This is a genomic window from Rhodoferax lacus (assembly GCF_003415675.1).
GTDB classification, from domain to species: domain Bacteria; phylum Pseudomonadota; class Gammaproteobacteria; order Burkholderiales; family Burkholderiaceae_C; genus Allorhodoferax; species Allorhodoferax lacus.
Map to the genome: position 1 here is coordinate 113,761 of NZ_QFZK01000006.1, position 57,045 is coordinate 170,805.

At 63.5% G+C, this 57,045-nt stretch carries 48 protein-coding genes and 1 pseudogene (1 of these 49 only partly in view); 20 read left to right on the forward strand and 29 right to left on the reverse strand.

Annotation, left to right across the window (positions count from 1 at the left end):
* Positions 1-11: 11 nt before the first annotated feature.
* From DIC66_RS11820 to DIC66_RS11845, 6 genes are all read right to left on the reverse strand, one after another.
* Positions 12-1,271: a YhgE/Pip domain-containing protein gene (locus DIC66_RS11820; protein ID WP_147321296.1), complete on the reverse strand. Its 1,260-nt coding sequence runs from the start codon at positions 1,269-1,271 to the stop codon at positions 12-14.
* On the reverse strand, positions 1,268-2,218 hold the full coding sequence (locus tag DIC66_RS11825) for an ornithine cyclodeaminase family protein (RefSeq protein ID WP_117177404.1): 951 nt from the start codon (positions 2,216-2,218) through the stop codon (positions 1,268-1,270). Before DIC66_RS11825 ends, DIC66_RS11820 begins: the two co-directional genes overlap by 4 nt.
* Positions 2,219-2,228: 10 nt before the next feature.
* Positions 2,229-3,623, reverse strand: a complete 1,395-nt coding sequence (locus DIC66_RS11830) for an MFS transporter (RefSeq protein ID WP_117177596.1) — start codon at positions 3,621-3,623, stop codon at positions 2,229-2,231.
* Positions 3,624-3,672: 49 nt separating this feature from the next.
* Positions 3,673-6,645, reverse strand: coding sequence for an EAL domain-containing protein (locus DIC66_RS11835; protein ID WP_158558901.1), 2,973 nt, complete (start codon positions 6,643-6,645; stop codon positions 3,673-3,675).
* A 138-nt stretch (positions 6,646-6,783) separates the two neighbouring features.
* A complete protein-coding gene (locus DIC66_RS23250) occupies positions 6,784-9,414 on the reverse strand; it encodes an EAL domain-containing protein (protein WP_199534723.1) in 2,631 nt (876 codons plus the stop codon).
* Complete coding sequence (locus tag DIC66_RS11845) at positions 9,411-10,442, reverse strand: cytochrome-c peroxidase (protein ID WP_117177408.1); 1,032 nt, start codon at positions 10,440-10,442, stop codon at positions 9,411-9,413. The genes DIC66_RS23250 and DIC66_RS11845 overlap by 4 nt, the downstream gene beginning before the upstream one ends.
* Before the next feature lie 342 nt (positions 10,443-10,784).
* On the opposite strand from DIC66_RS11845, the gene DIC66_RS11850 reads away from it, so the two are divergent.
* The 9 genes from DIC66_RS11850 to DIC66_RS11890 all read left to right on the forward strand — a co-directional run bounded on the left by DIC66_RS11850 (position 10,785) and on the right by DIC66_RS11890 (position 21,962).
* Positions 10,785-11,858 (forward strand): helix-turn-helix transcriptional regulator, encoded by a 1,074-nt coding sequence (locus DIC66_RS11850; protein WP_147321297.1) that lies wholly within the window; start codon positions 10,785-10,787, stop codon positions 11,856-11,858.
* 333 nt (positions 11,859-12,191) lie between these two features.
* Positions 12,192-12,680 (forward strand): flavin reductase family protein, encoded by a 489-nt coding sequence (locus tag DIC66_RS11855; RefSeq protein ID WP_117177412.1) that lies wholly within the window; start codon positions 12,192-12,194, stop codon positions 12,678-12,680.
* 47 nt (positions 12,681-12,727) lie between these two features.
* The gene (locus DIC66_RS11860) at positions 12,728-13,951 is read left to right on the forward strand and encodes an acyl-CoA dehydrogenase family protein (RefSeq protein ID WP_117177414.1); all 1,224 of its coding nucleotides are present in this window, start codon (positions 12,728-12,730) and stop codon (positions 13,949-13,951) included.
* A 166-nt stretch (positions 13,952-14,117) separates the two neighbouring features.
* Positions 14,118-15,242, forward strand: coding sequence for a DUF1302 domain-containing protein (locus DIC66_RS23620; RefSeq protein ID WP_147321298.1), 1,125 nt, complete (start codon positions 14,118-14,120; stop codon positions 15,240-15,242).
* Entirely contained in the window at positions 15,230-15,922 is a 693-nt protein-coding gene (locus DIC66_RS23625) for a DUF1302 family protein (protein WP_147321299.1), read from the forward strand. Before DIC66_RS23620 ends, DIC66_RS23625 begins: the two co-directional genes overlap by 13 nt.
* Before the next feature lie 29 nt (positions 15,923-15,951).
* Positions 15,952-17,292 (forward strand): DUF1329 domain-containing protein, encoded by a 1,341-nt coding sequence (locus DIC66_RS11875; RefSeq protein ID WP_117177420.1) that lies wholly within the window; start codon positions 15,952-15,954, stop codon positions 17,290-17,292.
* A gap of 34 nt (positions 17,293-17,326) precedes the next feature.
* Complete coding sequence (locus DIC66_RS11880) at positions 17,327-18,451, forward strand: WD40/YVTN/BNR-like repeat-containing protein (protein ID WP_199534724.1); 1,125 nt, start codon at positions 17,327-17,329, stop codon at positions 18,449-18,451.
* Entirely contained in the window at positions 18,448-20,859 is a 2,412-nt protein-coding gene (locus DIC66_RS11885; RefSeq protein WP_117177422.1) for an efflux RND transporter permease subunit, read from the forward strand. Before DIC66_RS11880 ends, DIC66_RS11885 begins: the two co-directional genes overlap by 4 nt.
* A gap of 26 nt (positions 20,860-20,885) precedes the next feature.
* Positions 20,886-21,962, forward strand: a complete 1,077-nt coding sequence (locus DIC66_RS11890) for an amidohydrolase family protein (RefSeq protein WP_117177424.1) — start codon at positions 20,886-20,888, stop codon at positions 21,960-21,962.
* A gap of 22 nt (positions 21,963-21,984) precedes the next feature.
* On the opposite strand, the gene DIC66_RS11895 is transcribed toward DIC66_RS11890, so the two are convergent.
* The 11 genes from DIC66_RS11895 to DIC66_RS11945 all read right to left on the reverse strand — a co-directional run bounded on the left by DIC66_RS11895 (position 21,985) and on the right by DIC66_RS11945 (position 34,087).
* The gene (locus tag DIC66_RS11895) at positions 21,985-22,665 is read right to left on the reverse strand and encodes a nitroreductase family protein (protein ID WP_117177426.1); all 681 of its coding nucleotides are present in this window, start codon (positions 22,663-22,665) and stop codon (positions 21,985-21,987) included.
* Between the two features lie 5 nt (positions 22,666-22,670).
* Positions 22,671-23,606 (reverse strand): VOC family protein, encoded by a 936-nt coding sequence (locus DIC66_RS11900; RefSeq protein ID WP_117177427.1) that lies wholly within the window; start codon positions 23,604-23,606, stop codon positions 22,671-22,673.
* A gap of 44 nt (positions 23,607-23,650) precedes the next feature.
* Positions 23,651-24,646, reverse strand: a complete 996-nt coding sequence (locus tag DIC66_RS11905; protein ID WP_117177429.1) for a branched-chain amino acid ABC transporter permease — start codon at positions 24,644-24,646, stop codon at positions 23,651-23,653.
* Positions 24,643-25,509: a branched-chain amino acid ABC transporter permease gene (locus tag DIC66_RS11910; protein WP_117177431.1), complete on the reverse strand. Its 867-nt coding sequence runs from the start codon at positions 25,507-25,509 to the stop codon at positions 24,643-24,645. The genes DIC66_RS11905 and DIC66_RS11910 overlap by 4 nt, the downstream gene beginning before the upstream one ends.
* Positions 25,506-26,231 (reverse strand): ABC transporter ATP-binding protein, encoded by a 726-nt coding sequence (locus DIC66_RS11915; protein ID WP_117177433.1) that lies wholly within the window; start codon positions 26,229-26,231, stop codon positions 25,506-25,508. The genes DIC66_RS11910 and DIC66_RS11915 overlap by 4 nt, the downstream gene beginning before the upstream one ends.
* The gene (locus DIC66_RS11920; protein WP_117177435.1) at positions 26,228-26,956 is read right to left on the reverse strand and encodes an ABC transporter ATP-binding protein; all 729 of its coding nucleotides are present in this window, start codon (positions 26,954-26,956) and stop codon (positions 26,228-26,230) included. Before DIC66_RS11920 ends, DIC66_RS11915 begins: the two co-directional genes overlap by 4 nt.
* Positions 26,957-27,027: 71 nt before the next feature.
* On the reverse strand, positions 27,028-28,320 hold the full coding sequence (locus DIC66_RS11925) for an ABC transporter substrate-binding protein (protein WP_117177437.1): 1,293 nt from the start codon (positions 28,318-28,320) through the stop codon (positions 27,028-27,030).
* Between the two features lie 64 nt (positions 28,321-28,384).
* Positions 28,385-29,242: a 4Fe-4S dicluster domain-containing protein gene (locus DIC66_RS11930; protein WP_117177439.1), complete on the reverse strand. Its 858-nt coding sequence runs from the start codon at positions 29,240-29,242 to the stop codon at positions 28,385-28,387.
* A gap of 19 nt (positions 29,243-29,261) precedes the next feature.
* Positions 29,262-32,240 carry a molybdopterin-dependent oxidoreductase gene (locus DIC66_RS11935; protein ID WP_117177441.1) on the reverse strand — a complete coding sequence of 993 codons (2,979 nt, stop codon included), beginning with the start codon at positions 32,238-32,240 and terminating at the stop codon, positions 29,262-29,264.
* Between the two features lie 76 nt (positions 32,241-32,316).
* Positions 32,317-33,216 carry a SphA family protein gene (locus tag DIC66_RS11940; RefSeq protein ID WP_199534725.1) on the reverse strand — a complete coding sequence of 300 codons (900 nt, stop codon included), beginning with the start codon at positions 33,214-33,216 and terminating at the stop codon, positions 32,317-32,319.
* Between the two features lie 34 nt (positions 33,217-33,250).
* Positions 33,251-34,087: a fumarylacetoacetate hydrolase family protein gene (locus DIC66_RS11945; protein ID WP_117177443.1), complete on the reverse strand. Its 837-nt coding sequence runs from the start codon at positions 34,085-34,087 to the stop codon at positions 33,251-33,253.
* A gap of 156 nt (positions 34,088-34,243) precedes the next feature.
* Here DIC66_RS11945 and DIC66_RS11950 point away from each other — a divergent pair, with 156 nt between their 5' ends.
* Positions 34,244-35,017 (forward strand): TetR/AcrR family transcriptional regulator, encoded by a 774-nt coding sequence (locus tag DIC66_RS11950; protein WP_117177445.1) that lies wholly within the window; start codon positions 34,244-34,246, stop codon positions 35,015-35,017.
* Between the two features lie 6 nt (positions 35,018-35,023).
* Here the strand turns inward: DIC66_RS11950 and DIC66_RS11955 are convergent, their stop codons facing one another.
* Positions 35,024-35,827 (reverse strand): HDOD domain-containing protein, encoded by an 804-nt coding sequence (locus tag DIC66_RS11955; protein ID WP_158558902.1) that lies wholly within the window; start codon positions 35,825-35,827, stop codon positions 35,024-35,026.
* Positions 35,828-36,026: 199 nt separating this feature from the next.
* Entirely contained in the window at positions 36,027-37,226 is a 1,200-nt protein-coding gene (gene ubiM, locus DIC66_RS11960) for a 5-demethoxyubiquinol-8 5-hydroxylase UbiM (protein ID WP_117177449.1), read from the reverse strand.
* Positions 37,227-37,325: 99 nt separating this feature from the next.
* On the opposite strand from ubiM, the gene DIC66_RS11965 reads away from it, so the two are divergent.
* From DIC66_RS11965 to DIC66_RS11985, 5 genes are all read left to right on the forward strand, one after another.
* Complete coding sequence (locus DIC66_RS11965; RefSeq protein WP_147321300.1) at positions 37,326-37,736, forward strand: hypothetical protein; 411 nt, start codon at positions 37,326-37,328, stop codon at positions 37,734-37,736.
* Between the two features lie 82 nt (positions 37,737-37,818).
* Entirely contained in the window at positions 37,819-38,100 is a 282-nt protein-coding gene (locus DIC66_RS11970) for a copper-binding protein (protein ID WP_117177452.1), read from the forward strand.
* On the forward strand, positions 38,097-39,359 hold the full coding sequence (locus tag DIC66_RS11975; RefSeq protein ID WP_117177454.1) for a TolC family protein: 1,263 nt from the start codon (positions 38,097-38,099) through the stop codon (positions 39,357-39,359). Before DIC66_RS11970 ends, DIC66_RS11975 begins: the two co-directional genes overlap by 4 nt.
* Positions 39,356-40,996: an efflux RND transporter periplasmic adaptor subunit gene (locus DIC66_RS11980; protein WP_117177456.1), complete on the forward strand. Its 1,641-nt coding sequence runs from the start codon at positions 39,356-39,358 to the stop codon at positions 40,994-40,996. Before DIC66_RS11975 ends, DIC66_RS11980 begins: the two co-directional genes overlap by 4 nt.
* A gap of 4 nt (positions 40,997-41,000) precedes the next feature.
* Positions 41,001-44,117 carry an efflux RND transporter permease subunit gene (locus DIC66_RS11985; protein ID WP_117177458.1) on the forward strand — a complete coding sequence of 1,039 codons (3,117 nt, stop codon included), beginning with the start codon at positions 41,001-41,003 and terminating at the stop codon, positions 44,115-44,117.
* Positions 44,118-44,609: 492 nt separating this feature from the next.
* Here DIC66_RS11985 and DIC66_RS11990 read toward each other — a convergent pair whose 3' ends face one another.
* The 3 genes from DIC66_RS11990 to DIC66_RS12000 form a co-directional block, all read right to left on the reverse strand.
* Positions 44,610-44,906: a hypothetical protein gene (locus DIC66_RS11990; RefSeq protein ID WP_117177460.1), complete on the reverse strand. Its 297-nt coding sequence runs from the start codon at positions 44,904-44,906 to the stop codon at positions 44,610-44,612.
* Between the two features lie 132 nt (positions 44,907-45,038).
* Positions 45,039-46,268 carry an MFS transporter gene (locus tag DIC66_RS11995; protein WP_117177604.1) on the reverse strand — a complete coding sequence of 410 codons (1,230 nt, stop codon included), beginning with the start codon at positions 46,266-46,268 and terminating at the stop codon, positions 45,039-45,041.
* Between the two features lie 14 nt (positions 46,269-46,282).
* Entirely contained in the window at positions 46,283-47,212 is a 930-nt protein-coding gene (locus DIC66_RS12000; RefSeq protein WP_117177461.1) for an inositol monophosphatase family protein, read from the reverse strand.
* Positions 47,213-47,290: 78 nt separating this feature from the next.
* Between DIC66_RS12000 and DIC66_RS12005 the strand changes: the two genes are divergently transcribed.
* Both DIC66_RS12005 and cysE read left to right on the forward strand, forming a co-directional pair.
* Positions 47,291-48,109, forward strand: a complete 819-nt coding sequence (locus DIC66_RS12005) for an RNA methyltransferase (protein ID WP_117177463.1) — start codon at positions 47,291-47,293, stop codon at positions 48,107-48,109.
* Positions 48,110-48,131: 22 nt separating this feature from the next.
* Positions 48,132-48,908: a serine O-acetyltransferase gene (gene cysE / locus DIC66_RS12010; RefSeq protein WP_117177465.1), complete on the forward strand. Its 777-nt coding sequence runs from the start codon at positions 48,132-48,134 to the stop codon at positions 48,906-48,908.
* Here the strand turns inward: cysE and mog are convergent.
* The gene (gene mog / locus DIC66_RS12015) at positions 48,886-49,500 is read right to left on the reverse strand and encodes a molybdopterin adenylyltransferase (RefSeq protein ID WP_117177467.1); all 615 of its coding nucleotides are present in this window, start codon (positions 49,498-49,500) and stop codon (positions 48,886-48,888) included. The two genes, cysE and mog, sit on opposite strands and share 23 nt — an antisense overlap.
* A gap of 35 nt (positions 49,501-49,535) precedes the next feature.
* Positions 49,536-50,195, reverse strand: a complete 660-nt coding sequence (gene yjgA / locus DIC66_RS12020; protein WP_117177469.1) for a ribosome biogenesis factor YjgA — start codon at positions 50,193-50,195, stop codon at positions 49,536-49,538.
* Positions 50,196-50,218: 23 nt separating this feature from the next.
* On the opposite strand from yjgA, the gene pmbA reads away from it, so the two are divergent.
* Entirely contained in the window at positions 50,219-51,652 is a 1,434-nt protein-coding gene (pmbA, locus tag DIC66_RS12025; RefSeq protein WP_117177471.1) for a metalloprotease PmbA, read from the forward strand.
* Positions 51,653-52,086: 434 nt separating this feature from the next.
* Here the strand turns inward: pmbA and DIC66_RS12030 are convergent, their stop codons facing one another.
* From DIC66_RS12030 to DIC66_RS12045, 4 genes are all read right to left on the reverse strand, one after another.
* Positions 52,087-52,533: a GatB/YqeY domain-containing protein gene (locus DIC66_RS12030; RefSeq protein ID WP_117177473.1), complete on the reverse strand. Its 447-nt coding sequence runs from the start codon at positions 52,531-52,533 to the stop codon at positions 52,087-52,089.
* Between the two features lie 161 nt (positions 52,534-52,694).
* The gene (rpsU, locus tag DIC66_RS12035) at positions 52,695-52,907 is read right to left on the reverse strand and encodes a 30S ribosomal protein S21 (protein WP_105262375.1); all 213 of its coding nucleotides are present in this window, start codon (positions 52,905-52,907) and stop codon (positions 52,695-52,697) included.
* Between the two features lie 179 nt (positions 52,908-53,086).
* Entirely contained in the window at positions 53,087-54,370 is a 1,284-nt protein-coding gene (locus tag DIC66_RS12040; RefSeq protein WP_117177475.1) for a BaiN/RdsA family NAD(P)/FAD-dependent oxidoreductase, read from the reverse strand.
* Positions 54,371-54,407: 37 nt separating this feature from the next.
* Entirely contained in the window at positions 54,408-54,770 is a 363-nt protein-coding gene (locus DIC66_RS12045; RefSeq protein WP_117177477.1) for a translation initiation factor Sui1, read from the reverse strand.
* A 59-nt stretch (positions 54,771-54,829) separates the two neighbouring features.
* Between DIC66_RS12045 and DIC66_RS23460 the strand changes: the two are divergent.
* Together DIC66_RS23460 and DIC66_RS12050 are read left to right on the forward strand one after the other, a co-directional pair.
* Positions 54,830-55,213 (forward strand): annotated as a pseudogene (locus tag DIC66_RS23460) (CoA-binding protein); the annotation flags it as partial.
* Positions 55,214-55,234: 21 nt separating this feature from the next.
* Positions 55,235-56,023: an enoyl-CoA hydratase gene (locus DIC66_RS12050; protein WP_233505896.1), complete on the forward strand. Its 789-nt coding sequence runs from the start codon at positions 55,235-55,237 to the stop codon at positions 56,021-56,023.
* A gap of 432 nt (positions 56,024-56,455) precedes the next feature.
* On the opposite strand, the gene DIC66_RS12055 is transcribed toward DIC66_RS12050, so the two are convergent.
* On the reverse strand, positions 56,456-57,045 hold the final stretch of the coding sequence (locus tag DIC66_RS12055; protein ID WP_117177481.1) for a tetratricopeptide repeat-containing response regulator. 1,024 nt of this gene lie beyond the right edge of the window; only the last 590 of its 1,614 coding nucleotides appear in the window; its start codon lies beyond the right edge, outside the window; its stop codon occupies positions 56,456-56,458.

Here is a 57,045-nt window from a genome sequence, read left to right on the forward strand (position 1 = left end):
GCAGCGCCAGGCTACCGCCGCCCCGATCTGCCGCGCAGCCGCAGGGATGATTTGACAAAGCGCCAGCGCCCGACGGTACACGACAGCACAAAGCTGGCCAGGCCCACCAAGGCCACCTGCAGCAAAGGCCGTTGCCACGCACCTTCATAGGCGCCAAACAGGCTGACCTTGACGCAGTCCACCACCCAGGTCATGGGCAGCAAGGGGCTGATTTGCGCGAACAGGCCGCCGCTGAGCTCCACCGGCAATATGCCGCCGGACGAGGACAGCTGCACCGCCAAAAGAACCATGGCTATTTCCTTGCCCGCGCCGCCAAAGGCCTTGGACAGGGCAAAGACGATGGACAGAAAGGCCAGCGACGACAGCGTCAGGGTCAGCGCGAAAGTCCAGGGGTGCAGGACATGCATCTTCAGGACATACAGCACCACCAGCAGCACCATGAGCGATTGCAGCAGCACCAGGCACGCCGGGAAAAGAATCTTCCCCACCACTTGCGCCGGACTTGAAAAGAAAAGTGCCTGCCGCGGCAAGACTTTTACGTGAATCAAAAAGGCCGCCAGGGCTGCCCCCAGCCACAAGGCGCCAGGGATAACGTTGGATGCAAATCCGCTGCCGCTGTTCTCGACGGGCGCGTCAATTTCAAGCACAGGCTCCACGGAATGGGTCAGGCCCTCGGCGCTGCTGCCCAGGGAGCCCACGGCTTCGTGCAAACGGTCTGTGCTTCTCCGCGAGCCTGCTGCGTTGTGCAGCACCAGCACCCAGCGCCGCTCGTTCAGGCCATCATTGATCTCGCGGCCCAGTGCCTCGGCAAAGCGCTTGGCAATCGCGGCGCTTTCAAAGTTGTTGCCCTGGGAGGTGTAGACCACGACCTGCCCCGCACCTTCTTCCGCGCCGGGCACGGCGTTGGCGCTGAAGTCTTTGGGAATGATGACCGCAAAGGCCAGCTTGCCCTGGCGCACCATCTTCCGGGCCTGGGCCTCGTCCTTGAGCAAGCTGAAGCCGAAATGCCCGCTGTCTTCCAGGCGGGTGGTGATCTCCCAGCCCACATTGATGTTGTGCTCCTTGTACTGCACGCCCTGGTCCAGGTTGACCACGGCCACCGGCAGTGCGGCCGTCCTGGTTTCAGGGGCCCACACACTGCTGATGTACAGCAGACAGTAAAGCGCCGGAACGAAAATCAGGATGGCCCCGCTGGCCAGCAGCTTGGGAAACTGCCGCAAATAGCGCGCCTCGTTGCGGGCAATGTAGGCAATCTGCGAGAAGAATTTCATGGTGTTGCGCCAGGGCCTGCCCGTGAGGCCCACACCCGCTCAGCCGCAATCAGGTCCAGCGACGCAAAGCCCACCGACTTGAAGACGGTGATGGCGTCATCGCTGCTGCGCCACGCGCGCAGGGGCTGCGCTGCCAGCTCGGCCAGCTCGGCCAGGATATCTGCGCTCTGTATCAGACCCTGTTGTATGGCTTGTAGAACCTCGCCGCCTTTTTGCCCTATGGCCTCGCGGCTGTCGGCGAACACCTGGGCGCGGGGCATCAGCGCCGGCTCGGCCTCGGCCATGGTGGGGGTGAAGGCGCCTATCAGGCCCAGGTGCGTGCCGGGGCGCACCCAGGCGCTGCGGATAAAGGGGTCGGTGGCGGTGCTGGCCGCGGCCACCACATCGGCCTGGGCCAGTGTGTCCTGCAGGTCATCGCTGGCCTGGACTGCCAGGCCCTGCAGCGCCAGTGCATCCACCACGGCCTGCGCCTTGGGCAGGCTGCGGCCCCAGACCAGCACGCGCTGGAAGTCCATCACGCTGCTGTGCGCCAGAGCCAGCGGCGCGCTGAGCGAGCCCGTGCCCAAGATGGCCAGGGTGCGGCTGCTCTTGCGTGCCAGGATGCGTGCCGCCAGCGCGGTAGCGGCGGCCGTGCGGCGCAGGGTGAGCTCGGTGCCGTCCAGCACCGCCACGGCCTGGCCGTCGGTGCACGAGATGAGCACATACACGCCCGACACGGCCGAGCGGCCCAGGGCGCTGTTGCCCGGCCAGATGGAGACCAGCTTCACGCCCATGAGCTGCTGCGGCTTCCAGGCCGGCATGATGAGCACGGTGCTGCTGTCGTGGTTGGGCTCGAAGTGGCTGCGCAGGGGCGACTCGATGGCCTCCTGCAGGCCGTGCGCCAGCGCGTCTGCCAGCTCCGCATAGGGCAGGGCGCGGGCCACGGCGGCCTGGTCGAAGAATTGCATGGGTCCGGATCTACGCGGCCTGCAGCGTGGCGGTGCTCTTTTTGCGCAGGCCCAGGGTGATCAGCAGCATGCCCACCATCAGCGCGGCCACCAGCTCGTAGGCCAGGCCAAAGCCTTCGGTGCCGCCGCCGCTCAGGTCGGCAATGGCGCTGATGCTCGCAGCTGCCACCAGCGTGCCGATGGCGGTGCAGATATTGATCAGGCCTTGCGCTGCGGCGCGCACGGCCAGGGGGGCCTCGTCAATGGCAATGGAGCGCAGCGCCCCGCCCACCACGATGCCAATGCCCAGGCCGACCGGCATGGAGGCCACCAGAAACAGCCACAGGCCGAAGCCAGTGATGGCCGACAGGCCGTAGCCCAGCGCCAGCATGGCAAAGCCCAGCACCATCATGCTGCGCGCTCCAGTGCGGTTGAGCAGGCGCCCCGAACCCATGGAGCCGAACATGGAGCACAGCACCAGCGGCAAGAGTACAAAGCCCGCATGCTGGGCGGTTACGCCATAGGCATGGGTGGCAATGGAGGTGAGAAAGATCACGCTGCCCATGCCAAAGCCCGCACCGCTGGCCAGCACATAGGTGGTGGCCAGCTGGCGTTGCTTGAACAAAAACATGGGAATCAGCGGCGCCGTGGCGCGCTGCTCCACCCGCACCAGCAGGGCCAGCAGCACGGCGACTGCCAGCAGCAACCAGGGCCAGAGCGCCATGCCCAACACCGGGTCCAGCAGCGGGTCGAGCACGCGGGTAATGCCCAGCACCAGCGCGGTCAGCAGCGCAAAGGTGAGGGCAACGCCGGTGCGGTCCAGCGGCGCCTGTTGCACCTCGGTGCGCGCAGGCGGCAGCACGCGGGCACCCAGGTACAGGATGACAGCGGCAATCGGCAGGTTGATCAGGAAGATCCAGTGCCAGCTGGCAATGAGCATCAGGCCCGAAGCCAGGGGTGGGCCCAGCACGAAGGCCATGCCGTAGGTGGCGCCAATCAGGCCCAGCATCTTGCCGCGCTGCTCGGGTGCAAACACATCACCCACCACAGCGCTGGCTGTGGGTGTGATGCCGCCGGCACCCACGCCCTGGATGGCGCGGCTGACCACCACCATCCAGAAGCTGGGCGACAGCGCAATCAGCAGCGAGCCCAGGGCAAAAACCGCCACGCTGAAAAGGTAGATGGGCCTGCGGCCATAGCGGTCGCTCAGGTTGGCCATGAGGGCGGTGCTGCACAGCGAGAACAGCACAAACACGCTCATCACCAGACCGACCATGCGGTTGTCTATGCCAAAGGTGTCACGCAGAACGGGGATGGCGGGGCCGACGATGGCGGTGTCGAGTGCAGCCATGAAGACCCCGATAAAGAGCACGGGAACCAGGCGCTTGGGGCCTGCATCTCCATCCGATCCTGCATTGACTGCCATGAACTTGTCCACCCGAGAAAATCGCGCACCAGAGGCGGTACGCAATCAATTATAGGAGGGCCATGTCAACGCCCTGGGTGCTCCAGCCGGGCTCTGGCTGCCAGGTCAGGGCCCAGGCCGGCAGGTCCATGCCTGGCATGGGACGTGCAATGCCATAGCCCTGCGCCACATCGCAGCCCAGTTGCAGCAGCATGCGTCCGTGCTCGGCTGTTTCCACGCCTTCGGCAATGAGCTCGCGCCCGAAGGCACGGGCCAGCCCGATGATGCCTTGCAGGATCGCCAGGTCGTCGGGATCTTCCAGCATGTCACGCACAAAGCTCTGGTCGATCTTGAGCGTGCTCACGCGCAGCCGCTTGAGATAGGTGAGCGAGGAGTAGCCCGTGCCAAAGTCGTCCAGGGCAAAGCGCACGCCCAAGACGGCGCAGGAGGCAATCACCTGCGAGATTTGCGCCACGTCTTCCAGCGCCGTGGTTTCCAGAATTTCGAGTTCCAGACAGCCGGGGTGCACCTGCGGGTGCAGGGCCAGAATGGCACGCAAGCGCTCTACAAAATCGGCTTGCTGCAATTGGCGTGCCCCGATGTTGACACTGACTGCTATGTCCAGCCCGGCGCTGCGCCAACGCTCAACCTGCGTGAGGGCCGTGTCCATGACCCATTCACCCACGGCAATGGCCAAGTCATGGTCCTCGATTACCGGAAGAAACTGTGCCGGCGGCATCAGTCCGCGTTGGGGGTGCTCCCAGCGGATCAGGGCTTCTGCGCCTATGAGCTTGCCGGTCTGCATATTCACCTTGGGCTGGTAATGCAGGACGAATTCCTGGTCGCGCAGGGCCAGGCGGATGCGCTCCACGCTCTCGTTGTGCACGCGCAGGCTGCTGTCGCGCTGGGCATCAAAGATGTGGAAGCGCCCCTTGCCGGCCAGCTTGGCCTGGTACATGGCCTGGTCAGCCTGGCGCAGCAGTTGGTCGGCATCCACACCCTGCGCCTGCGGATAAAAGCTCACCCCGATGCTGGCGGACACCTGCAGTACCTGTGCGTCCCCTGTCAGCGGCAGGGAAGCTGCAGCCAGCAGGCGTCCCAGCAGGGGCAGGCAGGCTTCGCCATCGGGCAGGTCACCCAGGACGGCCACAAACTCGTCTCCGCCCAGGCGGGCCAGGGTATCGCCTTCGCGCAGGGCCTGCTGCATGTGTCCGGCCACCGCAACCAGCAGGCGGTCGCCGGCATCATGTCCGTACTGGTCATTGATGGCCTTGAAGCCGTCCAGGTCCAGGTAGACCACCGCCACTGCGTTGTTGCGGCGCTCGGCTTGCACCAGCGCCTGGCGCAGGCGGTCCGATAGCAGCAGGCGGTTTGGCAGGCCGGTCAGCGCATCAAAGTGGGCCAGTTGCTCCAGCTGGTTCTGGTGCTCCTTGATGGTGGTGATGTCAGAGCGCAGCGTGACATAGTGTTCGATACGCCCATCCGCGTCCCGAACGGCGGTGAGGGTGAGGGCCTCGAAATAGCGCTCGCCGTTCTTGCGCCAGTTCCAGACTTCGCCACTCCAGTGGCTGTTGGTGCCCATTTCGGCCAGCATGTGGGAATACGTGTCCTGCCCCTCATGGCCCACACCCAGGCATCTGGCGTTCTTGCCCAGGACATCCTCGCGGCTGTAGCCGGTGATGCGGGTGAAGGCATCGTTGACGTTGAGAATGCTGCCGTCCGCCGTGGTGATCATGATGCCTTCGCGCGCATAGGTGAAGACGCTGGCCGCCTGGATGGACCGCTCTGCCTTCTTGCGTTCTGTGACATCGCGCGCCGCAGCAAAAACGCCCAGCACCTGACCCAGTTCGTCCCGGTAGACGCTGGCGTTGTAGAGCACGTCGGTGACCTTGCCGCTGGCGTGGCGTATGGCCAGGGGGTAGTCGGTTACAGACCCCTGGGCGAACACTTGCAGGTAGGCCTGGCGGGCGCGCTGCGGGTCGGTGAAGTAGTCTGCAAAGTCGCTCCCGATGAGTTCGCTGCGCTGTATGCCGGTGGCATGTTCAGTGGCGGTGTTGACGTCCGTGACCTTGCCCTGTGCACTGATGGTGACCAGTGGGTCCAGGCTGGCCTCGATCAGGCTGCGCGCGTAGCGGGCCAGCTTCTGTTCCAGTTTGCGGCGTTGCCGGTGCAGCCGCCAGGCCATGCCGCCACCCAGCAGCAGGGTGCAGGCCAGGGCCACAAGCCAGGGGCGCCAACGCACCATCCACTGCAACAGCACGTCCAGCGGGTCGCGGTCCATGCGAATCCATTTGTCGAGCAAGGCCTGGCGGTCCTGCGGCGAGACCGAGGCAAGAGCTTTTGAGAGCACATCGCGCAGCACCGGCAAATCCCGGCGCACGCCAAAGCTCAGGTCATAGTGGTATTCGAAGGCGTCAAAAATCCGCAGGTTGGTGAACTTCTCGCGTTCTATGAAATAGGAAGCACTGGCTACATCCATGATGACCGCATCCACCTGGCCAAAGGACAGCTGGCGCATGCCCTCCAAGTCATCGGCCACCAGGGTGAGTTGAATGCTCGGAAACCGGGTCTCCAGGAACTTTTGCACACCGTAGCCTTTGCCCACGGCCACCCGCCTGCCTTCAAACGAGGCGGGCCAGCGCTCCGCACTGAAGCCGGCTTTGACAATGATGGCCGTAGGTACGCTGACATAGGGCTGGGTGAAATACATGAACTGCGAGCGTTCGGGCGTTTCCTTGAGCGAGGTGACGATGTCCACCTCACCCTGGTGCACCTGGGACAGGATGGTGTCCAGGCTTTGTGCCGGCAGGACATTGAAGCGGGTGGAAAGGCGGTCCTGCAGCAGGCGTGCCATGTCCGCTGAGAGGCCATGCCACTCTCCAGACTCCATGAAGCTGAACGGCGGGTAGTTGCCTTCGGGTGCTATGCGTACCGCGGCGGCGTGGCTGTCAAGCCAGCTGCGTTCCTCGGTGCCCAGAATGTTCGTAGCGCCCCTGGCTGCCCACGCCGGCGCAACGAGCAGCGTGCACAGCGCCCACGCCATCCAAGCCAGACGCGGAGGCCAAAGCAATGCATGGCTTCGAAGGTGTGAAATCTTGAGCGAACCCATTGCAAAGGGTGTCCCGTAAAGTGGTGTGGACGCCAGTTCATGATGCCACATTCACGGCTTGCCAATGTGGTTTCAGACGGAAAGTTGTGCGTCGATATTCCAGGACAGGGGTGGGCGCCATTGGTGAATCCAGTCCGGCACCTGTGCCGCAGGCATGGGTCTGGCAATGCCATAGCCCTGGGCATGGTCGCACTTGAGTTGCAGCAACTGGCGGCCGTGCTCTTCGGTTTCCACCCCCTCGGCAATCACCTGCAACTGAAAGGCATGGGCCAGGCCGATCACGCCCTGCACGATAAGAAGGTTGCTGGGGTCGTTCAGGATCTCGCGCACAAAGCTCTGGTCAATCTTCAGGGTCTTGACTGGCAGGCGGCGCAGGTAGGTCAGGGAGGAATAGCCGGTGCCAAAGTCATCCAGCGACGAGCCCACGCCCAGCGCCAGGCATTCTTCAATCACACGTGCGGTTTTGACAATGTCTTCCAGTGCCGTGGTCTCCAGGATTTCCAGCTCCAGGTGCTGCAGGCAGTGCGGGTAAGCCGCCTGCAGGCCGCGCAGTTTGTCGGTGAAGTCAGCGCGCTGCAGTTGGCGTGCTGCCACGTTGACGCTGACCTGCAGGTCCAGCCCGGCGGCGTTCCACAGTGCAATCTGCTGCATGGCGGTGTGGATCACCCAGTCACCGATATCGATGATCAGGTCGTCGTTGTCCACCAGGGGCAAAAAGTCCAGCGGACCGAGCAGCCCGCGCTCGGGATGCTGCCAACGCAGCAGGGCCTCCATGCCGGTGACCCGGCCCTGGCGCATGTCCACCTTGGGCTGGTAGAAGAGGCGCAGCTCGCCGCCGTCCAGCGCCTGGCGCATGCGCGCCAGCCGGTCGTGGCGGCTGCGGCTGCTGCGGTCTTCTTCGGCGTCAAAAATGCTCAGCATGTTCTTGCCGCCCAGCTTGGAGCGGTACATGGCCTGGTCTGCGTGGCGCAGCAGGGTGTCGGGGTTTTCGTCGTCCAGCGGGAACAGGGTCAGGCCCACACTGGCCGATATGCGGGGTGCGCCGGGCAGCATGGTCAGCGGCATGCCGATGCGGTCCAGCAGGCGTGTGACGGCTTCGCGGCATTCGGCGGCATCGCCCAGGCCCAGCAGCAGCACCACAAATTCGTCACCGCCCATGCGCGCCACGGTGTCTCCGGCACGCACGGCGGACCCCATGCGGCTGGCCATTTCCACCAGCACCTGGTCGCCGCGCTCGTGGCCCCAGGCATCGTTGATGGGCTTGAAGCCGTCCAGGTCCAGGTAGCAGACGGCCATCAGGGTATTGGCGCGCCGCGTCTGGGCCGTGGCTTGCTGCAGACGGTCCAGCAGCAGCACCCGGTTGGGCAGCTCGGTCAGCGCGTCGTAGTAGGCCATCTTCTTGAGCTGGGTTTCCTGCTTCTTGATCGGACCAATGTCGGAGAACACCGCCACATAGTTGGTGAGCACCCCTTGGGCGTCGCGCACTTCGGAAATCGACAGCAGCTCGGGGTAGACCTGGCCGGACTTGTTGCGATTCCATATCTCACCCTTCCAGCTGCCGCTCTCGTTGATGCTCTTCCACATGGCCGCATAGAACGCGTCATCCTGTTTGCCCGACTTGAGCACGCTGGGGTTGAGGCCCAGCACCTCACTGCGCTCCCAGCCGGTGATGCGGCTGAAGGCCGGGTTGACATCGACGATGTTGCCCCGTGCATCGGTCAGCGTGATGCCATCGTGGCCACTGCGAAAGGCAGTGGCATGCAGGGAGAGCTGCTTTTCGGCCAGCAACTGTGCCTGGTAGCGCTCGGTGATTTCCAGGTTGGCCCGGGCCAGCGAACGGCGCACCGACTCCAGGTGCACAAACAGGCTTGCCAGAAAGGCCGTCAACACCACGGCCACGCAGAACAGTGCGGTTTGGAACTGCCCGGCGCGCACCGAGGCATTTTCATTGCCCACGATATAGCGGTGGCTCAGTTCATCGAGCTGCGCGTTGGTGTCCAGATCGGCCACCTCGTGCAGCAGCGCTGCGATGTCGGTGAGGTAGAGCACGATCAGGTCCCCATGGCGTTGCAGGTTGTCGATCTGCCGGTGTGCCGCCTGTCCGGCCGGAGCCGCCAGCAGGGCGCCGCGGGCCTCCATGATGCTGGCAGGCGTGCCGTGGCCGTGGCCCTGGGCAAAGGCCAGCACGGCCAGCACGTAGCGGCTGCCCGCGTCCTGCAAGGCGGCCTGGCGGGCCTGGCCCCGGTGCGTTTCGAGCAGGTCTGCCGCCGCCAGGGGGAAATAGCTCAGGGAGTTTTGCAGCACGGCGTTGTTGCGCTTGAAGCGGTCCAGCAGCGCCGCCTTTTGGTTCAGGGTGGTTTGCACCAGCCGTGCGGCCTGCGCCACCTGCTGGCTGTCTTCTTCGTCCAGGTAGTCCGGTGTCTGCACCGCTTTCTGGGCCGATTGCTGCAGATGGTGCATGTAGGTGGTGAGCGCGTCGTAGTTGCGCACCTGCTTGAGCTGGTTGGCCAGCAGTTCGCCGTCCAGGCGTGCATTGAATTCACGCAGGTCCCGCAAGTCCTGCGTGTACTGCAGGTGCTGCTCGGCCGAGACACGGGCCGACTGGAGGTAGAGCCAGCACAGCAGCGCAATGCCTGCGGCCACCACTGCCGCCAGCAGCAGTTGGCCGGGCCGGTAGCGCTGCCAGGGGGGTGTGCGCTTCATGGCCGTTGCAGGGGCTTGCCCTGCCATTCACCGGTCAGGGCGCGCAGGAAGGCGGTGATGGCGGCCACCTCATTGCGCGGGAGTTCGCGCCCAAGCTGGTAGCGCCCCATGACCCGTACCGCTTCTTCCAGCGTTGCGGCGGAGGCATCATGAAAATACGGCGCAGTCACGGCCACGTTGCGCAGGCCCGGCACCTTGAACACATGGCGGTCTTGCGGGAGCTGCGTCACATTGAAGCGGCCCAGGTCGGCGGGCTTGGCCGGTTTGTCGCGGTAGTAGTCTTCCATGACGCCAAAGCGCTGGTACATATTGCCGCCAATGCCCGCACCTTGGTGGCAGCTGGCGCAGCCGTAGTCCTTGAAAAACTGGTAACCGGCTTTTTCCTGGGTGCTCAGTGCCGTGCTGTTACCCCGCAGGAACTGGTCGAAGCGGCTGTTGGGGGTGGCCAGTGTGCGCTCGAAGGCCGCCAGTGCGTCAGCTACCAGGGCACCCTCCAGGCTCTGCCCGTACACCTGCATGAAGGCTTGCACATAGGCCGGGTCCTGCGCCAGCTTGGTCTTCACTTCCTGCCAGTTCGATCCCATCTCCAAGGGGTTGTGCACCGGCCCGGCTGCCTGCGCCTCCAGGGTGTCGGCGCGGCCGTCCCAGAACTGGGCGATGTTCAGCCCGGCATTGAAAACCGTAGGCGTGTTGATGGGCCCGAGTTGCTTGCCAATGCCCGTGGCCGTGGGGCGGTTGTCGGCACCACCGTGTGCCAGGTCATGGCAGCTGGCGCAGGAGAGGCTGTTGTCATGGGACAGACGTGGTTCAAAGAACAGGCGTCGGCCCAATTCCACTTTTTGCGTGTCGACGTCCGGGCCCGGCGGCAGGGGCAGCAGTGCATCCGAAGGGTGGGTAATGGCGCGGAAGCGCTCGTGCTCCGCCAGAACGGTAACGGCCTGCGTCTCCTGGCCCTTGCAAGCGGGCAACAACAGCGTGGCCGTGATTGTGAACAATCCAGCCAGAGCCCAGCCTGCCTTTGTCTTCATGTGCGTGACCCTCCGCTGCGTCAGCTTTGCGCTGGCGCAGTTTCAGCTTAGCGCAGGAACACCCAGTCGCACATTGACGTGGGGCAAACCGGTGTGTTTTAGGGACGCTTGCGTGGCGAAAGTTGTGGATTCAGTGACCAGCGCGTTGAAGAGCCATAGTTCCTCCTGTATGGCAGGGTCCTTTGTGTAAGATCGCGCACCACACGCTCACCGTCCGGATGAGCGGCATTTCACAACGCATGCTGACACCCACCCTGAAGCAACCGGATGAACGCCCTTGAACCATGACACACAGGCTTCAAGCGCTGTCCCGCGGTGCGGCAGGCCACCGGAGGCACCGCCATGGTAGCCATCGATTTCAACAGCGCCTCCCATGTCTATTACCAGTCGGCGCAAAGTAAGCTGCTCAACAGCTACTTTGTGGATCTGATTGAAGCCGTCGGTGAATATGGTGCCATCAAGAATTTGAATGAAATCCTGAAGGCCGAGAAACTCAACACGGTCACGCTGCTGCAGGATTCGGACAAGCGCACCTTTGCGCTGTACTACAGGCTGCTGGGCACCCTGCACCAGATCGGCACCACACCCGGAATTGGCCTTCGACTTGGAACCTTTGACAACCTTTCCAAGTTTGGCATCTATGGCTATGCCATGCTGGCCTGTTCCAACTACGCACAGTTCTCGGCGGTTGCCAGAAGAATATTCAAGGCCATCTACCAAAACATAGATGCCAACGTGCAGATCCAAACCAAACAGATCCGGATTTCCTACATGCCCATGCTGCCGGTCAGTTATGGCTACACGCCCATCATGGAGCAGATCATCACAACCGCGTTCTCGCTGTTCAAAAACCTGTTTGGAAAAAACCTGCCCTGGAACCACTGCGAAGTCCGGCTCTCCTATGCGCCGCCCAGCTACGTGCAGCTGTACAAGGACTGCATCCCCTGCAAGATCACCTTCAACCAGGCGCAAACGGAACTGGTGTTGCCCCTGGGCTGGCAGGACTTGCCCATCGCCTCGGGTGACGAGACCCTGTCGCTCATCGTGGGCGAGCAATTCAAGACCATGCTCAACGGCCTGGATAGCCAGAACCGGCTGGCAGACCGCATACGCCAAGACCTGTACTACAGCCTTGGAAACCGCATGCTGGGGGCACAGGACGTTGCCAAAAAATACAACATGACGGAGCGCACGCTGAGAAACCGCCTGACTGCAGAAGACACGTCATTTCGCCAACTGGTAGCGGAAGTCCGGATGAATTTGGCGACGCGATACCTGGTTGAAACCACACTGTCCATTCAGGAAATAGCGCACCTGCTGGGCTACGCACAAACGCAGAACTTCTACTATTTTTTCGGCCAGCAATTGAATGTGACGCCGGAAAAATTCCGCGCCTCCAAGCGATCTGCCAGCTAGTACGGCTGCGCGCCGTTCGGCGCGCGCATCCCGTCCTGGGTTCCCTTAGCTTCTTCCTCACAGACCCGTAAGGCGCACCGTACGCAGGCCTACGCGTTCGCCCTGCGCATGGGCTTTCCGGGGTTTTGGTGTGCGTCTGGATATTGCCGAAAATCCGAATTTCATTTCCGTTTTTCCGAATCACAAAAGGCGTGCGGCTTACTACCATTTGCACCACGCCACATCGCTCGCAGGGATGTTCAGCCACCCGGTTGGCTGACCCAGCGCGCATGTTCAGGAGTGTCTTCAAGGAAACGTAAATGAACTACCAAAGACCAATCAGGACGACAAATCATGAACAAATTTGACAGCAGGGAACTGCGCACGGCCATGGGTCGCTTCACCACGGGTGTCACGGCCATCAGCTGGGACCACGACGGCGAGCCCATGGCCATGACGGTGAACGCCTTCATGTCCATTTCCATATCGCCTCCCCTGCTGGCGGTATCGGTGAAGGACGCATCCCGGTTCCACCGCCAGATCACCGAGCAAAGCCAATTTGCCGTGAATGTCCTGTCACAGGACCAGGCCGATATCAGCCGGCATTTTGGGGGCAGTCCCCAGGAGGGAATTGGGCGACCCTTCTCGTACCGGGACGGTGTCCCGGTGATCAATGGCGCCATCGTGAGTTTTATCTGCAAGGCTGAAAACATCATCCAGGCCGGAGACCACCATATCTATACCGGCGCCATCGAGGTGATCTCGGACATTGAAGAGCTGGAGCCGTTGATCTTCTTCGGCGGCAAGTATTTCGAACCTGCACAAGGCGTTGTCTCACGCTGAATAAATTTTGAGACGGTGTGATTTAGTTCAATAAAAAAGAGGTGACTATGAACGACAGAAATGTGAATGCGCTCAAGGAAATATCCGAGGGCGAGTTGAAGAACACACAGCAAGTTCTCATCGAGAAGGCACGGGCCCTGCTGCCCTTGATCCGGTCCAACGCCGAGAAGACGGACCGGGAGCGCCGTACCGCTGAAGAGAACATTCAGGCCATGCAAGCGGCCGGTCTGTTCAAGATGATGGTGCCCAGGCGTTACGGTGGGCAGGAGGTGGATTTCCGCACCAACATGGAAGTGGTCTCGATCGTGGCGGAGGCCTGCGGCGGTACCTCGTGGGTGCTAAACCTCATCAGCGTCTGCGCCTGGTTTACGGCACTGTTTCCGGCCCAGGCACAGGATGAGGTGTTTGGTGCGGACAACGATGCACGCGTTGCAGGCGTGTTCATGCCATCGGGAACCCTGAAGCGCGTGGAGGGCGGAATCCGGGTGTCGGGCAAGTGGTACTACTCGTCGGGCTGCCTGCACGCCAATTGGGGAATGCTCGGTCTGATGGAACTGGACGCAGATGGAAACCCCATGGACCAGTACCTCGGGCTGGCACCGATGGCTGAACTCGAAATAGAGGACACCTGGTACACCACCGGCATGCGGGGCAGCGGCAGCAACTGCCTGGTTGCCAAGGACGTTTTCATACCGGAACACAGAATGCTCTCGCTCTCCAAAGCCATTGCGGGTGACTACGGTACCGAGTTCAAGGAGGAGGCGGTGTACCGCTCAGCCTTCATACCCGTTGCTTCCCTTGTGATTGCCGTTCCCCAGTTGGGACTGGCCAGGGCGGCATTGAAATACGTGATTGACAAGTCGCAGAACAGGCCCATCTCCTACACCTTCGTCAAGAAGCAGGCCGACTCCGTCGGCTTCCAGCTGCAGGTGGCAGACGCTGCGATGAAGATTGAAACCGCCTATCTGCATGCCTGTCGCGCCGCCGACGACATCGACAACTGGGCCAAGTCCGACCACTACATGGACTACCTCACGCGGGCACGGGTGAAGGCCGATTCGTCCGAATTGGCACGCCATGTGCACGACGCCATGGAGATCTTGATGACTGCCCATGGCGCCGCCAGCTTCGCAGAAAGCAGCCCGATGCAAAGGCTCTGGCGCGACTCATCAACGGCCAGCCGCCATGGCGCCGTGCTGTCAGCACTTTCCAACGAATGCTACGGCAAGGCATTGCTGGGTGTTGCGAACGACTTGACGCCCCTGGTCTGAGCCGGCAACAACACAACAGCTAGCCGCTGGCTGCTGATGTGCTGACGTGCTGCCGTGCTTGCAGCACGGCAGCACGTCAGTATGAACAGCGCAGGCAGACGATGCTTGCGTTGGACCTTCGTTCGGCCGTTCGGCCTGACACCATTATTTTTATAAGGAGACAAAATTGAAGCATCTATCCACCCACGCGTCCAAGCCACGTGCCGCAGGTCTGCCGCGCAAGCGCGTAGTCGCTATGGCCATCACCGCACTGCTCTGCGGCAGCGCCTTCGCCTTTGAGATCGAAGGCGACTCCGATGTGAAGGTCCGCTGGGACACCAGCATCAAATACACCGGCGCCTGGCGGCTGGGCGGCGCCGATCTGTGGGTTGCGAACCAGAACGGCGCCCAGCCCAATACCGACTTCGGAGACCTGAGCTTCTCCTCCGGCCAGCAAATCAATGACCGCTTTGACCTGAGCTCCTCCCTCGATGTGTCTTACAAGAACTTCGGCTTGCGTGTGTCAGGCTCGGCCTGGAATGACTCGGTCTACGCCAAGGGCAGCGGCAACTACCCGTCAGGTGCCGGAAGGCCTCCCAACTACCAGGCGGCATTTCCTGGCTCCCTGGCCGGAGGCGCCAACAATGTGTATGGGCCCAGCGCCAAAAATACCATGGGCCAGATGTCGGAACTGCAGGATGCGTTTGTCCGTGGGAAATTTGACCTGGGTGAGCAAAGTGTTTCGGTGCGCCTGGGCAACCACAGCCTGATCTATGGTGAATCCCTTTTTCTGGGCGCCAACGGCATTGCAGCCGCGCAAGGGCCTGCGGATTTGGTCAAGGCGCTGTCCCTGCCGAATGCACTGTTCAAGGACATTGCCATACCGGTCAACCAGTTGTCGGCCACTTGGGCCTTGGGCGATGGGTTGGCACTGGAGGCCTATACCCAGTTTGAGTGGAAGCCCCTGCGTGTTCCTGCCGCCGGCAGCTATTTCAGTGGCGGCGATTTCGTCGGAGAGGGCGGCAACCTGATGCTGCATCCATTTGGCTGCGTGCCGGCCTTGCCAGGCAACAACGCCGCCTGCGGCGCGCCGGGCTATCCCTTCAACAACTCCACGGGTCTGGCTACCCGCGGGCAGGACTTCAACGGCAGCGACAGCGGGCAGTTCGGTTTGCATCTCGCCTTCAAGGCCGGTGACGTGGACTACGGACTTTACGCCGCCAGGTACGACAGCAAGGCCCCGATCCCGGTGCTCAATGTGGCCTCGATCGTGCAGGGCAAAGGGGCCTGGGTGGCGGCGTGTACAACCTGATGTACGCCCGTGACATCTCGGTCTATGGCGCCAGCTTCTCCACCGTATGGGCAGGCACCAGTGTGGCCGGTGAGATCTCCACACGCCAGAACACGCCGCTGGCGGTGCCGGGGGACCTGATCATCAACTCGGCGGTGAGCAATGCCGACAACAGCAACAACACGCCCTATGCACGCGGCAACTCACTGCACCTGAATCTGTCGGCCATCGCACTGTTGGGCGGCAATGCCCTGTGGGACGGTGCCAGCCTGGTGGGTGAGGTCGCCTACAACCAGCTGCTGGACGTGACCCACCGCCCGGCCTTTGGGCCCACAGCACCCAACCCGCTCAACGCCACGCACACCGACAGCGCAACGGCCATACGCATGGTGTTCCAGCCGGAGTTCTTTCAGGTGCTGCCCAATGTGGACCTGCAAGTGCCGATCGGCCTGGGTTATGGCCTGAGCGGACGCTCCTCGATTGTGGCGCTGAGTCCCGAAGGCGGCGGCGACTTCAGCCTGGGCCTGAATGCCACCATCAACCGAAGCTGGAAGGCGGCACTGACCATGACCCACTACTTTGGCGAGGGCGGTACGGCGCCGTCCCCCACAACCAATCCGAAGACAGCGACCTCGGCGTCCTACAAGCAGATTTACGCCGACCGCGACTTCATCGCCTTCACGCTGCAAACCACGTTCTAAGTTCAAAAAGCAATTATCAGGAGACACACATGATTCGACACACTATGACTGGCCTTGCCATGGCGGCAAGCCTGGCACTTGGCACGGCCGCCATCGCAGCCGTCAGCGCCGACGAGGCAGCAACGCTCAAGACCACGCTCACGCCCCTGGGCGCAGAGCGGGCTGGCAGCAAGGACGGCGCCATCCCCGCGTGGGACGGTGCCTACACCAAGCCCATTGCGGGCAGTGCCAACGGCAAATACCCCGACCCGTTCGCAAGCGAAAAGCCCAGCGCACAAATCACCGCCAGCAACGCCGCTGAATTCGCGGCCAAGCTGTCGGAAGGCACCCAGGCCTTGCTGAAAAAATACCCGAGCTACCGCCTGGACGTCTATCCCACGCACCGCACGGCTGGTGCGCCGCAGTGGGTATACGACAACACCTTCAAGGCCGCCACCAGTGCCAAGCTCAGCGACAACGGGCTGAGCTTTGAGGGAGCCTGGGGCGCCGTGCCCTTTCCCATTCCCAAGAATGGCAACGAGGTGATGTGGAACCACTTGGTGCGCCCGCGTCCCACCGCGTTCGACATCAACTACCGCAACCTGGTGAGCACCTCCGACGGCAAGCTCAGCATGGCCTCCAAAGGGGAGCTGCATGGGCTCTCGTCCTACTACCAGAAGGACGGCAGCGCCGAAAAGTCCAACAAGGTGTTTGGCCTCACCCGCTTCAACACCACCGCGCCGGTTTTCAAGGCTGGTGAGGCCGTGGTGGCCCACGACACACTGGACATGGCCAAGGAGCCACAGGCCTGGCAGTACCTGGTAGGCCAGCGCCGCGTGCGCCGCACGCCCACCATCGGCTACGACACACCGGACTTTGTGGCGTCGGGCGCCAACTACTTTGACGAGGTGTACGGCTTCATGGGGCGCCTGGACCGCTACAACTGGAAGTTGATCGGCAAGAAGGAAATGCTGATCCCCTACAACAACAACAGGTTCTTTGCCGCCGGTGACGACAAGGCGTTTGTACCCTCGCACACCAACCCCGGCGCCGTGCGCTGGGAGATGCACCGCGTGTGGGTGGTGGAGGCCACGCTGGCTCCCGGCAAACGCCACGTGGTGCCCAAGCGCCGCTACTACATTGACGAAGACAGCTGGGCGGTGATGCTGATGGACGGCTTTGACTCCGAAGGCAAGCTGTGGCGCACGGCACAGGTCATGAACCTGCTGGTGCCCGAAGCCGGACTGCACGCCACCAACACCGGCGTGGTCTACAACCTGGAAGCCAGCACCATGTCCGTCATCCAATACCTGGATGCCTACAAGGTGGTCGCCCCACGCCCGCTCAACCACTGGTCCGCCGATGCCCTCAGTGCAGACAGTTCGCAGTAAGCGCACAGCCCACTGCAGCAGCGCACAGCCAGGCATGTTTTCTTTCCCCACCAAGGCACGCGTCATGGCGCGTGCGCTGATGAAGGCCGCCTGGGTGGCACTGCTGGCCAGTGGCACCCAGGCCGCGGACATCCATCTGCTACAGCAGCCGTCGAGCCTGTCGGTCAAGGCCGACAGGTCCGTGCAACTGGGCACGGCCCAGGCAGGCGCGCGCCTGGTCTCCGTCGGTGAGCGCGGCCTGGTGCTGGTATCGGACGACAACGGCAAAACCTGGCAGCAACGCCAGACCCCGGTGTCGGTCACGCTTACCCGCGTTGCCTTTGTCAATGACCAGACCGGCTGGGCCATAGGCCATGCGGGTGTGGTGCTGGCCACGCAGGATGGTGGCAACACCTGGGTGAAGCAGCTTGACGGCCAACAGGCCGCCGCACTGGAGCGGGATGCGGCCCAGGCCAACGCCACCGCCAACGCGGGTGATGCCACCGTACAAAGGCGACTGGCCGATGCGCAGCGGCTCGTCGCAGACGGCGCCGACAAGCCCCTTCTGGCGCTGCACTTTCTGGACGCCCGGCGCGGCCTGGTGGTGGGAGCGTTTGGCATGGGCTTCGCAACGGCCGATGGTGGCCAGACCTGGCAGTCGGTCATGGGGGCGCTTGGCGCCGCCAATGGGCGCCACCTCTACGGCATCCATGCGCAGGGGGACAACCTGCTGCTGGTGGGTGAGCAGGGGCTGGTGCTCCAGTCCAGCAACGGGGGCAACAGCTTTTCCAGGCTGCCTTTCCCCGGCAAAGGCTCGCTGTTTGGCGCACTGGGCAACCACAAGGGTGATGCCTTGCTGGTTTATGGCCTCAAGGGCCATGCCTACCGCAGCACCGACGCCGGGGCGCAGTGGGACCGGATTGATATGCCCCCGGTATCGCTGGTTGCGGGCCTTCGCCTGAAGGACGGCACCATGCTGCTGGCCGACGAGTCCGGCCAGCTGCGGCGCAGCGATGACGACGGGCTGCATTTCGTGCCCGTTCCCCTGGCCCGCACCATGGTGTTGGCGGGGCTGGTGCAAGCCCGTGATGGTGCGCTGGTCGCCAGCGGCATTCGCGGCAGTGTGCGGCTGGACCTGGCCGCAGACGCCAAGCAAAACAACAAGAAAGACAAGCCATGAGCCATGCAGTAGCCGCCAATGCCCACCCGGTCATCCGGGACCTGGCGGATTTTGACCCCCACTCGGGCAGCTGGACAGAGCGCCTGCTGTTCAACCACCGCTGGGTGTTTGTGACGCTGTGCCTGTTGCTCACACTGGCGCTGGGCTACCAGGCCACCCGGCTGAACCTGGGCGCCAGCTTTGAGAAGATGATTCCGACCAATCACCCCTATATCGCGAACTACCTCGCGAACAAGGCGGACATGGCGGGCCAGGGCAATGTGCTGCGCATTGCGGTGGAAAGCACCACGGGCAGCATCTTTGATGCGGAGTATCTGGAGACACTGCGCAAGCTCAATGACGACGCGTTTTTGCTGCCGGGCGTGGACCGGCCCTTCATGAAGTCCTTGTGGACGCCGTCCACACGCTGGCTGGGTGTCACGGAAGAAGGGCTGGACGGCGGCCAGGTGATTGACGACAGCTACGACGGCACGCCGCAGGCCATGCAAAAGCTGCGCGCCAACGTCGAGCGTTCCGGAGAAATCGGCAGCCTGGTGGCCGCCAACTTCCAGTCCAGCATCGTGCTCGTCCCTCTGATGGAAAAAACCGATGCTTCCGGCAAACGGCTGGACTACAGGGAGCTGGGCAATCGCCTGGACGCATTGCGCGCCAAGTACGAAACGCCTGCCATCCGCGTGCACATTACCGGCTTTGCCAAGATTGTGGGAGACCTCATCAACGGCCTGCAGCAAGTGCTGTTCTTCTTCTCCCTGGCCATTGCCATCTGCACCGCCATCCTGTACTGGTACACGCGCTGCTGGCGCAGCACGCTGCTGGTGGTCGCGTGTTCGGTCGTGGCGGTCATCTGGCTGCTTGGCATTTTGCCCAGCATTGGCTATGAGCTGGACCCCTATTCCATCCTCGTGCCCTTTCTGGTGTTTGCCATTGGCATGAGCCATGGAGCGCAAAAGATGAACGGCATCATGCAGGATATCGGACGCGGCACGCACAAGCTGGTGGCAGCGCGCTACACCTTTCGCCGCCTGATTCTGGCGGGCCTCACCGCCCTGCTGGCCGACGCGGTGGGCTTTCTGGTGCTCATGGTGATTGACATTCGCGTCATCCAGGACCTGGCCGTCACCGCCAGCATTGGCATGGCCGCACTGATCTTTACCAACCTGGTTCTGCTGCCCATGCTGCTGTCCTTCACGGGCGTCAGCGCGCGGGCGGCACAGCGCAGCCTGCAGGCCGAGGCGGCCGAAGGGGGTGATGCCCCGGAGAAACACAAATTGTGGGCCCTGCTCGACCACTTCACCCAGCGTACATGGGCTGGCGTGGCCCTGGCGGCTGCGCTGCTGTTGGGCCTGGGCGGCTTTGCGGTCAGCACGCAGTTGAAGATCGGCGACCTCGACCCCGGAGCGGCCGAGCTGCGCCAAGACTCGCGCTACAACCTCGACAACGCCTTCATGAGCCGCAATTACGCGGCCAGCAGCGACATCTTCGTGGCCATGGTCAAGACCGCGCCCACGCAGTGCTCCACCTACGAAAATCTGGTCAAGGTTGACGCGCTGGAGTGGGAACTGCAGCAGCTCCCCGGTGTGGAGTCCACCAGCTCGCTGGCCGCGGTGGCCAAACGCACGGCCGTGGGCATGAACGAAGGCAGCCTGTTGTGGTTTGAAATTCCGCGCGCACAGGCCATGATCAACTCCATCGTGACCCGCGCCCCGCGCGAGATGTTCAACCAGAACTGCGATCTGCTGTCTGTCTATGTGTACCTCAAAGACCACAAGGCCGACACGCTTGACGCCGTGGTGCGGACCATCGATGCCTTTGCGGCCCGCAACGACAGCGCCGAGGTGAAGTTCCTGCAGGCCGCAGGCAACTCCGGCATTGAAGCGGCCACCAACATCGTGGTCAAAAAGGCCAACACCCAGATGCTGCTGCTGGTGTATGCGGCAGTCATCGTGCTGGCCTTCATCACCTTCAAATCCTGGCAAGCCGTGATTTGTGCCGTCTTGCCGCTGATGCTGACTTCGGTGTTGTGCGAGGCCCTGATGGTGGCATTGGGCATCGGAGTGAAGGTGGCCACCCTGCCGGTGATTGCGCTGGGCGTGGGTATCGGAGTGGACTATGCGCTGTACATGCTCACCGTCACCCTGGCGCTGCTGCGTGAGGGTGCGAGCCTGTCGCGTGCCTACTACCAGGCCCTGCTGTTCACCGGGCGCGTGGTGGTCCTGACCGGCGTGACGCTGGGTCTGGCTGTGGCCACCTGGTTCTTCTCGCCCATCAAGTTCCAGGCCGATATGGGCATTTTGCTGGCCTTCATGTTCCTGTGGAACATGCTGGGCGCGCTGATTCTGCTGCCGGCATTGGCCTGCTTCCTGTTGCCCGCCAGGCTTTTTCGACAGCCTTCACAACCGGCCCCTTAAAGCCCCCACCACTTTGGAGAATCACCATGAACAAAAGAAACTTTATGCAAACGGCATTGGCCGCTGCGTCCACCCTGGGCGTCAACGCCATTGCGCAAGAAAAGGCCCCCAAGCTGGCCTGCCAGTGCGGGCTGGTGGATGTGCACAGCCACTTTCTGACGCCGGTCTATTACCAGGCACTGGCAGACGCCAAGCTCATCAACCCGGACGGTGGCTTTCCGGTGCATCCCTGGTCAGAGACCCTGACGCTGGCGCACATGGACAAGCACAACATTGAAACCTCCATCCTTTCGGTCTCTACACCCAGTGTGGGCTTCCTGAAAGAGCCGCAGGAACGCCAGAAGCTCGCACGCAACATCAATGACTTTGCGGGTGATCTGGTGCGGCGCCAGCCGCGCCGCCTGGGTGCCTTTGCCACGCTGCCGCTACCCGATATGCCGGCCGCGCTGGAGGAACTGGCCTACGCGCTGGACTACCTCAAGCTGGACGGCATCGTGCTGGAGACCAATGTGCACGGCATCTACCTCGGCGACCCGCGCCTGGACCCCCTGTTTGCAGAGCTCAACCGGCGCAAGGCCAAAGTGCTGCTGCACCCCACGGCACCGGAATGCATTGAGTCGCTGGGGCTGGGGCGGCCGGCGCCGATTCTGGAGTTCCCGCTGGATACCACCCGCACCGTTACCGATCTGATTTTTGCCGGCACCCTGGTCCGCTACCCGGATATCCGGATGATCATTCCGCATGCCGGCGGTGCACTTACCGCGCTGGCCCACCGCCTGGCCTCGTTTTCCACACTGCCCTTTCTCAAGCAAAAGCCCGCAGGCGGTGCTGCCGAAGTGCGCAAGGTGCTGGCCTCGCTCTACTACGACCTGGCCGGCTCTGCCACCGAGGGCACCGTGCAAAGCCTGCGCCAGCTCACCACGCTCAGTCATGTGCTGTTTGGCAGTGACTACCCCTACACCCCGGCCGCAGGCATTGCAGCCAACGTAGAAGGCTTTCGCAATCTGCAAGCCGTGAGCGACAAGGAGCACGAGGACATGGCGCGCAACAATGCCCTGGGCCTGTTCACGCGCCTGGCGTCCAACGCAGCCGCAAGCCAATAGGGCCGCCTGCACCTTGGGGGCCTCAGGCGCCCAGGGTGGTCAACAGGTCACTGGCCACTGGACGCAGGCGCTTGCTGGCTTTGTGCTCGGTGACCGTGCCGATATTCACAAAGCACACGGCCGACTCATTTGCCGCCAGCCCAAACAGCGCGCGCAGGTGCGCAGAGTGCATGGCCTGGCCGCTGGTCAGGCCGCTGCCAAAACCCATGGCGGTGGCGCCCAGCAGAACGTTCTGGATGGCCGCACCCAATGACACCAGCTGCTCCCCCTCGGGGATGCCGCTGCTGGCATCGGCAGCACAGGCCACGGCCAGCAACAACAAAGGGGCACGGTGTGCCTTCTCTGCTGCGGACTCCAGTTGCTCTGGAGTGGCGCCCGGGTCCCGCGCGAGCAGGGCGTTGACAAAGGCGTCCCCCAGGCGGTGGCGCTGCTCCTGGGGTACCAGTACAAAACGCCAGGGCAGCAGGTGGCCATGGTCGGGTGCTGCGGCAGCAAGTGACAACAAGTCGTCAAGCTGCTGTGCCGTCGGGCCCGGCGCCACCAGCCGCCTGGGCGACACGTTGGCGCGCCCCGCAACCGTGGCATGCACCGCTTCAAACGCCGACAGCAACTGCAGGGGTTGCGCGGGCGCCGCACGCCATACCTCCGCTGGCGCGCTGCTGGCGCCATCAGAAAACGACTGGGAAAGACCAACGCTGCCCATGGTGCTTACAGCTCCCCGTTCACAGCAAACTCTTCGGGCAAGTCCGGCCCCCACAGGTAGAGCGAGTCCTCATCGGCAAAGTTGGCCATGGTCCAGGCTGTGCCCTTCTCGATGTAGTCAATGTGCGCGCTGGCCTCCCACCACTGGCCAAATGTGTCTTTGGCGTAGTTGAAATAGTTGGAGCCCAGCACATGGCGGCCCGGGCCCCAGTGGCGCGTGTAGCCTGCGGCGCGCAGCTGGGTGTTGGTGCGTCCACAGTCTTCCACACTGGGCACATCCCAGGAGCTGTGGTGCAGGCCGGGCCCGCCGCCCGACAGAAAGGCCAGCAGGTGGTGGTCCGAGCCATGGCGGCCGTAGGTGAAGGCAATGATCTCGCCGGAGCGGTCGGCCAGGCGCACGCCGAGCGCGCGGATATGGAAGTCCAGCGAGCGGGTCACATTGGAGGTGAACAGGGCCATGTGCGACATGCGCGTGGGTTGTGCCCGCGGCGCCTTGGAGCGGGCCGGTGCGCCGCGCACATTGCTGGGGATGCTGAGGTCGGGCAAGGCGGTCTTGTGGTCGGGCTGCGTCTTGGCGCCTACCTTCACCTGGAACAGAATGCCGTCCGGATCGCGGAACCAGAAGCCTTGGTTCTCACCTGCAGGATGCGGCGCCTCGAACGCACCGCCCGCATCCGCCACCTGCTGGCGTATGCCCGCCAGGTCCTCTGCATAGCAGGCCATGGAGACATAGGCCAGCTTCTTTTTGGCACCCGCCAGAATCTGGCCCCACACATGGTGGTTGCCGGCAGTACGCAGCAGCAGCCGGTCGGCCTGCACGTCCACGTCCAGGCCAAAGGCGGTGAGGAACTTTGCCTCTTCCACCAGGTCTGGCACCTCCAGCGTGAAATGGTCGATGGAATGCACGCCCAGCGCTGCTTCCGTAAAGTCAATCTTGCTCATGTCTACTCCTCAGTTTGAAAATGAAAGTGAATGCCCCCAATGCCCTAGCGGCCCAGCAGGCGCCTGCGCATGGGCAGCAGCTCCACACCGGTCTTCTTGTGAATCAGCCCCCAGAGGCCTTGCGGTGCAAACACCATCACCAGCACCGCCATCGCACCCATGGCCATCCAGTACCAGCTGCCGTAGTCGGCCAACAACCAGCGCAGGCCAAAGAACAGGGCCACGCCCACCATGGGGCCTTCGATCGTTCCGATGCCGCCTATCACCACGATGAAAATGGCGGCCACCGCCCAGTTCAGATCGAAGGCCGAGGTGGGTGCAATGCGCAGGGTGTTGAGGTAGTACAGGGCGCCCACCAGGCCGGTGCCAAAGGCGGACATCCCATACACGCGCCACTTCAGGCCCGCCACATCCACGCCCTGGCTCTCAGCCGCCGTCTCGCTGTCACGCACGGCCGTGAGTGCCAGGCCAAAGCGCGAGCGCAGCAACAGGTTGATGGACACCGAGGCCGCAATCAGCAGGGCACAGGCGATCCAGAAGGTGCCACTCTCGCGGAACTCTTTGGGCATGCGCGCCATCACCGTGAGGCTCTGGCCCGAGCCGCCGCCAATCAGGGAGATGTTGGACATGACGATGCGGATCACCTCGGACAGCACCCAGGTGCCCACCGCAAAGTAACCCGCCCGCAGGCGGAACATCAGCTTGGCCGTGAGGGCCGCCACCAGCGCCGCCAGCACGCCGCCCAGCGGCACGGCCCAGAACGGGTGCACGCCCATGTGCTGGGCAAAGATAAACAGGCCATAGCCCCCCAGGCCAACAAAGGCCTGCTGCCCCACCGAGATCAGGCCGCCGTAACCGGCCAGCAAATTCCACATCTGGGCCAGCACCAGGAAGCACATCACCTCCACGCCCCAGCGCATCAGGCTGGCTTCGGCCCAGAAGGGCACGGACACCAGCACACAGGCCCCCAGTACGGCAGCCCAGACGGCGGTGCGGCTGAGCGCGGTGCTGCGCTCCACAACATATTTCGAAGCGCTCATTTCGTCCTCGCAAACAAACCGGTGGGTTTAAAGATCAGCACGGCCAGAAACACCAGGTGCCCGAACAGCACGCCAAAACCGGCATTCACCTCGGCCCCTATGGCCTGTGCAATGCCCAGGATCACCGCCCCGGCAAAGGTGCCCCACAGGGAGCCCATGCCGCCAATCACCACCGCCTCAAAGGCATACAGCAGCGAGGCCGGGCCAGAGGCCGGGGTGAAGGTGGTGCGTGCACCCGACAACACGCCGCCCACGGCCACCAGGGCAAACGACAGGCCCATGGCCATGGCGTACACATGTTTGGCGCGTATGCCCATCAGGCCGGCCGTAGCCGGGTCGTCCGACGTGGCCCGCAGCGACATGCCCACCGACGTTTTGGTGAACAGCAGGCTGATGCCCCAGGTCAGCAGCAGCGAGACCAGAAACACGAGCAGCGGAAACAGGCCGATGGTGATGCCGCCGCCCAGCGCTAGGCTGGCCGTGGACAGCTCGCCCACCTGCAGCGCCTGCGAGTCGGCGGTGAACACTTCCAGCAGCCCGTTCTGGATCAGGATGGACAGGCCAAAGGTCACCAGCAGCGGCGGCAGGATGTCCGGGCCGATGGTGCGGTTGAGCAGCACGCGCTGCAGCAGGTAGCCAATGCCAAACATGACGATGGCCACCGGCAGGATGAGCACAAACGGGTGCACGCCCAGCATGCTGATGGGGATGAGTGCCAGGTAGGCCGACAGCACAATGAAATCGCCGTGCGCGATATTGACCACGCGCATCACGCCGTAGGTGATGGACAGGCCAATCGCAAACAGCGCGTACAGGCCGCCGAGCAGGCTGCCCTGAATGATGGTGCCAATCCAGTCGCTCATGTGTTCACCACTTCCTTGTCTTCCAGGCCGAAATAGGCGGCCGAGATTTGTTGTTTGCTTACCGCGTCGGATGCACCGTGCAGCGACACGCGGCCGTGCATCAGGCAGTACACGTGCTTGGCCGAGCGCACGGCGGTATCGATGTCCTGCTCCACGATGACCACCGACAGGCCTTCTGCGCGTATGGAGGGCAGTGCGGCATAGATGTCCTGAATCACCGCAGGCGACAGGCCCAGCGAGATCTCGTCGCACAGCAGCAGCTTGGGGTTGGACATGAGCGCGCGGCCAATGGCCACCATCTGCTGCTGGCCGCCTGAGAGTGAGGTGCCGGGCAGTGCGCGCTTTTCCTTCAGGATGGGGAACAGCGCAAACACGCGCTCCAGCGTCCACGGGCCCTTGCGCTGGGCAAATGCGCCTATGCGCAGGTTCTCTTCCACCGAGAGGCTGCGGAACAGCTTGCGGCCTTCGGGCACCATGGCAATGCCGCGGCGCACGATCTCGTGCGAGGGCAGGCCGCCAATGGGCTGGCCGTCCAGCAGGACGGAATCGGGTGCCACGGAAATCAGGCCGCACAGCGACTTCATCAGCGTGGACTTGCCCGCGCCGTTGGAGCCAATGAGGGCCACGGCATCGCCCTCCTGGATGTGCATGTCGATGCCAAAGAGCGCCTGGAAGTCGCCATAGCGGGCTTCGAGCTGGTGGGTGGTAAGCAGGGATTTCATACGGCAATGCCCATGTAGACGCGTTTGACTTCGGCGCTGTCCATCACCTCGCGCGGTGGACCATCGGCCAGCTTCTCGCCGAAGTTGATGACAAACAGGCGCGTGGCCACGGCCAGCAGCGCGTGCACCACGTGCTCGATCCAGATGATGGAGATGCCTTGCGCCAGGATGGACTGCACCAGTTCCACCAGTTCATGGGCCTCGTGTTCGGTCAGGCCCCCGGCAATCTCGTCGAGCAGCAGCAGCTCGGGCTCGGTGGCCAGCGCGCGGGCCAGCTCCAGGCGCTTACGGTCCAAGAGCGTCAGGCCACCGGCGAGCTGGTTGGCGCGGCCTATCAGGCCGGTGCGCTCCAGGATGGTGGCGCAGCGGTCATTGGCCTCGCTGGTGCGGGTGTGGTTGCCACCAAACATGGCACCCACCATCAGGTTCTCGAACACCGTCATGCCTTCAAACGGCAGGGCGATCTGGTAGCTGCGGCCAATGCCCGCACGGCAGCGTTTGTGCGGCAGGGTGCGCGTGATGTCCTGGCCCTTGAAGTGCACGCGGCCCGTGTCGGGCAGCACGTCGCCCGAGATCAGGTTGAACAGCGTGGTCTTGCCCGCGCCATTGGGCCCCAGCACACCCAGCGCCTCGCCCTTGTGGACGGACAGCGTGATGTTCTGCGTCACCTTGAGCGAGCCGAAGTTTTTGGAAATGTTGTCGAGTGTGAGCAATGGCGTGGACATGACTTCTCCAGCACCGCACACGCTGCTGGCAGCGTGGCGGTTTGAGGACTGGGGACCAACCCGTTAAAGGGTCAGTAGGGAATGGCCTTGACGGCGGCCTGCTTGCTGACCTGGGGCGCGGTCTCGTTGTTGACGATCAGCATTTCGTACTTGGTCTTCTTGCCCTTGACCCACTGGCCGCCCACCAGCGGCGTCTTGCCTACGTTCTTCACCGGGCCGCCCTTCCAGCTCACCCGGCCGATGATGGTGTCGAGCTCGGTGCCCAGGATGGCATCGCGAATCGAGGCCTTCTTCTCCAGGTCCTTGGTGCGCTTGAGCACGTCGGCGGCCACTTCGAACAGCGCGTGGGCATAGCCCAGGGTCATGTTCCACTGCTTCTTGCTGGAGGCCTCGTAGGCGTCAACCAACTGCTGTGCGCTCTGGCCGGTCAGCGAGGACTTGGTTGGCCGGTTGGGCGACCACCAGGCTTCCTGGGTCAGGCCATCGGCAATATCGCCCAGGGCTTCCACAGCCGAGGGGAAGGTGTAGGCCTTGCCCATGGTCACGGCCTTGGGTTTGAAGCCCTGCTGGCGCGCCTGGGTCCAGAAGTTCTTGAAGTCGGGCGGTGTGGGCACGCCGCAGACGATTTCCACATTGGCCTTCTTGAACGCGGCAATCTGCGCGCTGAAGTCGGCCTGGAAGGGCTGGTAGCGGCCGGGGTCGACCACGCTAAAGCCCTTGGCCTTGAGGGCGGGCGGCAGGCCCAGCTTCTCATCGCCCCAGGCATTGCCGTCGCCGTCATTGGCCAGCAGCAGGCCCACCACCTTGTTGGTGGGCAGGTCTTTCCACATATTGGTGAAGACCGCGATGATGTCTTCCAGACCCCAGAAGAAGTGGAAGGCCCAGTCAAAGCCCTTCTTCGGGTCGCCACCGCGGCCAAAGAACCAGGGCTGCCAGGGGCAGGTGGTGGAGATGCAGGGCACGCCATTAAGCTCGCACTGGTCGGACACCGGGTTGGTGTTCTCGGGGGTGGAGCCCACCAGCATCAGGTCAATGCCGTTCTTGAGGATCAGCTCGGCGGCCACGTCGGCGGCGCGGTTGGGGTTGGACTGGCTGTCCTTGACGATGATCTCTACCGGATGGTTGACACCGGCCACGGTGATGCCGTTTTTAAATGCCGCGTTGATGCCTTGCAGCACAAAGTTGTCCACCTCACCAAAGCCGGCCAGCGGGCCGGTCTGGGGGGTGACATAGCCAATCTTGATCTTGCGGCCGGTGGCCTGGCCAAAGGCCAGGGGCATGGCGCCGGTGAGGGCCAGCGCGCCTGCGGCCTGCAGGACGCGGCGGCGCTGGGCTGTGGCGGTGTCAATGGGATGCTGAATCATGTCTGTCTCCTTGTGATTGCTGTGGTGAAAGTGGCGGTGAAATAGGGGTGGTGAGAGAGGGGAGCTAAGCCTTGGCCCTGGCGCCACTGAGCTCGATGTCGCCCAGGAACTGGGTGCTGCCCAGGCTGACGACGCGCTCGGCGTAGCCGCGCTCGCTGTGGTGCACGCGCACCGTGTACGTGCCGGAGCCGTTTTCCAGCGCGTCAAACTTGAAGTCGCCAAAGGCATCGGTCCGTGCCGTTGCCACGGTATGGCCCGCCTTCATCAATTCAACCCGGGCGCCCTCCACGCACTCCAGCGTGCCGTGGATGCTGGCCACCACGCTGCCGCCCACAAAGCTGTGGGTGCTGCGGTGCAGGTTCTTGTAATAGACGCGGGGCCGCGTAGCCAGTTCGGGCTTGAGCACCTGCAAGCCCTCGGCCTTGGCGAGTGCGGCCATCTCTGCCGGGCTGTGCTTGACGGCGCGCATGGCTGCAGTAGGGCAGGACTGGCTGCAGCGCGGCTCCTTCCAGCCCTTGTCCAGCAGGTGGGCGTCAAAGATCCAGTTCTGCGGAATGTTCAGCTCGGCATTCCAGACGATGCTGCCATAGGGGCAGGCCGCCACCAGGTCCTTGCGGCCCCGGGATTTCTCCGGGTCGATGATGACGATGCCGTCCGCGCGCTTGCTGATGCAGTCGCCCCCGGCCTTCATGCAGGGTGCGTCGTCGCAGTGGTTGCACAGCGTGGGCAGGTAGGCGGCGTCCACCATATGGCCCTCGCCGCGCACCGTGCGGCTGATTTTGATGGTGCTCTCGCCGTGCAGCGGCTGTGGTGCGCTGTAGCCGGGGAAGTTGTTGCCGACGAACTCGTCTTTATTGGCCAGCACGCAGTTGTTGCAGTTCTCGCAGCGTGCCACGTCGATGATCAGGTTCCATTGGGACATGTTGTTTCCTTCGATTTTTTTATGCGCGCTGCAGGGCTTCGACGGGCAAGCTGTAGGGCTCGAACTCGACCAGACAGGAGTTGCTGCCCATGCCGTCCGTGCCCTTGACCTGCGGCCGCTTGGGGGTCAGCATGTTGACGCAGCCGCCCCGGTCCACTCGGCCAAAGCGCGGGTCCAGAAACAGGTCCACCTCGGCGCTGGACTCGTAGGACTTGCACACACCGGCGGCCATCATGGGGCTCACGTCGGCGGCGCAGATCACGCTGCAGCGGTCGTTGAAAACGCGGATCAGGCTGTGCTGCGTGATGCCGCGCGCCCGGGCATCTGCGGGGTTGATCTTCATCACCCAGTAGTAGTAGCCGTCGATCAGGATGCGGTGGTCCTCGATGTCGTTGACGGTGGAGTCCTTGCCGTCGCCATAGGTGTGGAAGCTGAAGCGCGAATGCGTGGAGATCATCTGCACCGGGTACTTGTGCAGCAGTGCCGTGGTCTTGTTGCCTTCCCACGAGGGGATGTAGCGGTTGACCGGCGGGCGCTCGGCATTGTCCGGGTCGCCGCGCAGCAGGGACGAGGGCACAAATTCAATCTTGCCGGACTGGGTCTGCAGGCCCTTGGCAAAGTCACCCGCCCACTGCGAGGGCAGTGGGATGGGTTCTGGCACGTCCTTGTGGCGGTCTTCGGCAAACCAGCGGAAGTAGGCCGGGCTGCGCAGTTTTTCTTGCTCTGCGGGGATGACGAAATAGCCCTTCTTAACGAAGTCCTTGAACTTCACTTTCTTGGACAGGTCGGACGCATCGAACATGCGCTTGGCCCAGTCAAACTCGGAGCAGCCTTCGGTGAACATGGCGCCGGTGCCCATGCGGTTGAGGATGCCGGTGAAGATGTCGTAGTCGCTCTTGGACTCGCCCAGCGGCTCTATGCACTTGTGCTGGAACAGCGCGATGCGGTGGTTGAGCTGGTCGGTGTTGTGGTGGATGTAGCCACCGGAGTTGCCCCACTCGCTGATGTCGGCGCGCTCAAACGAGGTGCAGGCCGGCAGGATCACATCGGCGAACAGCGCGTCGCCCTCCATCCAGATGGACTGGTTGACCACCATCTCGATGGAGTCGTGGCGGAACATGTCCACATAGCGGCCGGTGTCGTTGATGGTGCCGAAGGTGGAGGTGCCGTAGCGGTACAGCATGTGGATCTTGGAGTAGCCCGGCATGGGGTACTGGAAGGGCGTGAGTTGCGCCTCCTGCGAGAAGCCGTCCCAGGGGTAGCCGGTGGCATGCCCGTCGATGATGGCGTCGGGCAGGCGCTGACGCGGCACCATCTGCTTGACCGGGTTCATGGTCAGCACATGGGGCATGCGGCAGTAGGTGTGGGCAGCACCGGCCGTGTGGGCCAGCTCGCCGGAGATGCCGCCCTCGGCGTAGCCGGGGAACCAGAAGTTGTGGTCCAGCGGGGTGCCGGCCTGCAGATTGCCAAAGTTGATGCCGGGCTTGCCCAGGCCCTGCATGGCCAGCAGCAACACCATGTTGCGCGCCCACTGCGTGCCGGTGGCATTGCGGCAGGCACCACCAAAACCGGCGCCCAGGCCGCCTGCGGCCAAATAGGTTTTCTTCTTCGCCCATTGGCGCGCCAGGGCACGCACGACGCGGGCGGGCACACCGGTTTCACTCGCCTGCCACTCGGGCGTCTTAGGGATGCCGTCCTCTTTGCCCAGCAGGTAGTCGCTCCATTGCTCGAAGCCAGTGGTGCGACTTTCCACATATTCCTTGTCGTAAATGCCTTCGGTCACCCAGACATTCATGATGGCAATGGCCATGGCCGGGTCGGTGCCGGGCTTGATAGGAATCCAGCGCCCGCCATAGAGCTGCGCGGTGGCGTTCAGGTTCGGGTCGATGTGCACAAACTCGATGCCCAGCTCCTTGGCCCAGAAGCGGCGCTGCGTGCCCTCCAGGCCGCTGGCGTAGCCGTTGGTGGTCTCCGGGTCGCTGGACCAGAAGACAATCATCTCGGCCTCTTTCAGGCAGTCTTCCACCAGGCCGTAAAAGCCGGGGATGCCCACGCGCAGGCTGTTGCCGTAGTGGTGCTGTGCGCCCCAGTACCAGCCTTCCCAGCTGTCGGGGTTGTGGTGCACGCGGGTAAAGCCAATCAGGTTGCCAAAGCGCAGCAGGCTGGAGAGGTAGTAGCCCACATTGCCCCACTGGTGGTGGGAGCCGTGCCACAGCGCCATGGAGCCCGGGCCGTGTTCCTTCTTCTGGCGCTGGATTTCGCCGCCCACCAGATCAAAGGCCTCGTCCCAGCTGATGTGTACATAGCCGCTCTTGCCACGGTTCTGCGGGTTGCGCTCGCCCTTGGGATCGAAGTCCACCCGCTTCATGGGGTGCAGGATGCGCTTCTCGGAATACACCACCGACTTCAGGCACTGCGCGTGCGGGTTGATCATGCCGCGCCGCGCCGGGGTGAACTGCTTGCCGCGCGCGGTGATGGTCCAGCTCTCAGCATCGCTGTCATCGAGGTCGATGGGCGTCATGCGCACGATCTTGTCGTCCTTCACATACACAAACAGCGGGCCACCATTGGTGTTGGTGGTGAAGCGGCGCGTGCCGTCGGGCATCGGTATGCCCTGCTCCAGCGCTGCGGTTTGCGTGAGGTTCATCAGCTGCATGAACCAGACCACCGAGGCGTCCGGCCCCAGCACCATGACGCGGAAGTTCTTGGCCGCGTGGATGATCTCGGCCTGCGTGACACCGGGGGTGAGAAAGGTCAGCGCCGTGTCGATGTCCTTGAACAGCATGGTCACTTCCGGGTTGGGGTGTATGCCCGCCTTGGAGGTGACCTGGCCGTTGGTGAAGGTGTAGGTGCGCCCGGCGCTGCCGTCCTTGAGCACGATCTGCACCACGCAGCTGCGGCCGTTCACATGCTTGCGCACGGCTGCATGCTTTTTGATGGCACCCTTGAGCACCTGGGTGATGACAAAAAGAATGATTTTGAGCTTGGTGTGTTTCATGTCCGGGGCTTTCGGTGGCGCAGGGTTCTACATCCCGCTCCACGGCGGTGGAGCGGTTGCTACGGAGATCAGTGGCTTAGAGAGGGAAGACGAGCTTGAGCCAGACCGAGCTGCCTTGGGCCCGGTTCTTCACGTTCATTTCGTTCTCGACCTTCAGGGTGCCGAACCAGCCCTTGCCGGAGTCGTATTTCACCGAGGGGCCGATGGCCATGGCGCTGCCCTTGCCGTTGTTGACGCCGCTGGTGCTGTCTTCCGTGACCTGCTGGTAGTAATAGCCACCCACACCCAGGGTCCAGCCATTGCCAACGCCCCAACCGGCGGCGTAGTCAAAGTGGAACTCGTTGCCCGAGGTGTAGTCGGTGGCGTCGTTCTTGCTGTTGAAGATGTAGCCGAACTTCAGGTCACCGTTGAAGCCGTTGGGGTCGATGTAGCTGACCGCGTAGACCGGCTCCAGGGCGAAATGGTTCTTGCCGATGTTGGCCAGATCGGTCTTGTTGTAAGCGCCGGTGGGCAGGAAGAAGTCCACGGCCACCACGCTGTGCAGATTGGGGCTGTGGTGGTAGCCCAGGCCCAGGCCGGTAGTGATGTCACCCACGCCGGACTTGGACTGGCTGGTACCGGGAACATTCACACTCAGGTTGACCACAGGCACGATCACGTGCGCCACCAGGTCACCACCCAGCACCTTGGTGCCCGGCACCCAGGCCAGGCGGCCCGCAACCACGTCGGCCTGCACCTTGAAGCCGGGGATGTTCAGGTTGTTGCCGCTGCCGTCATTGACCTGTGTGGCTTCGTAGTGGTTGCCAAACACCATGCCGTAGAGGCCGGGAGGCGGCAGCGCACCGGCCATGTAGTTCTCGGTGCCGTTGGGGTAGACGGAGGTGCCGCCCTCGGTAGCGTTGGCGATCGTGGCAGCGCAGGCCAGCAGCGCGGCCAGGGAGGCCGCCTTGGCGATGGTGGAAATGTGAAATGTCATGTCGGTGTCCTCGTTGATGTAGTTAAAAAATGCGTTAGCGAACCTGTTGCGTCTGGCTGCCCAGGGGGCCGGCCGACAGCGTCATCACATCGCCGCGCTGCAGGTGTTGCGGCGGCTTCATGCCCAGGCCCACGCCTGCGGGTGTGCCGGTAATCACCAGGTCACCGGGCAGCAGGGTCATGAACTGGCTGAGGTACGAGACGATCTCGGCCACGGAAAAAATCATGTCGTTGGTGTTGCTGGACTGCTTGACCACGCCGTTGACCTTGAGCTCCACGGGAATGGTCTGCGGGTCGGGCAATTCGTCGGCGGTGACCAGCCAGGGGCCAATCGGGCCGAAGCTGGGAAAGCTCTTGCCCTTGCCCCACTGGCCGTTGCGCTTGATCTGCCAGTCGCGCTCGGACACGTCGTTGGCCAGGCAGTAGCCCGCCACATAGCCCAGGGCGTCGGCAACGGACACCTTGCTGGCGCTGCGGCCCATCACAAAGCCCAGCTCCACCTCCCAGTCGCCGGCCACCGAGCCTTCGGGCAGCAGCACGTCATCGTTGGGGCCGGAGATGCTGGTAATGGCCTTGGTGAAGACCACGGGCTCCTTGGGAATCTCGTGGCCGGACTCTTCGGCGTGCTTGCGGTAGTTCAGGCCAATGGCCACGAACTGGCGCGTGCCGGCAACTGGCGCGCCCAGGCGCACACCCTTGTCCACCAGCGGCATGCGCTGCAGGTCCACCGCGGCCAGGGCCGCCAGTTTTTCGGGCGCCATCCACTCGGGCGTGAAGTCCGGCACCAGCAGGGACAAGTCACGGATGTTGCCCTGGGCGTCGAGCGCACCGGGGAGTTCAAGGCCTGCAGGACCGTAGCGAAGCAACTTCATAAAACCACCTTTTTTGACACAATGTATAAAACGGGAATGGCGTTAATGTAGATGAACCGTCAAGTTGACACAATGATCAGTTTGTAGGTGGTTTCCCTAATGCGATCAACGCCGGTATGCGGGCATAACCTGCCGCAGTGTTAACCTTGGAGACGTATGAAAAATTCAAAAAATGTGCCGGAAGAACCGGAAGATCACCGCGTTCGGGTGGGGGCGGCGCGGCGCAACAAGACACGCTTGCTGCTGCTGGAAAGCGCCCTGGGGGTGCTGCACGACAAGGGGCCGGATGCTGCTGTGATTGAGGACTTCATCGCGGCGGCGGGCGTGTCGCGCGGCACGTTTTACAACTACTTCGACACCACCAGCGCGCTGCTGCTGGCACTGGCCACCGAGATGAGCAATGAGGTGCTGGCCACGGTGGACCCGATTGTTCTGGGCTTCACGTCCCCGGTTGAGCGCTTCTGCGCCGGCACCCGGCTCTACATGCAGATGGCCACGCGCTACCCGCTATGGGGCTCCTTCCTGAACCGGGTGGGCACGCGCATTGCCACCCGCGGGCAGCTGATCGAGAAGTACCTGACGCGCGACTTGACCGAGGCCCTGGCCGCCGGGCTGATCAAAGTGGACGATGTGCTGGTGGCACGCGACATGGTGCTGGGCTCGATTTTCTACGGCATCGAGACCATGGTCACCGAGCCCACGCATGCGAACCACCCGGAGCAACTGGTGCGCTCCATCCTGCGGGGCCTGTGCGTACCCGACAAGCTGGCCGACGCTGTGGCCTACCTGCCGCTGCAAAGCATCGAGTCGATCGAGGGGCCGATTTTTTCGCGGCTGAAGCAGAACGCACCCAAGCCGCAAACCGCCAAAGCCGCCAAGAAGGCCGCGCCTACCCGTGCGCCATCCAACAAAACCACCAAGCCAAAGTGAGGCCGCCTACTCCATGCCGGTGGCGAATTCCTCGATGAGTTGCTCGATCCACTCTTCGACTTCCAGGGGAGCCAGCACCAGCGCACCGGCCACGAAGTCACCGCCCTTGTCCCACTCCACGGTGGAATGCAGGCGGGCAAAGCGCTGTATGGCCACTTCGGCCACCAGGCCCAGTGCAATCAGGCGCGAGACGTCACGGGGAATCTTGGGATCCAGGAACACTTCGTAGTCATGGTGCAGACGAATCGCCAGGGTCACCGTGTCCGGCAAGGACCAGGATTTGGCCATCATCGCGCCCACCAACGCATGGTCAGTGTTGTGGGCTGCCTGCTCCACAGCGGTAAACGAGCGCTGGGGGTCCGTGTTGGCCAGCTTGAGCGTCTCCACGTAGTTGGGGAAGCGGTTGCGCAGCAGGGGAATGCCCACATCGCAGAACAGGCCGAAGGTCTGGGCCAGGCCCACATCCACCAAGCCCGTGGTTTTGGCCATGCGCGACATGGCGTAGGCCCGCTTGGCGGAGGTGTCATAAAACCTGGCCATGACCTGCGCGTCCCCTTTAAGCAGGTTGCGTACCGACAGCGCCGTGACCAGGTTGGTGAGTTGCCGCAAGCCAATCAGGCCCACTGCCTGGTCCACCGACTCGGCGCGGCGGCTCAGGCCATACATCGGCGAGTTGACGATCTTCAGGACAGCAACGGTCAAGCCGACATCCTGGGCGACGATTTTCGCGGCGCTGCGCATGTCGGGGTCGTCTTTGGTCAACTCGCGCTGGAGCTGTTCAACCACCAGCGGGCGCGGTGGGATGGCCATGCTTTTGATGAGATCCTGAACCTCGCCGCTATCCATTTGCCGCTGGGCATCTTCTGCGGATCTCGCAATGGGCATGTGTCACTTTCAATGAAGCTGATTTGCATGCGGGGATATCCCGCCCCGCCTGTCTGGCGTCAGATCTTAATTGATAAAAGTGATATTTTGTCCGCGGTGATGCCGACGCACCGGAGTGTGGTTTTCAGGCGCCACTCAGGGACCGCGCAATCGAGCGCTTGAAGGGAGTCATCCGGTCGCTCACCCGCAGTATCAGCGTGCGCGCCAGCTTGGCTGGCATGGAGTCGCGGGTGTAGATCTCCACGATCAGGCGCGTCATCCAATAGAGGGGCAGGGTGGCACGCTTTTGTTGGCCCTCGTAGCGCTGCAGCAGGCTGGCGCTGCCGATGTCGGCATGGGTGTGCAGCGCGGTGGTGATGTGCCTGCACAGCGCATCCACACTCAGCAGCCCAAAGTTGAAGCCATGCGCAGTCACCGGGTGCATGCCCACGGCCGCGTCGCCCACGGTGGCAAAGCGCCGGGCCACCAGACGCTCAGGGAACACCGCCACCAGCGGGTAGTTGTGGCGGGTGCTGACCAGGTGCATGGCACCCAGGCGGCGGGCAAAGCGCTGGGTCACGGCGGCGCCAAAGGCCTCGGGCTCCAGGGCCATCAGCGCGTCAATCTCGTGGCTGGGCAGGGTGATGACGGCCGATGCCCGGTGCGCGCCCGTCACAGGGTGCGGGTTCATGGGCAGCAGGGCCAGGGTCTGGCCGTAGCCAAACCATTCCCAGGCGGCAAAGTCGTGTGGCTTCTCGAAGGTCATGGCGCAGACCAGCATGTTCTTGCCAAAGTCGTGCATCTGGGCGGCGATGCCCATCATGCGCCGGGTGCTGGAAAACCGGCTGTCGGCCGCCACCACCAGCTTGGCCTGCAGGGTGTCGCCGCTGGCCAGGGTGACGCTGCCGCACTCGGCACTGGTGTGCACGGCGGTAACCTTTTCACCGCAGCGCAGGCTGATGTCGCCATTGGTGCCCAGCGCCTCTTGCACACCATCCCACGCGGCCTGGCGCAGCAGGTGGTTGGAGACCAGCCAGCCCAGCTCGTCATGGCCGCCCAACGCATGGCCAATCACCATGGAGAAGCTGGAGGGGCCATTCATGACCTTGGCATCGCGCAAGGGGGCGATGTCGGCAGCGGGCAGGCGCTCCCACAAGCCCAGCGCCTGCAGCAGCTTGGCCGAGTGGCGCGTCAGCGCAATTTCGCGGCCATCAAACTGCGGCGATTGCAGATCACTTTGGGGCTGCTGCTCCAGCACCACGATTTTCAGGCTGCGCCCGCTCAGGGCTTTGGCAAGGCACAGCCCGGCCGGGCCGGCTCCCACGATGATTACATCTGCATCCATAGCGCTTTCTTTCATTGGAGCCGCGAGGCTAGCGGTTTCACGCCGCTGCTTCTTGCTCTCGGTCAACAGGTAAGCAGATGCAGGCGCTATCATGGCGGCATGTCCCTTATGGCCCGTTGGTTCATCCTGTTCCTCATCGCCTTGCTGCCCCTGCGCGGCTGGTCGGTGGAGCGCATGGCTTTAGACATGCAGGGCATGCCCGTGGCCGCGCAGTCCCAGGACTTGGAGTTGGGCATGTCGGCCGAATGCGCGCTGCATATGCAAGCTGGCATGCAGATGGATGCGTCTGCGGATGCAGCGCAGGCCGCAGTTCACGGTACGGACCACAAGTCCAGCCATAAGTCCGAGCACAAGGGCTGCCAGAGCTGCCAGCTGTGCATGCCTTTGCTGGCCCTCGATGGCGCAGTGCCACTGCACCTGGCCAGCCCACCGCAGCAACTGCCGCGCGCCCACAGCAGCCGCTTCGTGAGCGCTGACTCCGCGCGCAACGCCAAGCCACCGATTTCCTGAGTCCCACGCCATAGCTCCGTCTGCAGATTGCAGACCGGAACCCTTGGAGCCTGCGGGCTCGTGTAGATATCAGGAGATTTTCATGAAACGCTGGATCGTGTCATTGGCGCTGGTTTGCGCCGCATCGGCCTGGGCTGCACCCGAATGGGTGCGCGCAGAAATTACCAAACTCGCGCCCGAGAAGGCCCAGCTCACGCTGCGGCATGAGGCCATCAAGAGCCTGGGCATGGATGCCATGACCATGCCCTACAAGGTGAAAGATGCATCCCTGCTCAAGGGCTTCAAGGTGGGCGACTCCGTGCGCTTTACCGTGGGCATGCAGGGCGACCAGATGCAGGTGCAAGCGCTGGAGCATGTGAAGTGAAGGCGCTGGCGCTTGGCCTGGCCATCGCGCTGGGCACGGGTGCGGCCCTGGCCCAGGAGGCCGCAGAGCTGCCCGGTGCCAGCGTGGAGTCGCTCCTGGCCGTGGCCCGTGCCAACAACCCGGAAGTGGCCGGCATGCGCTTCGAAGCCACCGCGGCGCAGGAGCGCATTGCCCAGGCCGAGGCCCTGCCAGACCCGCGCTTCAAGCTCGAGCTGCTGGATATCACCCGCATGGGAGAGCAAAACCCCACGCTGTGGCCCTCGGACGTGGGCAGCACGCGCTACACCTTCAGCCAGGAGCTGCCCTGGTTTGGCACGCAAAGCCTCAAGCGCGAGCAGGCCGCGTACACCGCGCAGGGCGCACAGACCCAGGTGCAAAGCGTGTGGGCCGATGTGGCTGCGCGCATCAAGCTGGCCTATGCGCAGCTGTATTTCCTGCAGCGCAATGCCGCCCTCAACCAGGAAGTGCTGGACCTGATGCAGCGCCTGGAGCAGATCGCCCGTGCCCGTTACGCGGGTGGCCTGGCGCCGCAGCAGGACACTATTCGCGCCCAGGCCGAGCAAAGCGCCATGCAGGGCGAACTGATTGCCGTGCAGACCGATGTGCACCACACCCGCGCCCGCATCAATGCCCTGCTGGCGCGGCCCATCCACGCCGAACTTGCAGCGCCCCAAAGCCTGCGCCCACTGCCTGCTGCCGACCAGCTCGACTTTGACGCGCTGGTGCAGCGCGCCCTGGCGCACAACCAGCAGCTGGCCGCCGATGAAGCGCGCGTGCAGGCGGCCGACAAGGGCCAGGCGCTGGCACAAAAAGGCCGCTACCCCAGCTTCACCCTGGGCGTGGCGCCCACGCAGTTCCAGAATGACTTCAAGGCCTGGGACCTGATGCTGGAGATGAACATTCCGCTGCAGCAGGGCACACGCCGCGCGCAGGAGCGCGAGGCCCTGGCCATGTTGGAGGCAGCCCGGGCGCGGCGCGACGCCACCGCCAACCAACTGCAGGCCGACCTGTCGGAAAACCTGGACGCACTGCAAAGCGCGCAACAGACGGAAAAGCTGATGCGCCACAAGCTGCTGCCGCAGGCCGAGCTGAGCCTGCAGTCGGCCCTGTCCGGCTACGAGGCGGGCAAGCAGGACTTCGCCGGTGTGCTGGACGCGCAGCGCCAGATCCGCCAGGCCAAGGCGTCCCTTATCAAAGCCCAGGCTGAAGGCCAGGCACGTTTGGCGCAACTTGAGCGCCTGCTGGGAGAAGAACCATGAACAAGAATATGTCGGTGCTGGTCGGGGCCCTGGTGCTGGCCGGTGTGGCGGGCTTTGCAGGCAACTGGTGGGGTGCGCGCCATGCGGCCGGTGGTGCGGCGGTCAGCGGCATGGAGGCTGCGCCGGCTTCGTCCCCCGCGCCAGCCTCCAAGGAGCGCAAGTTGCTCTACTACCGCAACCCCATGGGCCTGGCCGACACCTCGCCCACGCCCAAAAAAGATTCCATGGGCATGGACTACGTAGCCGTCTACGCAGGCGAAGACGAAGACACGTCTGCCAGTTCCACGCAGATCAAGATCAGCGCCGACAAGGTGCAAAAGCTGGGCGTGCGCACCGAGGCCGCGGCCCTGCGCGTGCTGGACAAGACAGTGCGCGCCTCCGGCCGCATAGAGCCCGATGAGCGGCGCCTCACCACCATCGCCCCGAAGTTCGAGGGCTATGTGGAGAAGCTGCAGGTGAATGCCACCGGGCAGGGCGTGGCCAAGGGGCAAGTGCTGTTCGAAGCCTATAGCCCGGACCTGGTAGCCGCCCAGCGCGAATACACCATCGCCATCCAGGGTGTGAAGGCCATGGCGCAGGCCGGGCCACAGGCCCAAAGCAGCATGCAGCAACTGGCCGATGCAGCACTGGCACGCCTGCGCAACTGGGATGTGTCCGAAGAGCAGGTCAAAGCGTTGGCGGCCACGGGCACGGCACTACGCACGCTGGGCTTTCGCTCACCTGTTTCGGGCATCGTGACAGAGAAGAAGGCCGTGCAGGGCATGCGCTTCATGCCGGGTGATGCGCTCTACCAGATCACGGATCTGTCCACCGTCTGGGTGATGGCCGATGTGTCCGAGCAGGACATTGCCTCGGTGCGCTTGGGTGCCCGTGCGCAGGTGAAGATCAACGCCTACCCGGACAAGAGTTTTGCCGCAGCTCTCACCACCATCTACCCCACGCTGAATGCCGAGACGCGTACCGTCCCGGTGCGCCTGGAACTGCCCAACCCCGGCGGTTTGCTCAAACCCGGTATGTTTGCCCAGGTGGAGCTGCCGGTGGGCGCCAAGGCCAAAGTGCTGACCGTGCCGGTATCGGCCGTGATCGACAGCGGCACACGCCAGCTGGTGCTGGTGCAGATCGGTGAGGCCGGTGCAGGCCGCTTCGAGCCGCGCGCGGTCACGCTGGGTGCGCGCAGCGACAACTACCTGGAAGTGCTGCAGGGCCTGCGCGAGGGCGAGGTGGTGGTGGTGTCTGCCAACTTCCTGATTGATGCGGAGAGCAATTTGAAGGCCGCGGTGGCTGGCTTTGGAGCCAGTGCGGGCGCTGCGCCTGCGGGTGCCACTGCCATGGCGCCAGCAGCAGAGCCTAAGGGGGTGGCGGCCAGCGGACACACGGCCCAAGGCAAGGTGGTGGAGGTGGATGCCAAGGCCCAGACCGTCACCATCAGCCACGGCCCCGTACCCAGCCTGAAGTGGTCCGCCATGACCATGGAATTTGCGCTGGCCAACAGCGCCCTGCTGAAGGACCTGAAACCGGGCGCTGCAGTCGGCTTCGAGTTTGTGGAACGGGCCAAGGGCGAGTGGGTGATCACCAAACTCACGCCACCCATGCCAGCGATGCCGCAAGCCGCGCCGTCTGCACCTATGGCGAAGTAAGACCATGCTCTCCAACCTCATTGACTGGTCCGCCCGCAACCGCGTGCTGGTGCTGCTGGCCACGCTGTGCCTGACGCTGGCCGGCATGTACGCGGTGGTCAAGACGCCGCTGGATGCGCTGCCCGATTTGTCGGACGTGCAGGTGATTGTCTACACCGAGTTCCCTGGCCAGGCGCCGCAGGTGGTGGAAGACCAGGTGACCTATCCGCTGACCACGGCCATGCTCTCAGTCCCGAAGTCGCGCGTGGTGCGTGGCTTCAGTTTTTTTGGCGCTTCGTTTGTGTACGTGATCTTCGAGGACGGCACGGACATCTACTGGGCGCGCTCGCGCGTGCTGGAATACCTGAACTTTGCCGCGGGCCGCATGCCCAAGGGTGTGACCCCCGCGCTCGGGCCCGACGCCACCGGCGTTGGCTGGGTCTACCAGTACGCGCTGGTGGCCAAGAACCGCAGCCTGGCCGAGCTGCGCAGCATCCAGGACTGGTATTTGCGCTACCAGCTGGCCAAGGCGCATGGCGTGGCCGAGGTGGCATCCATTGGCGGCTTTGTGCAGACCTACCAGGTGACAGTGGACCCGCTCAAGCTGCGCGCCTATGGCATCCCCTTGAGCAAGGTTTCGCAGACCATACGCGACTCGAATCGCGATGTGGGTGGCCGCGCGATCGAGATGGCCGAGACCGAATACATGGTGCGCGGACGCGGCTACCTGCGCGGCACCTCCGACATCGAGACCCTGGTGCTCAAGAGTGACAAGGGCACACCGGTGCTGGTGCGCGACATTGCGCGCGTGGAGCTGGTGCCCGACGAGCGGCGCGGCATCACCGAGCTCAATGGCGAGGGCGAGGTGGTCTCCGGCATTGCCATGGCGCGCTACGGCCAGAATGCCCTGGAGGTGATTGCCAACCTCAAGGACAAGATCGCCGAGGTGTCGGCCGGGCTGCCCGAGGGCGTGCAGATTCTGTCGGTCTATGACCGCTCGGATCTGATCCACCGCGCCATTGAAACCCTCAAGCACACACTGCTGGAAGAAAGCCTGATCGTGGCCGCCGTGTGTGTGCTGTTCCTGCTGCATGTGCGCTCGGCCCTGGTGGCCATTGTCATGCTGCCGGTGGGTGTGCTGATTGCCTTCATTGCCATGCGCCTGCTGGGCATGAACTCCAACCTGATGAGCCTGGGCGGCATCGCCATTGCCATAGGCGCCATGGTGGATGCGGCGATTGTGATGATTGAGAACGCCCACAAGCATATCGAGCGCCTGCAGGAGGGCGAGTCGCGCGCCGAAGCGATTGTGGCGGCCTGCAAGGAGGTGGGCCCGGCGCTGTTTTTCTCGCTGCTGATCATCACCGTGTCCTTCCTGCCGGTGTTCACGCTGGAGTCGCAGGAGGGGCGGCTGTTCTCGCCCCTGGCCTATACCAAGACCTTCTCCATGGCCGGGGCGGCCCTGCTGTCGGTGACGCTGGTGCCGGTGCTGATGATGCTGTTCATCCGCGGAAAAATCATGCCCGAGCGCAAGAACCCGGTGAACCGCTTGCTGATCTGGCTTTACCGACCCGTCATCGCCTGGGTGATGCGCTGGAAGAAGACCACGATTGCGCTGGCGGTTGTCGCCATGGGCGTGTCCATCTATCCGGCCTCACAGCTGGGCTCGGAGTTCATGCCCACGCTCAATGAGGGGACGCTGCTCTACATGCCGTCTTCGCTGCCCGCCATGTCCATCACTAAGGCGGCCGAGCTGCTGCAGACGCAGAACAAGATCATCAAGAGTTTTCCGGAAGTGGAATCGGTCTATGGCAAGGCTGGCCGTGCCAACACCGCCACCGACCCGGCGCCCACCGAGATGTTCGAGACCGTCATCAACCTCAAACCCGAGAGCACCTGGCGCGCGGGCCTGACCACCGATGGGCTGATTGCCGAACTCGACCGTGCCCTGCAGTTCCCCGGCGTGTCAAATGCCTGGACCATGCCCATCAAGGCGCGCATCGACATGCAGTCCACCGGCATCCGCACGCCCATTGGCATCAAGGTGTTTGGCAAAGACCTGAACGAGATGGAGCGCCTGGCCAAGGAGATCGAGGCGGTGGTGAAAGCCGTGCCCGGCACCACCTCGGCCTTTGCCGAGCGCATCACCGGTGGCTACTACATCAACATCGAGCCCGACCGCGCCGCGCTGGCGCGCTACGGCCTGGCCGTGGGCGATCTGCAGGATGTGATCGGCACCGCCCTGGGTGGCGAGATGGTCACCACCACCGTGGAGGGGCGCGAGCGCTATGGCGTCACCGTGCGCTACCCGCGCGAACTCAGAGCCAGCCCGCAGCAGATTGCCAACGAGATCCTGGTGCCCACCATGGGCGGCGCCATGGTGCCGCTGGGCCAGGTGGCCAAAGTGGAAATCGCCAAGGGTGCGCCCAGCATCCGCACGGAAAACGCGCTGCTCTCGGCCTACATCTATGTGGACATCCGCGGGCGCGATATCGGCAGCTACGTGAAGGAGGCGCGCCAGGCGGTGAACGCGCAGGTGAAGTTCCCGTCCGGCTACTACGCCACCTGGAGCGGGCAGTTCGAGTACATGGAGCGGGCGATTGAAAAAATGAAGATCGTCATCCCGGTGACGCTGGGGCTCATCTTCATTTTGTTGTACCTGAACTTCCGGCGCCTGACTGAGACACTCATCGTCATGCTGTCCGTGCCCTTTGCCCTGGTGGGCGGCGTCTGGCTGATGTGGCTCTTGGGCTACAACCTGTCGGTAGCCGTGGCGGTGGGCTTTATCGCCCTGGCCGGTGTGGCCGCCGAGACCGGCGTGGTGATGCTGATCTACCTGGACCATGCCTGGGAGGCGGTGCAAAAGAAATGCCGCGCGGCAGGCACACAGGCGGGCATGGAAGAGCTCTATGCCGCCGTCATGGAGGGTGCGGTGGAGCGGGTGCGCCCCAAGATGATGACGGTGGTGGCCATCATGGCCGGCTTGCTGCCCATCCTGTGGGGTACCGGCACCGGCTCGGAAGTGATGAGCCGCATTGCAGCGCCCATGGTGGGGGGCATGGTGTCCTCCACCGTGCTGACGCTGGCGGTGATTCCGGCGATCTATGCGCTGGTCAAGCAGTGGGGCATGCGGCGCGGGTGATTGCTTGTGGGGTGTTGCGTTTGGAAGTCACTTGTGCAGGAAGTCAGTTCACTCGGCTGCGCCTTCTGGGCTCAGGCCGCTGTGGCACTCAGTTCCGTTCGTGTCCCCCGCCCAAAGGCTTCGCCTTTGGGCTGCTCCGGTACTGAGCTCCACTGAGCGCCACACCGTCCTGATCTTGCCTGCATTGTTGGCGTGCTGACGACTGTGGCAGGCGGCGTTGGCCCGTGAGATAGCTTGGGTGTCGAGAGTCGGGTTTCGTGTATCAGGTATCCAACCCTTGCGTGCCAACCATGCTGGTAGCCGATGGTGCCGGGGTGGATGGTGCAGTGAGGTAAAGGAGGAGGCCGCAGGCCGGGGGACACGAACGGAACCATCTACCCCGGTGCCATCGGCCCGCACTACGCCAGCCCAACACAAACCTGCCGCACAAGTAATGCACAAACCAAACAAACAAACGGGGCGTCATAGCCCCGTCACTGCAGCGGCGGGTTCTTAGTGAACCGTGGCGGCAGCGGCCGCTTCGATTTCGTGGCGGTCTGCCGCGGCAAACAGGTCCTGGGCGAAGTCAGGGTCCTGGCTCTGGATGTCGGCGGCGTAGCTGCGCAGGGCTTCGGCTTCCTGGTAGGCCGTCTGAACCGGGCTGGCATCTGCTGCTGGCGAAAAAGTGTTGCGCACCAAGGCGCTGGCCAAATGCTTGAAAGCCACGGCGACTTCGCCCAAGGCGGCACCAATGCTGGGGCCTTGGTTTGCGGGCAGGGTGTTGAGGTTGAGTACGGATGAACTGGACATGGGATCCTCCTAAAAAGTGATCATGTTGCAGTGCAGTATAGGGTTAACCCTAGACATTTGACTAGGGTTAACCCTAGTACCCGTCGATTAAATGGGGAATTGGGTTGTAAGTTTGCAACAAGCTTTTTCAGCCTACGCCTTGGGATGCAACTCGTCGCGCTGCGCCAGCGTGGGAAACAGCTTGAGCCACGCAGCGGCAACAACCATGGTGCCAATGCCGCCCGAGACCACCGAGACCACCGGCCCCCAGAGGGCGGCTACGGCGCCCGACTCGAACTCGCCCAGCTGGTTGGAGGCGCCAATGAAGATGGAGTTGACGGCCGACACGCGTCCGCGCATCTCGTTGGGGGTTTCCAGCTGCACCAGGGTGGAACGCATGACCACGCTCACCGCATCGGCAGCGCCGGTGACCACCAGTGCCAACAGGGACACAGTGAAGCTGCGTGAGAGGCCGAACACCACCGTGGCCAGGCCAAACACGGCCACGGCCAGCAAGAGCTTGTGGCCCACCTGGCGCTCCAGCGGCCAGCGCACCAGCGCCAGCGACATGGCCAGTGCTCCCACGGCGGGTGCTGCGCGCAGCAGGCCCAAGCCTATGGGGCCGGTCTGCAGCAGGTCACGCGCGAAGATGGGCAAGAGGGCGGTGGCGCCGCCCAGCAGCACGGCAAACAGGTCCAGCGTGGTGGCGCCCAGAACCACCTTGCGATGCCAGACAAAGCGCACACCGGCCAGCACGCTGTCCCAGCTGGTGGCCAGTTGCGGCGGCGTATGGTCATAGCGCACGGTCAGCCCCAGCACGCCGCCCACGATCAGCAGCATGGCACTCACGGCATACACCGTGGCCGGGCCCAAGGTGTAGAGCACCCCGCCCAGGGCCGGGCCGCCAATGATGGCGGCCTGCATGGCGCTGGCGCTGATGGTCACCGCGCGCTGCAGCAGGGCGGGCGGCACCAGTTGCGGTGTGAGGGCCTGCTGCGCAGGCATCTGGAAGGCGCGCGCCATGCCCAAGAGCACCGAGATGCCGAGGATCAGCTCACGGCTGGTGAAGTGCCCATACAGCGCGGCCAGCAGGACGACAGCTGCCAGCGCCTGCGCGAACAGGCAGCAGGCAAAAATGCGGCCGCGGTGCATATGGTCGGCCACATGGCCAGCCGGCAGGGTCAGCAGCAGGGCGGGCACGAACTGGAACAGACCCACCAGGCCCAGGTCCCAGGCACTCGATGTGAGGTCGTACATGTTCCAGGCCAGTGCCACCATCAGCATCTGCGTGGCCGTGGTGCCGTTCAGCCTTGCCAGCCAGAAGCGCGCAAAGGCGCGGTGCGAAAACAGGTCGGCCAGGCTGTTGCCCGATGCCGTGGGCAGGGCCTCTGCCTGCACTACAGGGGCGCGGCGTCAGTTTCCGGGGCTGCGTCGGTGTCTGCCGGTGCATCCGCCTCTTGCTTCGCAGCAGGGCGCATGGTCAGGGTGCTTTGGCGCACAGCGGCCTTGTCACCGGCACTGGCAAACTTGCTGTACTTGCCCAGCACGCCCACCAGTTGGCCGTAGACGCGCGGGTTGCCGGCCATGCATTCCTGCTGGTCCAGAAAGTCCGACTCGCCAGAGAAGTTGCCCACCAGGCCACCGGCCTCGGTCACCAGCAGGGAGCCAGCGGCTACGTCCCAGGGCTGCAGACCTTTTTCGAAGAAGGCATCGGTGTAGCCCGCAGCCACATAAGCCAAGTCGAGTGCGGCGGCACCCGGGCGGCGCAATCCGGCGGTGCGGCGCATGACCTCGCCCATCATCACCAGGTACTGGTCGAAATCATCGCCTTCGCGGTAGGGGAAGCCGGTGGACACCAGCGACTCTTTGAGCTGCGTGCGCTTGGAGACGCGCAGGCGGCGGTCGTTCAGAAAGGCGCCGCGGCCCTTGGTGGCGGTGAACAGGTCGTTGCGGGTGGGGTCATACACCACGGCTTGCTCGACCTTGCCACGCACAGCCAGTGCAATGCTCACGCAGTAGGTGGGCAGGCCATGGATGAAGTTGGTGGTGCCGTCCAGCGGATCGATGATCCAGACGAATTCGGAGTCGCGTGCGCCGTGCTGGTTGCCCGATTCTTCGGCCAGGATGCCGTGGCCGGGGTAGGCCTGCAGCAGGGTTTCTATGATCACGGCCTCTGCAGCCTGATCGACTTCGGTGACAAAGTCGTTGGCCTTCTTCTGGCTGACACGAACGGATTCGATGTCGAGTGCGGCGCGGTTGATGAGGGAACCGGCGGCGCGGGCAGCTTTGACAGCCACGTTGACCATGGGGTGCAGATTGAGTGACATAGATTGTGGGGGGAAGAACTGGGGAGATGCCAACCCGGCGATGCAGGCGGCGACAATAGGTTCATTTTACCGGTTTCCATGCAGACACGTTTCATACTTATTCAGACAAGCCACGCCGGCAACGTAGGCGCTGCGGCCCGGGCCATGAAAACCATGGGTTTTGATGACCTGGTGCTGGTGGCTCCGCGCTGGGCCAATGTGCTGCGCCGCGAGGAAACCATCCAGCGCGCCAGTGGCGCACTGGACGTGCTGGACAAGTGCCGCATTGTGGACACGCTGGACGAAGCCCTGGACGGCATGACGCACCTGTGCGCCACCGCCATGACGCCGCGTGACTTCGGCCCACCCACCACCACGCCACGCCCTCACTTTGCGCAACTGGTGGCTGACATGCAGGCCGCCCCAAGCGAGGCTGCCCAGCAAACCGGCGTGGCCTTTCTGTTTGGCTCCGAGCGCTTTGGCATGCGCAACGAAGACGTGTACCGCTGCCACACCTGCCTCTCCATTCCCAGCAACCCGCAGTTTGGTTCGCTCAATATCGGCGCAGCCCTGCAGGTGATTGCCTATGACTGGCGCCTGGCTCTGGGTGGCTTTGCCGATGCGCCGCCCCTGCCGCAAAGCTCAGCCAAGTTGGCGGATGCGGCGCAGGTCAGCGGCATGCTGGGTCACCTGGAGCAGGCTCTTGTGGCGCTGGAATTTCTGGACCCCGCTGCACCCAAGAAGCTGATGCCGCGCCTCAATGCCTTGTTCAACCGCGCGGGTGTAACGCAGGAAGAAATCCACATTCTGCGCGGTATTGCCAAATCCATTCTGCAATTACCTAATGTGCAGCAGGCACCGCTTGCCAAGCCCACGCCCGACACATTGGCAAAGAGCCTCCCGGCAGAGCCACGCTGACTCAGCGTTTAGACTAGACCGCATGTTTAATCGCCTACGCTCTGACATCCAATGCATTCTGGACCGCGACCCGGCCGCACGCAGCCGCTGGGAGGTGCTGACCTGCTATCCGGGTTTGCACGCCGTGCTGCTGCACCGCGTGGCCCATGGCTGCTGGATACGTGGCTTTTTGTGGTTGGGCCGTTTTATCTCGCACATCGCGCGCTTTCTCACCGGTATTGAAATCCACCCCGGTGCCAAGATCGGCAACCGCGTGTTCTTTGACCACGCCATGGGCACGGTGGTGGGCGAGACCGCAGAGATCGGCGACGGCTGCACGATTTACCAGGGCGTGACCCTGGGCGGCACCTCCCTCTACAAGGGCGCCAAGCGCCACCCCACGCTGGGCCGTGATGTGGTGGTGAGTGCGGGTGCCAAGGTGCTGGGTGGTTTTGAGGTGGGTGACGGCGCCAAGATCGGCAGCAATGCGGTGGTCATCAAGCCGGTGCCAGCAGGCGCTACGGCGGTGGGCATTCCGGCGCGCATTATCCAGACCAAGCCGGGGGAGAGCGCTGACGTGGCCGCACCCGATGGCAAGTTTTCTGCCTATGGCATCACCAAGGAAGACGATCCGCTAAGCCAGGCGCTGCATGGTTTGGTGAACAACGCGGCCTCGCAGGATCACCAGATTACGCTCTTGTGGAAAGCCATTGAAACCCTGTCGGCCCACCGCGATATAAAGGGCGATTGCGTACCGGCCGATGCCGCCCGCACCGAATGCTTCGAGGCCGAAAAAATCAACCAGCTGGTGGGCGAATAGGCTTCACAGCCGTCTTGGGGCGAAAGGCCTTGCAGACGCTGTCATCGGTTTCCAGGTACGGGCCGCCGATCAGGTCGATGCAGTAGGGTACGGCGGCAAAGATGCCCGCCACCTTGGGCCTGCCTTCTGCGTCCTTGAGCCCTTCCAGGATTTCGGCAATGGCGCGGGGCTGGCCCGGCAGGTTCATGATCAGCGTCTTGCCGCGAATCACCGCCACCTGGCGCGACAGAATGGCCGTGGGCACAAACTCCAGGCTGATGCGGCGCATCTGCTCCCCAAAGCCAGGCATCTCCTTATCAGCTACTGCCAGCGTGGCCTCGGGGGTGACGTCGCGCAGCGCCGGGCCCGTGCCGCCGGTGGTCAGCACCAGGGCACAACCGGCATCCACCAGCTCGATCAGGGTCTGGCTGATGGTGGACAGATCGTCCGGAATCAGGCGCGCCTCAAAGCTGATGGGGTTGGTCAGCGCACGGCCCATCCAGTCCCGCAGAGCAGGCAGGCCCTTGTCTTCATAGATACCGCTGGAGGCGCGGTCGCTGATGGAGACAATGCCGATGGTGATGGCCTCGGGGCCGGAGCTGGCTTCAGTCATGTACGTGCTTCTCGTGCGGTTCGGGGCGAGTCGTCTCAGGCGTCGGTGCCTGTGTAGCCTTCGTCGTCAGCCAGGCTGGGTTCGGGCTGCTCCTGCGCGGCAGTGAGTGCTTCGCGCACCAGTTGAAAAATATCGCGGTAGGCGCGGCCATGGCGCGGGGCCAGACCGGGCTTCTCGGGCTTGGCGTCCTTGCGGGCCTGTCGCACCAGGGCGCGCAGGTTCTGGCTGTCGGTGGAGGGGCTCAGGGTGATCCACTGGCCTAGGGCATCGTCATCGGCCACCAGGCGGTCGCGCCACTGCTCGGCCTGGTGCAGGAGCATGGTTTCCTTGGCGGAGGGCATGTGCTGCTCTTCCAGGGCGGCACGGATTTCATCGTGCTTGCTGTCTTCGAGCTTGCGCATGAGCTTGCCGATGAACTGCATCTGGCGGCGTATGCCTTCGAAGTTGGTGATGCGCTTGCACTCAGCCACCGCATCCACCAGTTTCTCGGGCAGGTCCAGACGGGCCATGTAATCGGCGCGCAGGGTCAGCAGTTCCTCGCCGAGTTTTTGCAGCTCGGTGCTTTCGCGTTTGAGGTCGGTACGTGTGGCTTCGTCGGTGCCCTTGAGCTCGCGCTTGAATTCGAGATCGAGTGCGCTACCCTCGGCGACGAAGAGGCCCCGGACGTAATAGCCCTTTTTTAGTTTGCGTGACATAGCCAGCTATCATAGCCGTCGCCATGAAGAAACCCCCATCCATACCCGCCGCCCCGTCCGCAAAGTCCCCCAGCACACTGAACGTGGCGGCCAAACCGTCCGACAGCGGCTTTGCCTACACCCTGCCGTTCTTTGAATCGTTGGTCGATATCGCCCTGGCCGAGGCCAAGAAGGCCGGAGCCACTGACGCCGGTGCCGAGGTGTCCGAGGGCTGTGGCCTGAGCGTGTCGGTGCGCAATGGCGAACTGGAAAACGTGGAGCGCAACCGCGACAAGTCGCTGGGTGTGACCGTGTATGTGGGCCACCGCCGCGGCAATGCCAGCACCTCCGATTTTTCGCAGGCCGCCATCGCCCAAACCGTGCGCGCCGCCTATGACATCGCCCGCTTCACCGCCGAAGACACCTTTGCCAGCCTGCCCGATGAGGCCGACATGTCGCCCCTGGCAGACCGCAAGCGCGAGCTCGATCTGTTCCACCCCTGGTCGGTGACCAGCGAGCAGGCCGCCGAGTTGGCGCTGCAATGCGAAGCCGCCGCCCTGCGTGTGGACAAGCGCATCACCAACAGCGAGGGTGCAGCGGTATCGGCCCAGCAGTCGCAGTTCTTCAGCGCCCACACCCATGGTTTCCGGGGTGGTTATGCCACCTCGCGCCATTCGCTCTCGGTCTCACCGATTGCGGGCAAGGGCGACGACATGCAGCGCGACTCCTGGTACAGCTCGCAGCGCAAATCGTCCGACTTGGCCTCACCCGAGGCGGTGGGCCGTTACGCCGCAGAGCGGGCCCTGAGCCGCCTGAAGGCGCGCAAGATTGCCACCGTGGAATGCCCGGTGCTGTTTGAGTCGCCGCTGGCGGCTGGCCTGTTGGGTACCTTTGTGCAGGCCGTGAGTGGCGGCGCACTGTACCGCAAGAGCACGTTTTTGCTGGACAGCATGGGCCGGCAGGTATTTCCCAAGCACATCGACATTTTTGAAGACCCCTTTGTCATGGGCGGCAAGGGCAGTTCGCCCTTTGACGACGAAGGCGTGCGCGTGCAGGCCCGCCAGGTGCTTGAAGCGGGCAAGGTCCGTGGCTATTTCCTCAGCAGCTATTCGGCCCGCAAGCTGGGTATGCGCACCACCGGCAATGCCGGCGGCTCACACAACCTCACCTTCACCTCGCGCCTGACCCAGCCGGGAGACGATCTGGACGCCATGCTGCAGCGCCTGGGAACCGGCCTGTTTGTCACCGAACTGATGGGGCAGGGCGTGAACTATGTCACCGGTGACTATTCGCGCGGCGCCAGCGGCTTCTGGGTGGAGAAGGGGCGCATCAAGTACCCGGTGCATGAGATCACGATTGCCGGGAACATGAAGGCCATGTTCAAGGGCATCCTGGCTGTGGGTGCGGACACCTACAACTACGGAGCTAAAACCGTTGGCTCGGTGTTGATTGATAAGATGAAGGTGGCGGGGAGCTAGGTTTTTTTGTTTTTGAGTGGGGCTTTTCCCTGCGGGGCTTTTGTAGCCCCCCCTATCCCCCCCGCCCCTTTCGCCCCCGCCGGGGCGAAAGGGGAGCCAAAGCGGACAGCCGATTTGGTTGCCTCGCGCTGAAAACGTAATTACGAACGGGGCGTTGCCACTGCTATTGCTCGCCCAAAGCTCACGCGACCAGTTCCGAGCGCCGGAGACAACCCTTGCGAATAGCGAATAGCGAATAGCCAATCGCGAAGCACCAACGTCAAAAAACCGATCCCGGTAAGCCGGTAGCCGAGGCGACGCAACCAAATCGGCTGTCCGCTTTAGGCACCCCTTACCCCGACGGGGGGTAAGGGGCGGGGGGGATGGGGGAGTCAAACCACAAAAGCCCCGCAGGAAATTACCTCACTGCCAAAGCCCAAAGCCTCAGCAATCCATCAGCCCGCGAGTGCAGTCTTCACAGCCGCCGATACAGCAGACATCTCCGCCTTGCCCGCCAAGCGCGTCTTCACCACCCCCATCACCTTCCCCATATCCCCAGGCCCGGAAGCTCCCAGCTCGGCAACAATGGCCCGCACTTCGACCAGCACTTCGTCTGCCGACATGCGCTGCGGCAAATAGGCCTGCAGCACCTTGATCTCGGCGGCTTCCTTGTCGGCCAGGTCCTGCCTTGCAGCGGACTCGAACGCGGCAATCGAGTCCTTGCGCTGCTTGATCAGCTTGTCCACCAGCGCCACCACGGCGGCGTCGTCCAGCACGATGCGTTCGTCCACTTCGCGCTGCTTGCAGGCGGCCAGCAGCAGGCGGATGGTGCCCAGGCGCTCGCTGTCCTTGGCGCGCATGGCGGTCTTCATGTCTTCGGTGATTTGGTCTTTGAGGGACATCGTGCTTCTCCTGATGGAATGCGGGACTCAGAATGACAAATGCCCGCCAGAGCGTCCCCAGGCGAGCATTTTTGGACCGTTTGGCTCTTGCGAGCCAGGCGGGCCGGAGGCTTGTGAGGGCCTCGTGTATGGAAACTTGGAACAGTTTCTTGGGCCGAAACTTAGAAAAGTTTCTTGGGCAATTGCATGCTGCGGATGCGCTTGTAGTTGCGCTTGACGGCCGCAGCCTTCTTGCGCTTGCGCTCTGCAGTGGGCTTCTCATAGAACTCGCGGGCGCGCAGGTCGGTGAGCAAACCGAGCTTTTCAATGGTGCGCTTGAAGCGACGCAGGGCTACGTCAAAGGGTTCGTTTTCTTTTACACGGATCGTTGTCATTACGTAATGAATTCCAGAATTGTGCTGCGCAATGGTCACGGGGGAAGATCGGTGCCCCACACGCCTTGCTCAGCGGTATTTCCCGTCTTAACTAGTATTGGCCGACGGGGGAATGCCAAATTAGCCTGCCATTATAGCCTTTGCGTGCCTGCTATTGACAAGCCCGCATCCCAAATGCGTCAGACGCCCGGCAGCAGGCGTGCCGCCAGCCCCTGGGCACAGGCAAAGCCACTGGCCCAGGCCCACTGGAAGTTGTAGCCGCCCAGCCAGCCGGTCACATCCACCACCTCGCCAATGAAGTACAGGCCAGGCTGGCGGCTCTCCAGGGTCTGGCCGGACAGGGCCAGGGTGTCCACGCCGCCGGCAGTGACCTCGGCCTTGCGGTAGCCCTCGGTGCCGGTGGGCGTGATTTCCCAGCGGGCAATGCGCTCGGCAAGAAGGTTGAGCACCTTGTCGGGCGCCTCGTTGATGGGGCGCTCGGCACTGCCACCTGCCGCTGTGCTGTGGGCCACCCAGGCATCGGCCAGGCGTGCGGGCAGCAGGGAGGACAGCTCGTTGGCCACGCGTTTGCGCGAGCTGGCCTTGGCCGTCTGCAGAAAGGAGGCCACATCGGTGTCGGGTGAGAGGTTCAGGCGGATACCAGTACCTGCTTGCCAATAGCTCGAAATCTGCAGCACGCCCGGACCACTCAGGCCCCGGTGGGTAAACAGCAGGTCTTCGCGAAAACGCGTGCTGTCCTTCTTGCCACCCGTGGCAATTTCCACCGGCAGCGACAAGCCCGAGAGCTGCGCAAACGGTGCCCAGGCCGCCTCGTCAAACGTCAGGGGCACCAGGGCCGGACGGGTCTCCACCAAGGGCAGCGCGAATTGTTTGGCAATGCGGTAGCCCAGGTCGGTCGCTCCAATTTTGGGGATGGACAGGCCCCCCGTGGCGATGACCAGGGCCCGCGCGCTCACCGTGCCCAGGCTGGTGTCGACTTCGTAGCGACCGGAGGCGCTGGTAGAGGTGCTTGTAGCGGTGCTTGTGCCGTCTTCGCCAGATGGAGCAGCGTCCGAATAGCGCACGGCGTTGACGCTACAGGGCTGCCAGCGCGTCACACCACCTGTTGCGCACTCGGCCAGCAGCAGGGTGATGATGTCCTCTGCCGAGCGGTCGCAAAACAGCTGGCCCTTGTGCTTTTCGTGGAAGGCTATCTGGTGGCGCCCCAGCAGCGCCAGAAAGTCGCGCGGCGTGTAGCGTGACAGGGCCGACTTGGCAAAGCGCGGGTTTTCGCTGAGGAAATTGGCAGACGACACATCCAGGTTGGTGAAGTTGCAGCGCCCGCCACCCGAGATGCGGATTTTTTCGGCCACCTTCTCGCCGTGGTCGATCAACAAAACCTTGAGGCCCTTCTGACCCGCCACCCCGGCACAAAAAAGACCGGCGGCACCGGCTCCCACGATCACGACATCAAATTGCTGCATGGGGAGAGCTTAGCGCCAACCCCGCGCGCTATCCCGTTCAGCCACCCGAGCGTTTGACCGCGAAGCCTTGGGCCTTCAGGAGCTCCATCACACGCTCCACATGGTCGCCCTGGATTTGCAGCGTGCCGTCCTTGGCCGTGCCACCAGAGCCACAGGCTGTGCGCAGCTGCTTGCCAAGTGCAGCCAGTGCGGCGGCGTCCAGTGGCAGGCCCTTGACCACGGTGACGCCTTTGCCGGCGCGCCCCTTGGTCTCGCGGCTCACGCGCACATTGCCATCGCCCACGGGCCGGGCGGCAGCGGCCTTGCATTGGCAGCTTGCCATGGGGTGTCTGCACTGGGGGCACATGCGGCCGCTGTCGGTGGAGTAGACCAGGCTGCTGTCGCTGGATCGCTTGTTCATAGGGCGTTGGAAAATGTCAGGGCCGTAAAGGACGAAACGCGTAGTATCCAACAGCCATGATGAACAACGACACCAGCACCCTCAAGCGCATCCTGCAGCAATGCCACACCATCGCCGTGGTGGGCTTGTCTGCGGATACCAGCCGGCCCAGCTTTGAAGTGGCCCGCTACCTGCAATTGCACGGCTACCGCATCGTCCCGGTGAACCCGCGCTATGCCGGCACCCCCATCTTGGGCGAGACCTGCTATGCCACGCTGGCCGACATTCCTTTTGCGGTGGATATGGTGGATGTGTTCCGCCGCGAGGAAGAGATGCTGCCGATTGCCGAGCAGGCCATTGCCATTGGCGCCAAGTGCCTGTGGCAGCAGCTCGGCATTGCCAACCTGCAGGCTGATGCCCTGGCACATGCCGCCGGACTGGATGCGGTGTGCAACCGCTGTACCAAGATTGACCACGCCCGCCTGATGAAAGACGCCACGCTGCCCACTGGCGTGCTGCTGCAGACGCGCGATGCCCGTGGCGTGGTCACACTTGCGCTGAACCGCCCGCAGGCCTTCAATGCCTTGAATGAGGCCTTGCTGGCCGCTTTGCAGGAAGCGCTGGACCGCCTGGCCGCAGACGACACGGTACGCGTGGTGGTGCTGGCCGCCCAGGGGAAAGCCTTTTGCGCCGGGCATGACCTGAAGGAAATGCGCGCCGCGCCCTCGCTGGCGTACTATGAAAAACTGTTTGGGCAATGCAGCCAGATGATGCTGGCTATCCGGCGCCTGCCGGTGCCGGTGATTGCGCGCGTGCAGGGCATGGCTACGGCAGCGGGCTGCCAGCTGGTGGCCATGTGCGACCTGGCCGTGGCCGCAGACAGCGCGCGCTTTGCCACCAGCGGCGTCAACTACGGACTGTTTTGCGCCACGCCTGCGGTGGCCCTGTCGCGCAATCTGGGCCGCAAGGCCGCGTTTGAAATGCTGGTCACCGGCGACTTCATCACGGCGCAGCAGGCGCAAGCGCAGGGCCTGATCAACCGCGCCGTGCCGGACGATCAGCTCGATGCCGAAGTGGAGCAACTCATCCACAGCATGCTGGCCAAGCCGCGCGTGGCGCTGGCCATGGGCAAGGCGCTGTTTTACCGGCAGCTGGAAGCAGGGGTGGAAGCCGCCTATGCGGATGCCCAGCAGACCATGGCCTGCAACATGATGGACCCCGCCGCACTGGAAGGCGTGCAGGCGTTTATCGAAAAAAGACCACCGCGCTTTTAGCAAAACAAGAGATAACCCCGCGCCGGGCCGCCCCAAGCGGGGTTAGCCCCCTTTGGGGGCAGAGAGCTACGCGCAGCGAGCGAACGTGGGGGCAATAACCCCGCGCCGGGCCGCCCCAAGCGGGGTTAGCCCCCTTTGGGGGCAGAGAGCTACGCGCAGCGAGCGAACGTGGGGGCAATAACCCCGCGCCGGGCCGCCCCAAGCGGGGTTAGCCCCCTTTGGGGGCAGAGAGCTACGCGCAGCGAGCGAACGTGGGGGCAATAACCCCGCGCCGGGCCGCCCCAAGCGGGGTTAGCCCCCTTTGGGGGCAGAGAGCTACGCGCAGCGAGCGAACGTGGGGGCAATAACCCCGCGCCGGGCCGCCCCAAGCGGGGTTAGCCCCCTTGGGGGGCAGAGAGCTACGCGCAGCGAGCGAACGTGGGGGTCACGTTCTTAGCGCCCACCCATGATGCGGTTGAGTGCCGCCGTGTAGATGTGGTAATTCTTGTTGCTCGGGTTGATCAGTCGCACCCGGTCCAGCAGCTCGCGCGCCTCGCCGGCGATGCGGTGGTCACGGCCTTCTTTGCTCAGCATGCCGATCAACAGGCCGCACAGGTTGATCAGGATGACTTCATTGTTGGGCATCTTGGCCGAGGCGCCACGCAGCAGGTTGGCGCCACCCAGCAGGTCACCACCCTTGGCCAGCGTCACGCCCTGGTTGTTGATGGCCACCACTTCGCCACTGGACTGGGCAATCAGCGCCTGGCCCTCGGCATGCATGCCCAAATCCTTGAACAGCCATTCAACGCTTTCGGCCACTTCCAGGTTTTCATGGTTGTTGCGCACCACTTCCTGCAAAAGGGTGCAGGCCTTGTCTTTCTGGCCGAGTGCAAACAGGGTTTTGGCAATGGCAATAGCGGCTTCTACGCTGACCCGGCCGGCGGCCTTTTCCATCAGCTTCTGGGCGTCAGCCATGACCGCTTCGGCGCGATCGACCTGCCCCATCTGGTGGTAGACGGCGCTCTCAGCAGCAGCGGTCTGGA

What these genes read in the sequence shown, in the direction of transcription:
- yjgA (WP_117177469.1), bottom strand. Translation starts at nt 50,195, where the DNA reads ATGTCACGCAAACTAAAAAAGGGCTATTACGTCCGGGGCCTCTTCGTC.
- DIC66_RS12050 (WP_233505896.1), top strand. Translation starts at nt 55,235, where the DNA reads ATGAAAGACGCCACGCTGCCCACTGGCGTGCTGCTGCAGACGCGCGAT.
- DIC66_RS11920 (WP_117177435.1), bottom strand. Translation starts at nt 26,956, where the DNA reads ATGTCCACGCCATTGCTCACACTCGACAACATTTCCAAAAACTTCGGC.
- cysE (WP_117177465.1), top strand. Translation starts at nt 48,132, where the DNA reads ATGTTTAATCGCCTACGCTCTGACATCCAATGCATTCTGGACCGCGAC.
- DIC66_RS11930 (WP_117177439.1), bottom strand. Translation starts at nt 29,242, where the DNA reads ATGTCCCAATGGAACCTGATCATCGACGTGGCACGCTGCGAGAACTGC.
- DIC66_RS11965 (WP_147321300.1), top strand. Translation starts at nt 37,326, where the DNA reads ATGTCCCTTATGGCCCGTTGGTTCATCCTGTTCCTCATCGCCTTGCTG.
- DIC66_RS11905 (WP_117177429.1), bottom strand. Translation starts at nt 24,646, where the DNA reads ATGAGCGCTTCGAAATATGTTGTGGAGCGCAGCACCGCGCTCAGCCGC.
- DIC66_RS11910 (WP_117177431.1), bottom strand. Translation starts at nt 25,509, where the DNA reads ATGAGCGACTGGATTGGCACCATCATTCAGGGCAGCCTGCTCGGCGGC.
- DIC66_RS12040 (WP_117177475.1), bottom strand. Translation starts at nt 54,370, where the DNA reads ATGCAGCAATTTGATGTCGTGATCGTGGGAGCCGGTGCCGCCGGTCTT.
- DIC66_RS12000 (WP_117177461.1), bottom strand. Translation starts at nt 47,212, where the DNA reads ATGTCACTCAATCTGCACCCCATGGTCAACGTGGCTGTCAAAGCTGCC.
- DIC66_RS11875 (WP_117177420.1), top strand. Translation starts at nt 15,952, where the DNA reads ATGATTCGACACACTATGACTGGCCTTGCCATGGCGGCAAGCCTGGCA.
- DIC66_RS11955 (WP_158558902.1), bottom strand. Translation starts at nt 35,827, where the DNA reads ATGGCCATCCCACCGCGCCCGCTGGTGGTTGAACAGCTCCAGCGCGAG.
- rpsU (WP_105262375.1), bottom strand. Translation starts at nt 52,907, where the DNA reads ATGACAACGATCCGTGTAAAAGAAAACGAACCCTTTGACGTAGCCCTG.
- mog (WP_117177467.1), bottom strand. Translation starts at nt 49,500, where the DNA reads ATGACTGAAGCCAGCTCCGGCCCCGAGGCCATCACCATCGGCATTGTC.
- DIC66_RS11970 (WP_117177452.1), top strand. Translation starts at nt 37,819, where the DNA reads ATGAAACGCTGGATCGTGTCATTGGCGCTGGTTTGCGCCGCATCGGCC.
- DIC66_RS11825 (WP_117177404.1), bottom strand. Translation starts at nt 2,218, where the DNA reads ATGCAATTCTTCGACCAGGCCGCCGTGGCCCGCGCCCTGCCCTATGCG.
- DIC66_RS11845 (WP_117177408.1), bottom strand. Translation starts at nt 10,442, where the DNA reads ATGAAGACAAAGGCAGGCTGGGCTCTGGCTGGATTGTTCACAATCACG.
- DIC66_RS11860 (WP_117177414.1), top strand. Translation starts at nt 12,728, where the DNA reads ATGAACGACAGAAATGTGAATGCGCTCAAGGAAATATCCGAGGGCGAG.
- DIC66_RS11890 (WP_117177424.1), top strand. Translation starts at nt 20,886, where the DNA reads ATGAACAAAAGAAACTTTATGCAAACGGCATTGGCCGCTGCGTCCACC.
- DIC66_RS12005 (WP_117177463.1), top strand. Translation starts at nt 47,291, where the DNA reads ATGCAGACACGTTTCATACTTATTCAGACAAGCCACGCCGGCAACGTA.
- DIC66_RS11850 (WP_147321297.1), top strand. Translation starts at nt 10,785, where the DNA reads ATGGTAGCCATCGATTTCAACAGCGCCTCCCATGTCTATTACCAGTCG.
- DIC66_RS11820 (WP_147321296.1), bottom strand. Translation starts at nt 1,271, where the DNA reads ATGAAATTCTTCTCGCAGATTGCCTACATTGCCCGCAACGAGGCGCGC.
- DIC66_RS11880 (WP_199534724.1), top strand. Translation starts at nt 17,327, where the DNA reads ATGTTTTCTTTCCCCACCAAGGCACGCGTCATGGCGCGTGCGCTGATG.
- DIC66_RS11885 (WP_117177422.1), top strand. Translation starts at nt 18,448, where the DNA reads ATGAGCCATGCAGTAGCCGCCAATGCCCACCCGGTCATCCGGGACCTG.
- DIC66_RS11925 (WP_117177437.1), bottom strand. Translation starts at nt 28,320, where the DNA reads ATGATTCAGCATCCCATTGACACCGCCACAGCCCAGCGCCGCCGCGTC.
- DIC66_RS11980 (WP_117177456.1), top strand. Translation starts at nt 39,356, where the DNA reads ATGAACAAGAATATGTCGGTGCTGGTCGGGGCCCTGGTGCTGGCCGGT.
- DIC66_RS11900 (WP_117177427.1), bottom strand. Translation starts at nt 23,606, where the DNA reads ATGAGCAAGATTGACTTTACGGAAGCAGCGCTGGGCGTGCATTCCATC.
- DIC66_RS23250 (WP_199534723.1), bottom strand. Translation starts at nt 9,414, where the DNA reads ATGAAGCGCACACCCCCCTGGCAGCGCTACCGGCCCGGCCAACTGCTG.
- DIC66_RS11990 (WP_117177460.1), bottom strand. Translation starts at nt 44,906, where the DNA reads ATGTCCAGTTCATCCGTACTCAACCTCAACACCCTGCCCGCAAACCAA.
- pmbA (WP_117177471.1), top strand. Translation starts at nt 50,219, where the DNA reads ATGAAGAAACCCCCATCCATACCCGCCGCCCCGTCCGCAAAGTCCCCC.
- DIC66_RS11935 (WP_117177441.1), bottom strand. Translation starts at nt 32,240, where the DNA reads ATGAAACACACCAAGCTCAAAATCATTCTTTTTGTCATCACCCAGGTG.
- DIC66_RS11830 (WP_117177596.1), bottom strand. Translation starts at nt 3,623, where the DNA reads ATGGCAGTCAATGCAGGATCGGATGGAGATGCAGGCCCCAAGCGCCTG.
- DIC66_RS12045 (WP_117177477.1), bottom strand. Translation starts at nt 54,770, where the DNA reads ATGAACAAGCGATCCAGCGACAGCAGCCTGGTCTACTCCACCGACAGC.
- DIC66_RS12030 (WP_117177473.1), bottom strand. Translation starts at nt 52,533, where the DNA reads ATGTCCCTCAAAGACCAAATCACCGAAGACATGAAGACCGCCATGCGC.
- DIC66_RS11940 (WP_199534725.1), bottom strand. Translation starts at nt 33,216, where the DNA reads ATGACATTTCACATTTCCACCATCGCCAAGGCGGCCTCCCTGGCCGCG.
- DIC66_RS11915 (WP_117177433.1), bottom strand. Translation starts at nt 26,231, where the DNA reads ATGAAATCCCTGCTTACCACCCACCAGCTCGAAGCCCGCTATGGCGAC.
- DIC66_RS11855 (WP_117177412.1), top strand. Translation starts at nt 12,192, where the DNA reads ATGAACAAATTTGACAGCAGGGAACTGCGCACGGCCATGGGTCGCTTC.
- DIC66_RS11835 (WP_158558901.1), bottom strand. Translation starts at nt 6,645, where the DNA reads ATGGCGTGGGCGCTGTGCACGCTGCTCGTTGCGCCGGCGTGGGCAGCC.
- DIC66_RS11895 (WP_117177426.1), bottom strand. Translation starts at nt 22,665, where the DNA reads ATGGGCAGCGTTGGTCTTTCCCAGTCGTTTTCTGATGGCGCCAGCAGC.
- DIC66_RS11945 (WP_117177443.1), bottom strand. Translation starts at nt 34,087, where the DNA reads ATGAAGTTGCTTCGCTACGGTCCTGCAGGCCTTGAACTCCCCGGTGCG.
- ubiM (WP_117177449.1), bottom strand. Translation starts at nt 37,226, where the DNA reads ATGGATGCAGATGTAATCATCGTGGGAGCCGGCCCGGCCGGGCTGTGC.
- DIC66_RS11950 (WP_117177445.1), top strand. Translation starts at nt 34,244, where the DNA reads ATGAAAAATTCAAAAAATGTGCCGGAAGAACCGGAAGATCACCGCGTT.
- DIC66_RS11985 (WP_117177458.1), top strand. Translation starts at nt 41,001, where the DNA reads ATGCTCTCCAACCTCATTGACTGGTCCGCCCGCAACCGCGTGCTGGTG.